This is a genomic window from Noviherbaspirillum sp. (genome assembly GCF_035254685.1).
In the GTDB taxonomy this organism is placed as follows: domain Bacteria; phylum Pseudomonadota; class Gammaproteobacteria; order Burkholderiales; family Burkholderiaceae_D; genus Noviherbaspirillum.
The window spans coordinates 56,271-113,694 of record NZ_DATFAI010000009.1 but is presented as its reverse complement, the minus strand read 5'-3'; the positions used below and the strand labels follow the sequence as shown (position 1 = coordinate 113,694).

The following is a 57,424-nucleotide window of genomic DNA, read 5'->3' as shown; positions in this document are numbered from 1 at the left end:
CGAGAAACTTGACCTGGCGCTGCGCAAGTTGAGCATCGACACCGGCAAGCGCACCGTTTCAGTGGGGGAAGTGGCATCGAACAGCGCGAGCTTCCAGCTGCGCCAGGACAAGCAGACCGAACAAGCGGCGCGCGCAGCCACCACGAGCGATCGCAACGGAAAGAGCGGCGACCAGCCTTACGCTGTGAATGTTGGTCGCGTCGATATCCGCAACTGGACGGCCCGCCTGGAGGATCGCAGCGAGCAGGCGCCCGCCGTGACCATGATCGCTCCGGTGAGCTTGTCGGTACAAGATTTTTCGACCGCATCGTCGACGCCCGCGCATGTCGAGCTGAAAGCCACGGTCGACAAGAAGGGCCTGCTGGCCGCGAACGGCAATGTCGTGCTCGCGCCGTTCCAGGCCGACCTCGCAGTCAGCGCGAAAGAAGTCGACCTGCTGCCGCTGCAGCCTTATATCGCCGACCGGCTCAACCTGCGGCTGACCCGCGCCGCCCTGACCAGCAACGGCAAGCTGAAACTCAAGCTGGCCGCAAACGGCGACCTGAACGGCGATTTCAAGGGCGACGTCACGCTGGGGAACCTGGCGACGGTCGACAAGGTCAGCGGCAATGATTTCCTGCGCTGGAAATCGCTCTTCGTCGGCGGCATCGACATGAACATCGCCCCGTTCACCCTGAAGGCGGACCAGGTCGCGCTGTCGGATTTCTTCGCGCGCATCATCATCGACCCGACCGGCCGCATCAACCTGCAGGACATCGTGCGCGACGTCGGCGCCAGGCACAAGAGCCTGACAGAAGTGAGCGCTCCGGCTGCACAAGCAGCCACTGCCGTGAAGAGCGAGGCACCGCCCGCACGGCAGACTCCGCCGATCACGATACGCAAGCTGACACTGCAAGGCGGCCGCGTGCGCTTCACCGACAACTTCATTAAGCCCCACTACAGCGCCACACTGGCCGAATTCGGCGGTGCAGTGACAGGGCTCTCGTCCGACCCGGAAACCACAGCCGGGCTCGACTTGCGCGGCGAAGTGAACAACGCACCGCTGTCCGTCGCCGGGCGCATCAACCCGCTCAAGGGCGACCTGTTCCTTGATCTGAAGGCCAACGTGCGCGGCATGGAGCTGGCGCCCTTGTCCGCCTATTCCGGCAAGTATGTCGGTTACGGCATTGAAAAAGGCAAGCTGTCGTTCGAGGTGGCTTACCGTGTCGACAAGCGCGTGCTCTCCGCCGAGAACCGCCTGATCCTCGACCAGCTCACCTTCGGCGACAAGGTCGAAAGCCCGACCGCAACCACGCTGCCCGTTCGCTTTGCCGTCGCCCTGCTGCGCGACAGCCGCGGCGTCATTGACGTCAACCTGCCGATCGGCGGCTCGCTGGATGATCCGCAGTTTTCGGTGGGCGGCCTGGTGGCGAAGGTGATCGTTAACGTCATCACCAAGGCTGTCACCAAGCCCTTTGCCCTGCTCGGCGCCCTCTTTGGCGGCGGCGAGGAATTGTCCTCGCTCGATCTCGCCCCCGGCAGCGCCGCCATTCCGCCGGCCGCGCAGGACAAGCTGAACAAGCTGTCCAAGGCGCTGGCAGACCGGCCGGCACTGCAGCTCGAAATCACTGCCCACGTCGATCCGGAAGCGGACCGCGCGGGCCTGAAGCGTGCCTATGTCGAGCGCAAGGTACGAGCTGTCAAGATCAGGGACTTGCAGGCAAAGGGGCAGTCCCCCGCGCCGGGCAGCGTGGTGATCAGCGCGAGCGAGTATCCCGAGCTGCTGACCCGGGCGTATCGCGACGAGAAATTCCCCAAGCCGCGCAACCTGGTGGGCCTGCCCAAGACGCTGCCGGTGGAGGAAATGGAAAAGCTGATGATCGCCAACGTCGAGATCAATGATGACGACCTGGTTTCGCTCGGCAACCGGCGCGCGATGGCTGTGAAGACCTGGCTCGAAGACCAAGGCCAGGTCAACGCCGATCGCATGTTCGTCCTGGCGCCGAAGGTCAGCGCGCCGGACAAGAAGGCGAGCAATGAAAGCGGCAGCAGGGTGGATTTTTCATTGCGCTAACGGAGAGAAGCTCGCTGCATTTCTGAGGCCGGGGCGCCACTGATGACCACTCACGTTCCCATTGTCCGGGAAGATGAAATCGAGTTCACGGCGATTCGCGCGCAAGGCGCGGGCGGCCAGAACGTCAACAAGGTGTCGAGCGCGGTACACCTGCGCTTTGATATCCGTGCGTCTTCCCTGCCCGAGCAGGTGAAGGAACGGCTGCTGGGATTGAAGGATCAGCGGGTGACGAAGGATGGCGAGATCGTCATCAAGGCCCAAGCTCACCGCAGCCAGGAAAAGAACAAGGCAGAAGCCATGCAACGCTTGCAGGAACTGGTTGCCAGCGTTTCTGTCTTGCCCCGCGTGCGGCGACCGACAAAACCGACGCGCAGCTCGCAGCGCAAGCGCCTCGACACAAAAACCCTGCGCGGCCAGGTCAAGGCGAACCGCGGGAAGATACCAACGTAAGCAGCGCTTTTTTCCGGCGCCGGCCCTAGATCTGCGCCGTCGTCCTGATCACAGTCACCCGGCTGATCAGGAATTCTCCATCTACCACGGTCCGGTGCGGCACGCCAATGACATTGAAGCCCGGGCCGCCCTCCTCCAGCCAGTTCAGCGCAAGAGGATCAAAGTCTTGCGGTTTCATGCGGAGCATTTGCGCGCTGATCACAAACTGCGCTCCAGCCTTTTGCTTTCTGACCAGATCATTAATTGAAGCCATCTTGAATACACACGCCGGTTGAAATGACCGGCAATCATAAAGCAGATTTCCTCGCGCAGACAGATCCACTGATTCGGGCTGAAGTTGCCCATCACCCAATGTCGGAGTATTGCCGAAATGGCACAAGCCATTGTCTGCATCGGCTGAGATATTTCGCTTCACCATCCATTTGGATGGGAACTGGATGGCGGATAGCAGGTCACATACGCGAAAGGAGATGTGAAATGGGACGAGAACTTGCCGCGCAGGACAGCCGGACGCGCATGAGCGACACGGAAAAAATCACCATTAACCTCGGTCCGATCGATTTGGGCCAGATCGACCTGCTGGTTCAGGAAGGTTTTTACTCCAATCGAACGGACTTGATCCGCACTGCCATTCGCAATCAGTTGCAGGCGCATGCCGACATGATCAGGCAGACGGTCGCGCGCAAGAGCCTCGTTCTCGGCTTGCAGCATTACACGCGCACTGACCTGGAAGCGGTGCGGGACGCGGGACAGAAACTGCAGATCCAGGTGTTGGGGCTGGCCAGCATTGGCGCCGACGTCACGCCCGAACTCGCACTGGCCGCCATCGACTCGATCACCGTGCTGGGTGCGCTGCACGCCAGCACCGCCGTCAAGGCCGCCTTGGCCGGGCGGATACATTAACTTGCCATGAAAGAATGCCATGAAACTCCATGAAGAATTTCTCGCGCAAATGCGCGAAGCCGCCCGGATTCTGCAAAAGGATGGTCCGGTCGCTGCAACGACTGCAATCCAGCGCGCGCTGCACGGATCCACCGCACAAGACAGCACGGCGGACTGGACACGCTTCCTGCCACAGGCACCTGAACTGCATGACATCAACTCGCCAACAGCAACTGGCGTCGAAACAAGCGCCGGAAAACACGACGGCCTGCGTTCGCGCATCAACAAGTGGACCGCCGCGATGACGCAGCAAGCCGTCGAGGACGTGGAAATCAAGGAAGCAGAAGACCTGGCCGGCAAGGGCCGATTCATCACTGGCAACAGCACCAACCACGCCGGCACGCGTACCTGGAAGCTCTATATCCCGAGCGCTTACACCGGCCAGTCGCTGCCCCTGGTTGTTATGCTGCATGGATGCACGCAGAATCCGGACGACTTTGCCGCGGGCACCGGCATGAATATGGTGGCGGAAGACAAACATTGCTTCGTCCTCTATCCAGGGCAGGCGAAGGAAGCCAATGCTTCGCACTGCTGGAACTGGTTCAATCCGGTCGACCAGCGGCGCGATAGCGGCGAGGCTTCCATCATCGCCGACATGACCCGCCAGGTCATTCGCGAGTATGCGATCGATACGCGTCGGGTCTATGTCGCCGGCTTGTCCGCCGGCGGCGCGATGGCTGCAGTGATGGGTGCGAGTTACCCGGATCTGTATGCTGCGATCGGTGTCCATTCCGGCCTGCCGCATGGCGTTGCACACAATCTGCCCTCGGCTTTTGCGGCAATGAAAAACCGCAAGGCCAAAGGACCGGCCATGAAAGCAGGGGCCAAGGAGGCAGTGCCATTCAAGCAGTCCGTGCCGGTCATCGTTTTCCATGGCGATCGCGATACGACCGTGAACCCATCGAATGCCGATCAGGTATTGAGTCAATGCGTCTCAAGCACTACCGTTGCCAGCAAGATCGAAGGCGGAGACGGAGGCAGGATCGAGGCCGGCGGCCGGCCCTATACGAGGACACTCCACACGGACGCGGAAGGCAACGTGGTCGCTGAGAAGTGGATCGTGCGTGGTGCGGGCCACGCATGGTCGGGCGGAAGCCGCAAGGGATCGTACACGGACCCCGAGGGCCCTGACGCAGCGCGTGAGATGCTTCGCTTCTTCTATACGCATGAACGAAAGGCCCGATGATCCATCAGCGACATGCAAGGTACGCGCGGCGCGGACGTGTGACGTACCACTAGCTCCAGCGATAAATAGGCGCGAACCCGCCTCCCGGCGTCCGGAAGTTGGTCGTCTGCCCTTGATAAAGGCGGGCCGCCACGCTTTGCACCGCTCCGTCATACACGTAGTTGCGCACGTCGAACTTGAGCGTGGCGCCATCGTCTTCAGTGCCGATCGTGCGCTCTCCCGGTGTCACCACGGCTTGCGCAACATAATCGCCTGCAAGGATCTCTTGCCAGACGCGCTTCGTCAGTTTGTCGCCGCGATAGGCGGCGCGTCCGCCGAACCCGGCCACCGGTTTGAAAAACAGGGACCGTCGTTGCGCCCAGAGCCGCTCGGCACTGGAAGCGCTCACGACCTCGGTGCGCGGGATCGTCTCCAGCAGGATTGCTTGTGTCGCACGAGGCACGCCGAGGGCATCCAGTTGGCTCGCATCGGACAACAAGGCCAGGTTGCGCTTGTCTGCATAGAGAGCATGCACCTGCGGATGCGGCGTCAGGACGACAGTATCGTCCAGCCAAGCTTGCCGCAGGGCCGCACTCGAAGGCTGCTCCAGCATGAAATCCGTGAGGCGGTTGTACACCAGGTCAATGGACGTCTCGCCATGCCATAGCACGCCGTCGCGCAAGACCAGATCGGCCGGGTCGGCGATGAGCGCCTGCACCCCCGCGCGCTCGAAGAGCTGCTCGAACAGGAGGAATTCCGGATAAAGATACTGGTCCTCCGGCGCGGTATCGACAATGGCAATGCTCCGCAGGGGCCGGCCACGCGCCGATGCTGCCCACTCGGCGCGAAACATGGCAAGAATGCGCTCCTCCGGCACTGCTTCGGCACCCAGTGACGAGAAAATCGCCTCCACTTCCGCACAACAAGCGCGATGCGCACGCGCCATCACAGCGTTCAGCATCGCGCCGCCAGCGTTGGTGTTGATTTCAATGAGCCCGACCCGGTCAGCGTCGACATGAAAGTCGTAGCCGAAGAAGACGCCTTTGGCGCCGCCCGCATCATGACGCGCGATCGCCGGCGCTCTCGCCAGCACAATCTCACGATACGCGGGCAATGCGACCACCGATTCAATGGCGGCAATGGCATTCGACATGCGCTGCTGCTGCAGACGCGACAGGAAGACCGGATAGGACGCAAACAGATGCGGACAGCGCTGCTCGATCATGCGCGCCAGACCGGGATGCCCCAACTCCGACTCCAGTGCCCGGCGCAGCGCTTCGCTGTCCAGGCTGATGCAAAAACACTTGGCATTCAGTAATCCGACGTCAAAATCCGCTGGTGCGCTCATGATTGATGCCCTTGAAAAGATAAGGCCATTTTACCCAATTTATTCTATAATTCCATTATTATCGAAATATGGAATTAACGAAGGAGATTCCCGTGGAAACCAGGGAAGTCATCAGAGCGCTCAGTGCCCTTGCACAAGAGTCTCGCCTCGGCATCTTTCGCCTGCTCGTACATGCCGGCCCGTCGGGCATGGCTGCAAGCAGGATTGCGGAACAGCTGGGCGTTCCGCCGTCGTCGCTGTCGTTCCACCTCAAGGAGCTGGCCTATGCCGGCCTCGTGGCATCAAGGCAGGAAGGACGTTTCGTCATCTACGCGGCAAATTTTGACGTGATGAATGGCCTGATTGGCTATTTGACGGAGAACTGCTGTGGCGGGAATCCATGCTCGCCAGTCCGTAGCTGCGATACGAAGACGGCAAAGGCCTGACCAAATACTCACCAACCATCTCGCCCATGTTGGCGTTTCAGGAGAAAAACCATGGCAACTATTCAAGTCTATGACCCGGCTCTCTGCTGCAGCAGCGGCGTGTGCGGAGTGGATGTCGACCAGCAGCTGGTCACTTTTGCCGCTGATGTCAAATGGCTCGAACAGCAAGGCGGAAAGCTGGAACGTTTCAACCTGGCGCAGCAACCGCTGGCGTTTGCTGAAAATGCGGTGGTGAAAGGGTTCCTGGAACGTTCAGGCCAGGAAGGCTTGCCCTTGATCCTGGTGGACGGCGAAGTTGCGCTGGCTGGCCGCTACCCGCGCCGCGCTGAACTAGCTCGCTGGGCCGGCATCAGCGCATTGCCCGTTACTACGCAGCCGGCCAGTTGCTGCAAACCGGGTTCAGGCTGCTGCTAGGCACAGGAGAAATTTCCATGCACTTTCTGAATCAGGCTCCTCCGTTCCTGTTTTTTACCGGCAAGGGTGGCGTCGGGAAAACCTCGCTGGCCTGCGCAACGGCAGTACGCTTTGCAGACCAGGGCAAGCGTGTTCTTTTGGTCAGCACCGACCCGGCATCCAACGTGGGGCAAGTGTTCTGCATGAACATCGGCGACAAGATCAAGCCCGTGGAAGAAGTGCCGCGCCTGCATGCATTGGAGATTGACCCGCAAGCCGCCGCGCAACGTTACCGGGATCGCATCGTCGGCCCGGTGCGCGGCGTGTTGCCCGAGGCCGTCGTCAGCGGGATCGAGGAACAGCTTTCCGGCGCATGCACGACCGAAATTGCCGCCTTCGACGAGTTCACGGGCCTGCTCACCGACCGCACGCTGCTCGAACGCTACGACCATGTCATTTTCGATACCGCCCCGACTGGCCATACCATCCGCCTGCTGCAACTGCCCGGTGCATGGAGCAGCTTCCTCGAAGAAGGAAAAGGGGATGCCTCCTGCCTGGGGCCGCTCGCCGGCCTGCAAAAGCAGCGTGAGCAATACAAGGCCGCAGTCGATGCTCTGGCCGATGCGCACCATACGCGCCTGATCCTCGTGGCGCGCGCGCAGGCGTCGACGCTGAGGGAAGTTGCGCGCACTCATGAAGAGCTTGCTGCTATTGGGCTGACGCAGCAATATCTCGTCATCAATGGCGTGCTGCCTGAACCCGAGGCAGGGACGGATCCTCTGTCGATGGCAATCCGCAAACGCGAACAAGCCGCGCTGTCGGCCATACCCCAGTCCATTCAGTCGCTGCCCACTGATCAGATCTCGCTCAAGCCATTCAATCTTGTCGGCCTTCCGGCCCTGCGCCAGATGTTCGGCAATGACTCCTTCCAGCAAGGCAGCACTCTGGAGCCGCGGCCTCTTCCCCCCGCGCCGGACCTGCGCTCCCTTGTAGATGCCATGGCCGCGGATGGACACGGCCTGATCATGGTCATGGGCAAAGGCGGCGTCGGCAAGACCACGCTGGCTGCGGCGATCGCGGTAGAGCTTGCACGCCGCGGCCATCCGGTTCACCTGACGACGTCCGACCCGGCTGCCCACCTCGCCGATACCTTGAGCGAATCACTGGAGCACCTGACCCTCAGCCGCATCGACCCGCATGCGGAGACGGAGCGTTATCGGCAACACGTGCTGGCCACAAAGGGCAAGGACCTGGATGAGCATGGGCGTGCATTGCTTGAAGAAGACTTGCGCTCCCCCTGTACCGAAGAGATCGCCGTGTTCCAGGCGTTCTCGCGCATCATCCGCGAGGCAGGCAAGAAATTTGTCGTGATGGACACGGCACCGACCGGCCACACCTTGCTGCTGCTCGACGCGACCGGCGCCTATCACCGGGAAATCACCCGTCAGCTGGGCAGCACGGGAATGCATTTCACCACGCCGATGATGCAGCTGCAGGACGAGAAGCAAACGAAGGTCCTGATTGCCACGCTGGCTGAAACCACGCCTGTGCTGGAAGCGGCCAACCTGCAGGATGACTTGAGGCGCGCGGGCATCGAACCGTGGGCATGGATCATCAACAACAGCCTGGCCTTCGCGCATCCGGCATCAGCGCTGCTGCGGCAGCGCGCAGCGACCGAATTGCCGCAGATCGAGGTGGTTGCTACCAGATACGCACGGCGCTGGGCGGTGGTGCCGCTGCAGGCGCAGGAGCCGGTCGGCGTTGAGCGGCTCGGCCTGCTTGTCGCGCACGCCGATCGTCCAACCGACATGCATTGATCAAGAAAGGTTTCCCCATGTTCTCCATTCGAACATCCCGACCGGACGACCTGCCAGCCCTGAAGACCTTGCTTGCAACATGCGGGCTGCCATCGGAGGACCTCACCGCGCAGCACCTCGAACACTTCATCGTCTTCGCGCAGTCCTCGCGGATCGTCGCATCCGTCGGCATCGAAAAACTCGGCACGGACGCGCTGTTGCGCTCTCTCGCGGTCGATCCGATGATGCGCGGCGAAGGTTTCGGGAACCGCCTGTTGCAGGAAATCGAGGCGCATGCGCTGCGTCACGGTGTGCGCCGCCTGTACCTGCTGACAACATCCGCCGACAGCTTCTTCGAACACCATGGATACCAGCGTGTGGAACGTTCGGCGGTGCCCGAATCGATCCGGAACACGACGCAGTATGCGAGCCTCTGTCCGGCCAGCGCAATCTGCATGTGCAAATCTCTCTCCTAAATAGCGAGTCAGAAATGACAGACAAGACTTGCAACGTCCTGTTTCTTTGCACCGGCAATTCCGCGCGCAGCATCATGGCGGAGGCGCTGGTGACGACCATGGGCAAGGGCCGTTTCCGCGGTTTTTCCGCCGGCAGCAAGCCCGGCGGCAAGGTCAATCCGTTTGCCATCGAACAGGTCAGGAAAACGGGGTATCCGGTTGATCATCTACGCAGCAAGAGCTGGGATGAGTTCGCCGCGCCCGATGCACCGCAGATGGACTTCATCATCACGGTCTGCGACAACGCCGCCGGGGAAGCCTGTCCGGTCTGGCCCGGTCATCCCGCTACCGCGCACTGGGGTTTTGAAGACCCGGCCGCGGTCGAGGGGACGGAGGAACAAAAGCGAGCGGCCTTCGAAAAAATCTTCGGGCAGATCGCGGTGCGAATGCGTGCATTCGTCAGTCTGCCGCTGCATCAACTCGACAAGCACGCCATCCGGCAGGAACTCAGGAAGATCGGCGACACGCCGATCGTCGCGGACTGAGGGGCCTTGCAACGACCAGAATACTGACCTCGCAATGACAAGCTCTCACACTACTGAAGTGGCTGGCGGCATCAAGCCGGCCATCGGCTTTTTCGAACGCTATCTGACCGTCTGGGTCGCGCTGTGCATCATTGCCGGCATTGTCCTGGGGCGCCTCTTTCCCGCCCTGTTTCAAGCGATCGCGCAGCTGGAAGTGGCCCGGGTGAACATTCCGGTGGGAGTGCTGATCTGGATAATGATCATCCCGATGCTGATCAAGATCGACTTCGGCGCGCTGTCCCAGGTCCGGAGCCACTGGCGCGGCATTGGTGTCACGCTTCTGGTGAACTGGCTGGTGAAGCCGTTTTCAATGGCGTTTCTTGGCTGGCTGTTCATCCGGCACCTGTTTTCCGCATGGTTGCCGGCCGACCAGATCGACAGCTATATCGCTGGACTGATCCTGCTGGCAGCCGCCCCGTGCACGGCGATGGTATTCGTGTGGAGCCAGCTCTGCAAGGGCGACCCGTATTTCACGCTGTCACAAGTAGCCCTGAACGATTCGATCATGATCGTCGCATTCGCCCCGCTGGTCGCCTTGCTGCTGGGGCTGTCTGCCATCAGCGTTCCCTGGGATACCCTGATCACCTCGGTCGGCCTGTATATCGTCATTCCGGTGATTCTGGCTCAATTGATCCGCAGGTCGCTGCTGGCAAAAGGTGCAGCCAATCTTGAGCGTGCGGTATCGACATTCGGCCCTTATTCGATCTCGGCGCTATTGCTGACCCTGGTGCTGCTCTTCGCCTTCCAGGGAGACGCGATTGTCGAGCAGCCAGTCGTGATTGCCTTGCTGGCAGTGCCGATCCTGATCCAGGTGTTTTTCAATGCGGGGCTGGCATATCTGCTGAACCGCAAGCTCGGCGTGGCGCATTGCGTGGCAGGCCCGTCCAGCCTGATCGGGGCATCGAATTTCTTCGAGCTGGCAGTGGCCACCGCGATCAGCCTGTTCGGATTCCAGTCCGGGGCGGCGCTGGCCACCGTCGTTGGCGTGCTCATTGAAGTGCCGGTGATGCTGCTGGTCGTCGGCATTGTCAACCGGTCGCAGCACTGGTACGAGCACCAAGCCGCGGCATAGGCGCCAGTGTCAGCAGAATTCCGTCCTGCCTCTGGCACATTTCTCCAATGTTCCGCTATAATTGCGGCCTTTCATGCCCAGATGGCGGAATTGGTAGACGCGCAACGTTGAGGTCGTTGTGTCTTAGGACGTGGAGGTTCGAGTCCTCTTCTGGGCACCAGTTCTTGATACGTCCGCTTCGGCGGACGTTTTCATTTGCAGCTGCGCAAGCGCGTCCAGAGGGACGGGCTTTAATCGCGCGACGAAGCTGCCGTGCGGCGGCGGGCAATCCACAAGAGCAGCGAGCCCGCCAGGATGGCGGCAAACAGCGTCAGCTGGCCTGGCGTCGCCCCGCTCTCCAATAGCCTCTGCAGGAGGCCGCCAGCACCATATCCGGCTGCGCAAATACCCGCCGACCATACCATTGCGCCAATAAAATCCAGCAGCAGAAAACGCATGGCCGACATCCTGCTCATCCCGAACGCCAGCAAGCCGGCAATCCGCATGCCGTAAAGAAAACGCAAGGACAGCACAAGCATCACGTGGTGCTTGCGCATGAGATGTTCCAGCCGCATCTTCCTGCGCCGCAACGAGGGGAAGCGTCGCAGCACCCGAGGGCCATATCGCCGGCCGGCGAAGAAATAGGGCAAGTCGCCGATAAAACTCGCCATGGCCGCGATCCCCATCACAACAGGAAGGACGAGATTGCCATGATAGGCAGCGAGACTGCCTGCCAGCAAAACGGCTTCGCCTTCCAGGAAACTTCCCAAGGCTACTGCAAGGTAGCCGTAGGTTTGTATCAGGTGAGCAATATCCATGCGTGCGATCTGTGGGATGGTTGGCGGAAACAGCATCCGGCCTGAACAACTTGAGAATAGAGCCTTGGAGGCTGACAAAAGTTGCAGTTTCTTTTTTTCCCGCAACCAACCTGCAATGCCGGACGGCTTGCAAGCCACGGGCGGCCGGTCGTTACGCCGGCTGCTATGTCCGCATCACTGGGCCGGGCGAAATCTTCCGGCCGTACGCTGGCGAGTGATGCGAACCTTCACACCTGCGGCGCGGAATGCGCACCCCACGCAGGCGCCCGTGGCAATTTTATTGTGCCGTATTTGTGCTGGCACGGCACCTATGCCCGCCGGACATGCGGGCCGGCTCACTGCGCAACGATAACCATCCATCCCATGCCGAAACGGTCCATTACCATGCCGAAGCAGGGAGAAAAGAAGGTCTTCCCGATCGGCATTTGTACCGTGCCACCGTCCGCGAGCGCATCGAATGCCTTTCTTGCACTTTGTTCGTCCGGAAAATCAAGGGACAGCGAAAAACCCTGAAACGCGATCTGGCCGGAACAGTGGCCATCCGAGGCCATAATCGTCGAGGATCCGATGCGCAGGCTGGCATGCATGACCTTGTTTTCCGACCCGGGCGGGATGACCCCGGGCGGTGGCGCTTCGGGCGCGTCCTTGTAGCGCATCAATGCGGTCACTTCCGCACCGAGCGCGCGGCGATAGAACTCGAACGCCTCTTCGGCGCGTCCGTTGAAGAACAGATAGGGCTGGACTTGCATGGAATTCTCCTCTTGCCTGGTTGAAATACAAGCTGAATCGGACGGGCTGCCCAGCGTGTTTCCGGCAATTACCTGCGGCGCTGGATCGCAAGCCCGTCACATCCACGACGAACGAGAGAGGGTGAAATCGACATTCTGCGCGGTTTTTTCAAGAGCCGTTTTACTGGGCGCATCAGCAGGGGAATTCCTCTGGCGCATGCAGTGGAATGGAAAAGACAAGGCGCGTTCCCCTTCCCGGCTCACTGTCGACAACAAAAGCCCCGTCGAGCGACACGATGCGCTCCTCGGCGCCGACCAGCCCGAAGGAATTTTTCTTGCGGCGCGCGCCCGGCGCGATGCCGATCCCGTTGTCTGCGACAATCATTTCCAGCATCTCGTGGCGAACACGGACGGTAATGCGCACCCTGCTCGCCCTGGCATGCTGAAGAATATTGGTCAGCGACTCCTGCAAGACGCGGAACAAGGCAACGCAGCGCTTCTCGTCCAGATAGCGATCAAAGTCCGGGTCGTCCACCTCCAGTTCGCACACCACGCCGCTCGTGCGCTGGAATTCCTTCACCTGCCACTCGATGGAGGGCATCAGCCCAAGGTCCATCACGGAGGGCCGCAGGTTGTTGATGATGGCCTTCACGCTTTTGATCGCGGAGTCGATGTGCTCAAGCATCATCTTCATCGTAACGTGCAACTCCGGATACGACGAGGCCGCGCGTTGAGCGAGCATCGACGTATCGATCCGCAGCACCAGCAGCGTCTGCCCGAGTTCGTCGTGGATATCGCGCGCAATCCGCTTGCGCTCGTCTTCCTTGATCTGCACCTGGTGGTCAACCAGTTCCCGTATCCTGGCCCGCGAATGACGCAGCGCCTGTTCGGCACGCTTTTTCTCGGTGATGTCCCTGCCGGTTCCGCGATAGCCCTTGAATGCGCCATGTTCATCAAACGTGGGTTCGCCGCTGATGCTATGCCAGGCGATTTTTCCATTCGGCGCCTTCCACATGTATTCAAGATCCCTGAAGGGAAGACGGGCTCGCATCACGGCATAGCGTGCGCGCCATATCGCTTCGTCGCCGCTGATTCCCATGTTTTCCGGGGTGCGCCCGAGAATGGCATCGACGATATCCCTTTTCATGGCGGTGCCCCAGCCTGAAACCCGTGAAATTCGATAACGCTCGTCTGTCTCCCAGTACCATTCGGAAGACAGCGCGACCAGACGGTGAAAACGTTCCTCGCTTTCGCGCAGGGCTTGCTCGGCCCGCTTGCGTTCGGTGATGTCACGCACGAAGGCCAGTGATGCGTTCTCGTTGTCGTACGTATAGGGCACGGTGGATACCTCGCCATGCAGTACTGAACCGTCGAGCCGGAGCATCGCGAATTCCATCTGGGGCGCGCTTTGCCTTTCGATGCTGACGGAGCGAATGCGTGCCTCGACGATTTGGCGGGAATCAGGATGCACGAAGTCAACGATCGGTTTGCCCAACAGCTCTTCGCTCGTGCTCGCGCCGAACAATCGCAACGCGGCCGGATTCACGTAGACAAAGCAACCGTGTGCATGCACCAGTATTGCCTCCGTTGAATTTTCGCCGAGGGCACGCAAGCGTTCCTCGCTTTCGGCAAGCGCGCTTTCGCTGCGACGGCGCCCCTCGATCAGCGCATTGACATTCTCGACCATGCCACCGATCTCATCCTTGCGTTTCACGGGCAGCAGCGCGAGCGGCGCTTCGCCCTGCGTCATCTGCCGCATCGCCCGCCCGGTCAGGTCGAGCGGCGCAAAAATGCGTCGCGTCAGCCAGTGCGCAAGCAATACGACGAGCAGCGTCAGCAGCGCGGCAAGCGCGACAAGATAGTTGCGCATGGTGGCAATCGGCTGGAACGCCAGCTCCGCGGGCAAGGATGCGATCACCAGCCAGTTCGCGGACGGCACTCGGCTGGCGGAATAAAGCTTCGGGTTGCCGTCCGGGCCGGGCGCAATGCCGGAGCCCTCGAAGCCTTCGGCAAACCGGTCATACAGCGGGTCGGCACCTCGCCTGGGCAATGGAGTGAGAAAGCGCGCCGTGTCGCTGGATGCAATGATGATGCCGTCGCGCGGGGAAATCACATGCAGCAGCCCCTTTCCTCCCGAGGATGAATCAACGAGATGGCCAAGAAAATCGGATGAGCTCAGGTCCGTCGCGCCGGCAATGACGGCGCGCACCTTCCCGATCTGGTCGAAGACAGGGACCGACACGGGCAGGATGAATCGCCTCGACGTTCCGTCCATGAAAGGCTTGTCGACATAAGGCCTTTCCGTCTCCACTGCCTTCCGGAAGTAGGCGCGATCTCCGAAATAAATGCCGCGACGAGCGGAAGGCGGAGGAATGTCGGCAATCGCCATCCCGTCCAGCCCAATGACGGTCACGCCGCCACTAAACGCATGACGCAGGATTTCTTCGCCGTTGAGGTAGGCCTCGACACGCTGCGGCGACAAGTCGCCGGGAAACCTTGCGGCTGCGAGAGCAAGCAGTTTCAGGCGATGCGACAGCTCGCTGTCCAGGTCGGCAGCGATATACCTTGCAGTAGCGAGCTGCTGGTCGAACAGGACCGCGCTGAGCTCCTGGCGCTGGATAGTGGTGGCAAACGAAACCAGTGCCCAGATGACAGTCACCGAAAGGCCGCAGGAAAGCGCCGTCAGGCGTCCCTTGAAGGAATCCGCGTGACGCCATAGGGGAAGTCCAGTGAATTTGTGGATGCAGCTTGAGACGAAACTTGACATAAGCGGTCGTTCACTTTGATGCTACTTGTACTGTACGGGTTGCCCGCCCGAGGCGTTCAGGGGGTCATCATTGTTCATCTCCGCCAATTCCTCGAGGAAACGCTATCCTGCCGTCGATCCGCTTGTGCACACCAAAGGGTGCAGTTCGCAGTCCGTCCAGATAACTTGCTGCGGTGTACGGCGCGCCCCGGCGTCCCCTGTCGGGTCGATCTGCCTAAAGGAAAAGTTGACATGACGCTCCTTTCCCGGCCATGGATCGACGGGAAAAATAGTCCGGGCGCCAACAAAGCGGAGCGAGCCAATCTAACATGCGTGATTAGCTAAGAATTGATGATTATCAATAGAGTGAGTTCCGTAAGGTAACTTTTTGTTACGGCAGCCTTTGATGATGCCGTTCTGCAACAAGTCGTTACCCCACACGTCGTCCGAGCACGAAGCAGGCGCGCGGTGAGTCCGGCACTTGACTTGAGCAAGCGGCCCGCGGCGAACGCAGCGATAACGTCTGCAAGTATGTTGAGCGCAACACGGATGCGTCCGAGCAAAACCAACTGCGACGCGAACGTTTCGCCTAGCGAGACAAACCGGGCAGGAACGCCAGAAAGAAGAGCGCTGTCTTGACGTTCAGCGCCTCGACGATAATCCCCTTAAATAGCGCACGGCGGCAGTTCAAATCCCTGCCGCACTTATCCCGTCGATGAAAAATTCAGGCCACGCAGACGTATCCCTACCTGAATTGCCTCCTATTCGAGGCGGTCTCCCGGCACCTGCGATTTGGCATCCCCTTCCACCCGGGCGTGGTAAACCGTCTTCACGTTGACGAATTCCTGGATACCGAACCAGGAAAGTTCGCGCCCGTAGCCGGACTGCTTCACGCCGCCGAAAGGCAATCGCGCATCGGACTTCACGAAGGCATTGACGAAGACATTGCCTGCTTCGATGCGGCGCGCGATGCGGTCTGCCCTCGCCTTGTCCTGCGTGAACAGTGCCGCGCCCAATCCGAACGGCGACTGGTTCGCCAGTGCGATCGCATGTTCCTCATCATTGGCTTCGATGATGGCCGCCACCGGACCGAAGACTTCTTCGTCGAAGGCGACCATGCCTGGCTGCACGTTGGTCAGCACCGTCGGTGGGTAGTAGGCGCCTACGCCCGACGGAACCTGCCCGCCGGTCAGCAGCTTCGCCCCCTGGCGCACGCTCTCTTCCACTTGGCGATGCACCTGGTCGCGCAGGTCGGTGCGGGCCAGCGGTCCGATATCCGAGCTGTCATCGCGCGGATCGCCATAACGGATCTTCTGGAAGCGTTCGACATATGCCCGCTCGAACTGCGCGCGCAGGGACTTGTGCACGATGAACCGCTTCGCCGCAATGCAGCTTTGCCCGGCATTGATCAGCCGGCTCTTGACGCAGATGTCGACAGCAGCATCGAGCCTGGCATCATCGAGAACCACGTAAGCATCGCTTCCGCCCAGTTCCAGCACGGTCTTCTTCAATTCGGCGCCGGCAGCCCGGGCCACGGACCGGCCGGCGGCAGCACTGCCGGTGAGCGTGACCGCCTGGATGGCAGGATGCCGGATGATCTGTTCGACGCGTGCGCTCTCGACCAGCAGGGCGGTAAACGTCTGTTCCGGAAAACCCGCCTCGCGGAAAACGTCCTGGATGGCGAGCGCGCAGCCGGACACGTTGGACGCATGCTTGAGCACACCGATATTGCCGGCCATCAGCGCAGGTGCGGCAAACCGGAACACCTGCCAGAACGGGAAATTCCAGGGCATGACCGCCAGCACGGGTCCCAGCGGATCGAAGGCGATATAACTTTCCTCCGCATCGGTCAGCACCATGTGGTTTGCGAGGAAGCGCTGCGCATTCTCGGCATAGAAATCGCAACAGCCGGCGCATTTCTCGATCTCAGCGACGCCGTCACGCAGCACCTTGCCCATTTCGTCGGCCATGAGTTCTGCAAGCTGCTGCTTGCGGCCACGCAACACGCCGCCGGCCGCCTTTAGCAATTGCGCGCGGTCGGCGAAGGAGCTTTTCTTCCAGTCATGAAACGCTGACTCCGCCGCGCCGAGCAAGCGCTCGACTTCGGCATCATCTTGCGGATCATAGGTGCGAATGACTTGCCCGGAATGCGGATTGACGCTTTGCATGATGTCGGCCCCAGGATCTGGATTCCGTTACGACTGCGCGCCTGCCGCCTGGTTCCGGCGGGTGTTATGCCGACGCTTGAGTCAGTTGGTCGATTGCTGTCTGGTCGAGCTTCAGCCGCGTGGCACCGATCAGCTCGTCGAGTTGCTGAATGCTGGTCGCGCTGGCGATCGGCGCAGTGATGGCCGGGCGTGCCATCAGCCACGCCAGCGCCACCTGCGCAGGCGTGGCTCCTGCGCGCTTCGCCACGTCATCCAGCGCAGTGAGAATGCGTATGCCGCGCTCGTTCAGGTAATTTTTCGCCCGCGTACCGCGCACGCTCTTGGCGAGATCCGCCTCGGAACGGTACTTGCCGGTGAGGAAGCCGCTGGCCAGGCTGTAGTAGGGAATCACGCCAATGCGGTGCTTCAGGCAGACCGGTTCCAGCGTGCTTTCGAAGTCGCTGCGCTCGACCAGGTTGTAATGCGGCTGCAGGCACTGGTACACCGGGAAACCATGGCGGCGACTGATGTCAAGCGCCTGTTCCAGCCGCTCGGCACTATAGTTTGATGCGCCGATGACCCGTACCTTGCCTTGCCGGACGAGCTCGGCATAGGCTTCCAGCGTTTCCTCAAGAGGCGTGTCTGCGTCGTCGGTATGCGACTGGTAGAGATCGATATAGTCCGTCTGCAGGCGACGCAGTGAATCCTCCACGGCCTGCCGGATGTATTCCTTGCGCAAGCCCTTCTTGTCCGGCCCCATTTCCATCCCGACCTTGGTGGCGATGACGACACGATCGCGCTTGCCGCTGCGCTTGAGCCATTTGCCGATGATCGTCTCCGATTCTCCGCCGCTGTGCCCGGGCGCCCAGCGCGAATACACGTCGGCAGTGTCGATCAGGTTCATGCCCGAGGCGACGAAATGATCCAGCAATGAAAACGACGTGGTTTCGTCGGCGGTCCAGCCGAACACATTGCCACCGAATGCCAGCGGCGCCACTTCGATATCCGAAGAACCGATCTTGCGCGTCATGGGAGTGATCCTTTCATGGAAAAATTGGTACTGGAATGGGTAGGGCGAGTGTAGCGCCAACCGGAAAAGCTTGCGTCGGAGCGAACTATGCCCGCCTCTTCCTGTGTTCCCTTGTCGGCGCGGGACACACTTCGACATGGTCCGGACAAAGTACGGACACATGCAGCAGCTACCATTGCCGATGCAGGCACGGAAACGCTCAATGCGCACCGCGAGTCCGGAATGTTTGATCTGGTTCATGGGAATGCCCGGTACCCGCCAGTAACCTGTTTCCTTCACGGCAATTCGTTCAATGCCGGCGGGAATCCGCGTTATGCACGTATCCGTGCGCGTACCGCAGGATCAACAACGTACAGGGTGGAACCCACGCCATGAGTTCAAAGCTGCTCTTGCCCTTGCTGCTGGGAACGGCGCTGGCCGGCTGTGCCTCGGTCGGCCCGGATTACCGTGCCCCAGATATCCCGGCGCAGGCGGCATGGCATGCAGGAATGCATGGCGGGCTTGCCAGCGATGCCGTCGCGCCGGCATTGATCACGCAGTGGTGGCGCCAGCTCGGCGACCCGACACTGTCCGCGATAGTGGAGCAAGCCATCGCCGCCAACCCCGATGTACGCAGTGCGCAGGCAGCATTGCGACAGGCACGCGCGCGGCGCGCCATTGCCGGTGCTGCACTCGCGCCGACTGTCGGCGTGTCTGCTTCGGGCAGCCGCAGGACGCCCGCCGCCGTGGGCGGAGGGGGCAAGGAATTCTACGATGCAAGCTTCGATGCGAGCTGGGAGCCGGACGTCTTCGGCGGCGCGCGGCGCGGCGTCGAAGCGGCGCAGGCTGACATGGAAGCCAGCGCGGCCAGCCTCGAGGCCACGCGCGTATCGCTGGCTGCCGAGGCCGCGCTGAACTATGTGCAAGCGCGCGCGCTGCAGGTCCGCATCGGTATCGCGCGCAGCAACCTGGAAAGCCAGAACGAAACCTGGCAGCTGACCGACTGGCGTGCCCAGGCCGGGCTGGCGGCATCGCTGGATGTCGAACAAGCCAGGGCAAATCTGGAGCAGACGCGGGCCCAGGTTCCAGCCCTGGAGCGCTCGCTTGCCGAGACGCAGAACCGCCTTGCCATTCTCATGGGCGAAGCACCGGGCAGCGTCCACGCGCGCCTGGCCGGTTCCGCTTCCATTCCGGGGATGCCGGAACAGATGGCCGTCGGCATTCCTGCCGACACCCTGCGCAGGCGTCCGGATGTGCACGCAGCCGAGCGCAGGCTGGCAGCAGAAACGGCGCGCATCGGACAGGCACAGGCGGCCCGCTATCCCGGCTTCAGCCTTTCAGGCTCGATCGGCCTGGAATCGCTGGCACTCGACACGCTCGCCAACGGCACGGTGACACGCTCCTTCGTGGCCTCCGTGGCATCCACCATTTTTGATGCGGGCAAGCGCGAACAACAGGTCGCCGCGCAGGACGCGGTGCGCGAACAGGCGCAGGCGGCGTATGAATCGACGGTGCTGGGCGCGCTGGAAGAAGTGGAGAACAGCCTTGCCGCCTTCGCGCGCAGCAAGGAGCGACAAGCGTCATTGCTCGCCGCCGTGAATGCCGCGCGCAATGCCGCCCTGCTCGCCCGCCAGCGCTATGCCAGCGGCCTGATCGATTTCCAGACCGTGCTTGATACCGAAAGAACCGTCCTGACGCTGGAAGACACGCTGGCCGTCGCGCAGGCCGACGGCAGCTCGTCCGTCATCAGGCTGTACAAGGCCCTGGGCGGCGGCTGGACTCCCGCTGCCGCCTCCCCTCAATGAATCGCAGGCGTGCTCATGAACGATCATCGCGTACCACGACACCAGGACATTGCAGCCATCCTCGAGACCGGCAAGGCAGCCGGACGGGCCGGCCGCCGGCGCTGGATCACCGCAAGCATCCTGATCATTGTCCTTGCCGCGCTCGCTTACGCAGCTTTCCGCTGGGGCAATGCCGAGCCGCCGCTGAACTACCTGACCGAGGAAGTTACGCGAGGCAACCTGGTCGTGACCGTGTCCGCTACCGGAACGCTGCAACCGACCAACCAGGTGGACGTCGGCAGCGAACTGTCGGGGACCATCGAGCGCGTGCTGGTGGATGACAATGACCATGTGAAGAAAGGGCAGGAACTGGCGCGCCTCGACACCTCCAAGCTGCAGGACCAAGTCACCAGGTCGAGTGCGGCGCTGGTTGCAGCGGAAGCGCAGGTGGTGCAGATGCAGGCAACCGTCGAGGAAGCGCAAGCCAGCCTTGCACGTCTGCGTCATGTCGCCGAACTGTCCGGCGGCAAGGTGCCGTCGAAAGCGGAAATGCAAACCGCGGAGGCTGCCCTCAAGCGCGCCACGGCGACCGAGGCCAGTGCGCGCGCGGCAGTCGGGCAGGCGCGCGCAACCTTGAAGTCGGACCAGACCAATCTCGGCAAAGCCACGATCCGCTCGCCGATCGACGGTGTGGTCCTCGCGCGCAAGGTCGAACCGGGGCAGACCGTCGCCGCGTCGCTGCAGGCGCCGGTGCTGTTTACGCTTGCGGAAAACCTCAAGCAGATGAAGCTGGAGGTGGATGTCGATGAGGCGGACGTCGGGCAAGTGAAGGATGGGCAGCAGGCGACATTCAAGGTCGATGCCTACCCGAATCGCGATTATCCGTCACGCATCACGCGCACCGCCTACGGTTCGCAGACCAAGGAAGGTGTTGTTTCCTATTTGACCGTGCTGGAAGTGAATAATGACGACCTCAGCCTGCGCCCGGGCATGACGGCGACCGCCTCGATTGTCACGGCATCACGGGAGAACGTCTTGCTGGTGCCCAATGCCGCGCTCAGGTTTTCACCGCCGTCCGCGAAGCCATCGGGTTCCAATGGCGGCCTGGTCGGCAGCATCATGCCGCGCCCGCCGCGCAGCAATGTGCCAAAGCGCGCCACGATCACGCCGGGCAAAGGCGGCAGCCAGCAGGTATGGGTGCTGCGCGATGGACAGCCCGTCGCGGTTCCTGTCACGCTGGGCGCCAGCGATGGCAGGGTCACCGAGGTGATGTCCGGCGAACTGCAACCGGGGATGGCGGTGATCACTGAAAGCGTGAGTGCTGCGAAATGAGCGCGAACATGGAATCGGACGAACCAGGCGCGCCGCTGATCCGGCTGGCTGGTGTGACCAAGACGTTCGGCGCAGGCACGGCGGCATTCCAGGCGCTGCGCGGCGTCGATTTCTCCATCGATGAAGGCGAGTTTGTCGCCATCATGGGTCCGAGCGGCTCCGGCAAGTCGACTGCGATGAACATTCTCGGCTGTCTCGATACGGTGAGCTCGGGTTCCTATCTCTTTTCCGGTATCCACGTCGAGGATCTCACGCGCAAGCAGCGGGCCCTGCTGCGCCGCCATTTCCTCGGGTTCGTATTCCAGGGGTTCAACCTGCTTGGCCGCACCTCGGCGCAAGAGAATGTCGAATTACCTTTGCTGTACCGCGGCATGCCGGCAGCGGAGCGCCACAACGCGGCGCTGGCTGCACTTGCGTCCGTGGGATTGAAGGGATGGGAGAAACATGTGCCGTCGCAATTGTCGGGCGGCCAGCAACAGCGCGTAGCGATTGCGCGCGCCATCGTGACCAATCCGATCGTGCTTCTGGCCGACGAACCGACGGGCAACCTCGATACCGCGACAAGCCGCGAGATCATGGACCTGCTCACATCGCTGAACCGTGACAAGGGGATCACGGTGCTGATGGTGACGCACGAGCCTGACATGGCGCGCTATGCCGGGCGCATCATCCGCTTTGTCGACGGCAAGGTCGAGTCGGACCAGCTTAACGAGGAGCACGCCTGATGCTGCTGAACACCCTGCTGCTCGCGCTGCGCGAAATACGACGCAACCTGATGCGCTCTTTCCTGACCATCCTCGGCATCGTGATCGGCGTGTCGGCAGTCATCACCATGGTCACGCTCGGCAACGGTGCCACACGTTCCGTCCAGGACCAGATCGCGGCCATGGGCAGCAATCTCATGATGGTTCTGCCAGGGCAGCGACTCGGGCCGTTCTCCGGCGGCGCGCCGCTCTTCAAGGTTGCCGATGCGGATGCCATCGCCCAGCAGGTGAGCGGCCTGAAAGGTGTTGCGCCGGTGTCAACCAAGGGCACTACCGTCGTTCGCATGTCGCGCAACTGGTCCACCTCGGTCACCGGCACCACCGCTTCCTATTTCGAGATCGGCCGCTGGCGGCTCGCGAGCGGCCGGGTCTTCACGCCGCCGGAAGAGCATGCTGGCAAGGCTGTGTGCGTGATTGGCGAAACGGTGCGCCGGGAACTGTTCGGCCGGCAGAACCCTGTCGGCCAGGACATCCGCATCAAGCAGTTCACGTGCGAGGTGATCGGCCTGCTTGCGTCAAAGGGGCAATCAACCATGGGATCCGACCAGGACGATACCGTCGTCATGCCGCTGCGCACCGTACAGCGCCGCCTGACCGGCACGCAGGATGTGCGCATGCTGCAGGTATCGGTAATGGATGGTGTATCGACTGACAGGGTCAAGCAGAACATCACGCTGCTGATGCGCGAGCGGCGCAAGATTTCCGCCAATGAAGATGACAACTTCAACGTGATGGACACCAGGCAGATTGCCGAGACACTGACCGGCACGACGAAGGTCATCACGGCGCTGCTGGGCGCAGTGGCGGCGGTCAGCCTGATGGTGGGCGGCATCGGCATCATGAACATCATGCTGGTCTCGGTGACGGAACGCACGCGCGAGATCGGCATCCGCCTTGCCATCGGCGCGCTCGAACGCGAAGTCCTGCTGCAGTTCCTGATCGAGGCCGTGGTGCTTGCCTGCCTGGGCGGCATCATCGGCGTCATCCTGGCCACCGTCGCCTCGATCGGCCTGGCCGGGGCGATGCACGTGCCTTACCTGTTTAACCTGCAGGTCAACGCCCTATCCTTTCTGTTTTCGGCCGTCATCGGCGTGATCTTCGGCTACTTCCCGGCAAGGCGCGCGGCTCGCCTGGATCCGATCGAGGCGCTGCGGCACGAATAGCGCCAGGCCGAGAACAGGCGCGCCCTTCTGCCATCCAAGCTCTTGTCTTGCCCGGATTGCAGGAGGCGTCATGAAGCTTGGTATCGTTGGTACGGGGCATGTCGGCAGTACGGCGGCTTATGCCCTGGTGCTGCACGGCATCGTCAGTGAGCTGGTCCTGGTCGACAACAACCATGCGCTTGCCGCTGCGCACGCGACAGATATTCTGCATGCCACGCCATTTGTGCGGCCCGTGCGCGTGTATGCGGGAGACTATGAGGCCTTGTCCGGATGCGAGATCGTCATCCTTGCCGCCGGCGCCGGGCAGGTCCCAGGTGAATCACGCATGCAACTGCTGGCGCGCAATGCGGAAGTGTTCAAGATGATCGTGCCGCAGGTCATGCGGCACGCACCGAATCCGATACTGCTGGTCGCCACCAATCCGCTCGATATCATGACGCAAGTCGCCACGCGCGTGTCCGGCCTGCCATCGACACGCGTGCTGGGCTCGGGCACCATTCTCGACACCGCGCGTTTCCGCTCGCTGCTCGGCGAATTCTGCGGCATCTCGCCGGACTCGGTGCATGCCTACGTGCTTGGCGAGCATGGCGATTCGGAAGTCCTTGTCTGGTCCGATGCCACTGTTGCCGGCATGCCGCTTGCCGATTTCACGGCAATACGCGGACGACCGCTGACGACCGAGGTGATGGCAAGGATTGGCGATGAAGTGAGGCGGGCGGCCTATCGCATCATCGAGGGCAAGGGTGCGACCTACTTCGGCATCGGCGCCGCGCTGGCGCGCATTGCGCGATGCATCCTGTTCGATGAGCGCGCGGTGGTCACGGCCTGCACGATGACGCCGCAGGTGGAAGGTGTTTCTGATGTAGCGCTATCGCTGCCGGTGGTTGTCGGCCGGGATGGCATCCAGATGCAACTGCAGCCGCCACTCAATGCGCAGGAGAAGGACGCCCTGTTCCGCAGCGCTTCCCTCATCAAACAGCATGTGGCGAGCATTGGCTATTGATGCGATGCGACGCCACGCCATCTGCGAGCGATAAGGCGTCTCCTCTGGAACAACGGCTCACGCCCGGCATCTAAAAGATCTTCTTGCCATACCAATAAGGTGATGCACGATGAAAGCGATATTTTCCATACTGGCCGTTGCGGCCATGATGCCGTCCATTGCTGCGGCACAGTGGTACGGATCTTCGTTCGGCAAAACGATCGTGGATACGGGAAACCAGGATGTTTCCGTTCGCACCCACCGCATGACGGCGCCACTCATCGTCGGCATAGCAAACAACTCGCCGAATGCCGTCCGATGCAGCGCAAGCTTCAGTCATCTTCCGGTGATCGATGAAACCGAAAGCGCGACGATCGCTCCCGGCAAGACGGTGACGCTCGTGAATCGCCACGGGTATCCCACCGCGCGAATTGATACCAAGGTAACTTGCACCAAAGCTGCCTAATCCTTGGTTTGCAGTTGATGACGAGACAATCTGCGGCGAGCGCAAGGCGCCCACCGGAGCGATAGTTTTGCTATCGCGAGGATGGGTAAGGCAGTAATCGCTGTCGCATGTTCGGCATAAACCGTAGATTGGGGTACGACGGACCACTATGCACAGTTGCAGTCGTTCCTGACTACACCTCTGCTCCTATTGAGCAAGGCATAGCGGAATCACGGGGCAGGCGACCGTTAGCGACGGCGCTGATAACCACCAGGCCGGCTCGGTCCGCGCTGTTCGAGGTGACGGAAAGTGATACGGCCTTTGCTCAGGTCGTACGGGGACAGCTCGACCGAAACCTTGTCGCCGGCGAGGATGCGGATGTGGTGCTGGCGCATCTTTCCGGACGTGTAGGCGACCAGTTGGTGGCCATTGTCGAGGTCCACGCGGAAACGCGAATCGGGGAGTACCTCGGTGACGAGGCCGTTCATTTCAAGCAAGTCTTCTTTAGCCATGGTGTGATCCCATACAGTTCGCGCCCGGCTGCGGCCATGCCGCACGCATTGCCTGGGGCGAGTGCGCCCAAGCCTGCCCGGCAGTGATCGCGCAAGCGCGAGGTGGTGAAAAGTCAAGTCGCCAGACCCTCGCGGGGGTATTGGCACAAGTGCAGAGCACGCTGCAAGGTGCAGCGCGGCACCTTGACGAACGATGATGCGAACGATGATGGTGGCCAGCGCACGTAAAGCTGCAGTCTTTGCGCGACCGAGGAACTGGAAAAGGCTGAATGCGGAAACCGGACTCGGGCCAGGCGGACAATCGCCATCGAACAGTGAACTATACCATATGCGAGGGGTCCTCGCCGCTGATATCGGCCATGATGACGGCACTATCGGGCGGTCATGACCGCTCGATAATACAACGCGATTTGCGAATCGCTTTTGGAATCGTTTTTGGAATCTCTACTGCGCACGCTGTACGCTGAAGGTTTCCGGATGCAGGGTCAATGGCGAACCCGCCACGCCAGCCGCCACGAGGCGACGCGCAACGCCATTGATCTTCGCCTCAAAGGCATTGAAGATTTTCATGATGTCTTCATCCGGATCTTCACGCTTGACGGCGCAAAGCTTGTGCAGCGCCTCTATCGTGATCAGGCAATCGCGCCTGATGAAGTCAACGGTGACAGTAAAACTGACGCCCTCTTGCGAAACAGTCGGACGGTTCAATAACTCGTTCATGGTTTCCCTTTGATGGATGCCGGGATGTGCCGATATGGCACGCAGTGCAGCGGAGTGCAATGGCATTGGATTTCTGCCAGGCGGGTCTGAAAATGAGGCGGGGCGCTGACGGATTTCGAACGTCATGGGTGTCCGGCTTTTGTCACTGGACGCCCAAGGCTTGCAGGCGAAGCATAGTCAACTATACACCTATGCGCGCCCCGCTTGCAGAAACTTCCTCTCGGTATCCTGCGTCTTGCCATGCGATAACTGCACGGGTCAACGGCATCGCATGCCATTCTTGGTCATGCCGCGGATCCTTCCAGCAAGTGAGTGCAACGAAACCGTCTTGTGGGCCTTGCATGCATCGATTACCATCGAGCCATGAAAGACAACCCCAATATTGCTGTATCGCTGCGCTCATCAGCAACAATCCGCGAGTCGAAGCGTTGACCATGCGAAAGCCAAGGCGTACACCGCATCACCACGGAAGCAATGGCACCCGGACTGGTTCGTTCTGCACGTGGGATGGCGAAACATTAATCCTCAATGTGCTTGGAAAGCCAAGCGCCAAAAGCGATGCCATCGGCCAGGTGAGCGGCAACCAGCTCAACATCAGCGTCACGGAAGCGCCAGTGGCGGGGCGGGCCACGGACCACATGGTGCGCTTCCTGTCCGCTCAATTCGGCGTATCGACAGACGATATTGAAGTCGTCTTCGGCAGGTTCAATGTCAACAAGCAGTTGCGCATACGTTCACCCAGACATCTGCCGCCTGTCATCAGTGAATATCTTTCACGGGAAGCGTCGAGTGCAGGCCGTTCAGACGAGGTCAACCCGTTGACGGACGAGGCGTGATCAACGCGATGTACATGGGCGCGTTTGCCAGACTTCTTGAAATCGACAATCCTTTTTTCCCGGCCGAAAACTGGCCATCGCATTAAACGGCAAGGGTGCTGCCGTTTGATCGCGCTGAGCAGCCAGGCACGGTCAAAACACTCTTCGTGCAGCGTTGTACAAGTATGTGACGCTTGAGCAGATGCGGGTGGAGCCCATTTCGCCTCATTATTTTTTTGCTCTGCACCGACACAGGCATTGTTGTTCGCCACAACCTGGCAGGTTACAATCGCGCCCATTGCAACTTCGGAGTTCTTCCTGTGGACAGTTCTAGTAGTCGATCTTGCATCGACCAATCCCAGGCAAGGTAACGCGGGTTTTCTCATCTCGCCACTACCTTGCCAATCTGGCGGGTAGTGGCATCTGGCGGCCGGTTCTCGGCTGCTTTCAGCTACTTCCCATGTGAACATGATATGCCGCGGCGAGCTGCGGCGATAATGGAAAGGCCAGGTGCATAGACGCACCCGCCGGGGAGTACCCATGCGACATGATTTCTCCATTCCGCGCCCTCTGGCGCGCCTTCATGATATAGCGGTCTTTGCCGGACTATTGGCGGCCGGATTGGCCGCTCCGCAGGTGCAGGCCGCACGACCGATGGTCACAGACGATGCCCGCATCGTCGATGCCAGAACTTGTCAAATTGAAAGCTGGGTCAAGGGCAACCAAGGCAGTACCGAGTTTTGGGCGCTCCCGGCCTGCAACCTCACGGGCAATCTGGAATTCACACTCGGTGGCGCGCGCACCCACATGGACGGGCACACCCGGACTACAGACATCGTCGTGCAGGGAAAGACGCTTTTCAAGCCACTGGATACGAACAGCTGGGGCGTCGGGCTGGTTGGCGGAACGACGCACCATCCGCAATCCAATACCGGCACGCGAGACTGGTACGCCTATGTGCCGGCCAGCTTTTCATTCCGCGATGACGGCGTAGTCGTGCATGCCAATCTCGGCTGGATGCGCGATGGCCAAACCCTGCGCGACGATATGACTTGGGGATTGGGTACCGAGGCCCGCCTCGAGGCGCACACCTGGCTGATTGGCGAGAGCTTCGGCCAAAACCATGGCAATCCCTTCTATCAACTCGGTTTGCGCCATTGGCTCATGCCGGATCGTGTCCAGCTTGACGCAACCATCGGGGACCGCACCGGCGGCGGCCGACAAGAGCGGTGGCTATCCATCGGCTTGCGCTTCCTTTCGCTTCCATTCCTGCCTTGAGGCCGGCGGCGCTGTCAACGCTTCGCATACCAGACCCTGATTATTCGCTGTCCATCAGAACACGCTTTCAAGAGCGTAAAGCAGGCCAGCGATCCTGGAGATAAAAACATGAACTTCACACTGCTGAAAGAACTCTTCGCGGACTTTCTTCGCACACACCGCGTCACCCGACACTTCCGCCGCCTGGTCGTGCTGGACACGCGGACCCTGACCAGTGTCAGCCGGGAGCTGCCCGCCGGGCTGAGCAAGAATCTTGTCACGGCCGCCACTACGGACATGGAATCCCTGCTGAGGCAGCTTGACAGCCACAATGACGGCCTGAGTGACGCGCAGGCCGAAGCGGTGCGCGCCCGCGTCGGCCTTAACGAGGTCGAACACGAGAAGCCCTTGCCATGGTGGACGCACCTCTGGCTTTCCTTCCGCAATCCCTTCAACCTGCTGTTGACGCTGCTGGCCAGCATCTCCTTTCTGACTGATGACATCAAGGCCACCATTGTCATCAGCACCATGGTCGTGCTCTCCACGCTGCTACGCTTCTGGCAGGAGGCCAAGGCCAACAAGGCCGCCGACGCTTTGAAGGCGATGGTCAGCAACACAGCCACCGTTTACCGCCGCGACATTTCCGAAGACGCTGCTCCGGAAGCCGAGCAGTTCTTTGGCGTGCATCTGCACGTCAAGAGCGCACAGCGCGTCGAACTGCCGATCAAGTTGCTGGTGCCCGGCGACGTCATTGTGCTCTCGGCCGGCGACATGATCCCGGCCGACTGTCGCGTGCTGTCGGCCAAGGACCTGTTCGTGTCGCAGGCGGCGATGACCGGAGAGTCGATGCCAGTGGAGAAGTTCGCAAACCAGCGTGATGCCAATGCGATCAACCCGCTGGATCTGGACAACATCGTTTTCATGGGCACCAACGTCGTCTCGGGTTCGGCCACGGCTGTCGTGCTCGGCACCGGCAACACCACCTACTTTGGCGCCTTGGCCAGCCGTGTCACTGCCACCGACCGCGCTCCGACTTCCTTTCAGTCGGGCGTGAACAAGGTGAGCTGGCTGCTGATCCGCTTCATGTTCGTGATGGTGCCGCTCGTACTCTTCATCAACGGCATCACCAAGCACGACTGGATGGAAGCATTGCTGTTTGCGCTGTCCATCGCCGTGGGCCTGACGCCCGAGATGTTGCCGATGATCGTTACCTCCACCCTGGCCAAGGGTGCGGTGTTCCTGTCACGCAAGAAGGTAATCATCAAGCGCCTCGACGCCATCCAGAACTTCGGGGCGATGAATGTGTTATGCACCGACAAGACTGGCACGCTGACCCAGGACAAGATTTTCCTCGCGCGCCATATCGATGTGTGGGGTGAAGACTCCGACGATGTGCTGGAGATGGCCTACCTGAACAGCTATTACCAGACAGGCCTCAAGAACCTGCTGGACGTGGCCGTGCTGGAACATGCCGAGGTGCACCGCGAGCTGGAGCCGGCAAAGAACTTTCGCAAGGTTGATGAAATCCCGTTTGATTTCAATCGTCGCCGCATGTCGGTCGTCGTCGCCGAGCACGACGAACACCATGTGGTCATTACCAAGGGTGCGGTCGAGGAAATCCTGTCGGTCTGCACTCAGGTGCGCCATCGCGAGGCAGTCGAGCCATTAACGCCAGAACTACTGACACGCATCCGCGAAGTGACGGCCGACCTGAACGAAGAGGGCCTGCGCGTGGTGGCGGTGGCCGCGAAGGAGCTGCCACCACTCCAGGAGGTCTATGGCCTGGCCGACGAACGTGAGCTGACACTGATTGGCTACGTGGCGTTCCTCGATCCGCCGAAAGAATCCACCGCTCCGGCGCTCAAGGCGCTGGCCGAGCATGGCATTGCGGTCAAGGTGCTGACCGGCGATAACGAACTGGTGACGGCAAAGATTTGCCGCGAGGTGGGCCTCGCCCAGAAAGGCGTCCTGCTGGGCAGCGACATAGAGCGCATGAGTGACGACATGCTGGCCGGGAAAGTGGAAAGTCACAATGTCTTCGCCAGGCTCACACCATCGCACAAGGAACGCATCGTGCGCCTGCTGAAGGCCAACGGCCACGTGGTTGGATTCATGGGGGACGGCATCAATGATGCCCCGGCCCTGCGTACGGCCGATATCGGTATCTCGGTCGATACCGCCGTGGACATCGCCAAGGAGGCGGCCGACATCATCCTGCTGGAGAAGAGCCTGATGGTGCTCGAAGAAGGCGTGCTGGAAGGTCGCCGCACCTTTGCCAACATGCTCAAGTACATCAAGATGACGGCCAGCTCGAACTTCGGCAATGTATTTTCGGTACTGGTAGCCTCAGCCTTCATTCCGTTCCTGCCCATGCTGCCAATGCATCTCCTGGTGCAGAACCTGCTGTACGACATCTCGCAGATTGTCATCCCGTTCGATCATGTGGACGAGGAACAGTTGCGCGAACCTCAGCGCTGGCAGCCGGGCGACATCGGGCGCTTCATGGTGTTCTTTGGCCCGATCAGCTCGGTGTTCGACATCACGACTTTTGCAATGATGTGGTTCATATTCCACGCCAATACGCCGGAACGGCAAACTCTGTTCCAGTCGGGCTGGTTCGTCGTTGGCCTGCTGACGCAGACCCTGATCGTGCACATGATCCGCACGCCGAAGCTCCCGTTCATCCAGAGCCGCGCTGCGATGCCGCTACAAGTAATGACGGTCGTGATCATGGCTGTCGGCATCTTTCTGCCGATGGGACCGTTTGCGCACTATTTCAAGCTGCAAGCGCTGCCACTGCTGTACTTTGCGTTCCTGCCGGCCATCCTGCTTGGATATATGGCACTGACACAAGTCATGAAGGATATCTACGTACGCCGCTACGGATGGCAATGACATGCCCGGCCGTTCGGCGCCGTCTCCAGTACCGCCGCATGATGTCGGTCACGAAGATAGACAAAGTTCTGTTGCGAAAGCCAGCCCGTATGCACCTGGATAACATTGACCTCGATCAAGGAAATGAACACGCCATATTCCTAACATGACATACAGGCTGTCCGCATTGAAAGAAGACAGGCTTTTGCGAATCGTGCAGGCGCAGAGCAAAACGGCTGGTGGAGGCGCGCAACGTCGTATCCCGTGATAGATGTCAGGCGCATGATCGTGCATCAGCGACACCATGACCATTCAACAGCTGTCCTCCTATATCGCATTGGCCATTGCCCTGCAAGTGGCTGCATTCGTCGCTGTCGTTCTCTTTCAAAAATGGCGCGATTATCGCCGGGTCGGATCATCGACAGCGATGGGTTCGGATGCAGCGCCGGCGCAAGACCTGCCACCTGCGTCGGAGGTCCCGGGCTCATGGAGCGGATATCGGGAATTCCGCGTACAACGGAAGGAGTTTGAAGACCGGAACCAATCGATCTGCTCGTTCTACTGCGTGCCGGTCGATGGGCAAGCGCTTCCTCCGTTCAAACCTGGACAATTCCTGACGTTCCGTCTCAATGTGCACACAGGGCGCGACGCCAAGAGCATCGTCCGCTGCTATTCGCTGTCGCATGCGCCCGATCCCGGGTACTACAGGGTGACCATCAAGCGAATGGGGCCACCGCACGGCAAACCGGAATTGCCACCCGGCGTGTCATCAAACTATTTTCATGACCAGGTTGAAGTGGGGACGGTGCTGACTGTTAAAGCGCCATCCGGGCACTTTTACCTGCGGGATGTCGACCAGTCACCGGTCGTTCTCATCGGCGGCGGGATTGGCATTACGCCGATGCTCAGCATGCTGGAAACTACGCTATCCCTTACGCCTGGTCGCGAAGTATGGCTGTTCTACGGCATCCGCAACGGTCGCGAACACATCATGAAAGCGAAGCTGTGCGATCTCGCACAACGACATCCGAACTTCCATCTGCATGTCTGTTACAGCCGCCCGGAACCTGAAGATATTCCTGGCAGAGATTTTCAGCATGCAAGTCATGTCAATATCGGGCTGCTGCGTCAGACGCTCAATCTGCGGCCCTACCACTTCTATATTTGCGGCCCGCGTCAGATGATGGAGTCGCTGGTGCCAGCACTGGCCGATTGGGGCGTCGATCCTGATTGTATCCATTACGAAGCTTTCGGGCCGTCGACTGTACCGAAACTGACGAAAGCATCGAAGGAACCGCCTGCGCCAAGACCAGCGGCGGCTGCCCTGCCCAAAGTGCGCTTCGCCGCGTCAGCAATAGAGCGGCAATGGGACACGCGTGCCGATTCTCTTCTCGAGTTCGCCGAAGACCTTGGCCTGTCCGTTCCATCGGGTTGTCGTGCCGGCAGTTGTGGCAGTTGCCAGACGAAGATTGTGTCGGGTGAGGTCGAGACCTCGAAGGAGCCCGACTTTGATGTCACCACGGGCTGCTGCCTGCTCTGCATCTCCAAACCGAAGTCGGATCTTGTCCTGAGTCTCTGACCATGCCCCATTCCATCTCGGTTTTTCGCAAAGAGGTCCTGCCGTTCATCGCGATGTTCGCAATGCTCATTCTTGCGGCCATCGCAGGAGACGCTCTTTTGCATCGGCTGCAGCTGGTCTGGGTTGGCCGGTATCTCGGCATTCCCGGCACACTCCTGATCCTCGCTTCGTTCGCGTACTCGATGCGCAAGCGCAAGATGATCGCGTCAGGCAATCCCAAGACGTTATTGAGCCTGCACGAGTTCATGACGTGGCTCGGTTCCGTGATGATCCTGGTTCATGCCGGCGTGCACTTCAACGCTATCCTTCCATGGTTAGCGATCGTCGGTATGCTGGTCAATGTCGCCAGCGGCCTGACGGGGAAGTTTCTGCTTGACCGGTCGCGCCGGCATATGGCGGCGATGAAGGAAAGCCTGCTCCGGCGTGGCATGCACGAAGACGAAGTGGAGAAGGAACTGTTCTGGAATGCTGCCGCCGTTGACGCGATGAAGAAATGGCGGGCGCTCCATATTCCGATCACGCTCGCGTTCGCCGTATTTGCGCTCGGCCATATCCTCAGCATCTTCCTGTTCTGGAACTGGAAATGAAAAGCCGCGCATTCCTGTACATCATTCTGGCGAATCTCGCGGTAATTTCCGCGCTCATTTGCGTTTTTCCCCATCTGATGGTGGCTCCGGGAAAACTGTTGAAAGGACATCAGGGCATGGAACAGGATTGCTTCTCCTGCCACAGCAAATTCCTCGGCCCAAAGGCAGAAAAATGCAAGGACTGTCACAAAGTCTCCGACATCGGGGTCGTCACGACAAAGGGACAACCGATTCAAGGTACGACGCGCAAAGTAGCCTTTCACCAGGAATTGATTGAAGACCAGTGCATTGATTGTCACGCGGACCATCAGGGCGTGATGAAATATCGGCAGGGCAAGCAGTTCTCGCATGCGCTCCTTAGGCCCGCCACGAAGAACCAGTGCGAGTCGTGCCATCAAAAGCCGCGCGATTCTCTGCATGAGAAACTGGCGGCGGGATGTGCACAATGCCACGACCAGGACAAGTGGAAGCCCGCCACATTCGAGCATGAAAAGTATTTTGTGCTCGATCGTGACCACAACGCGAGCTGCTCGACCTGCCACCCGAAGAGCAATTTCAGCGAGTACACTTGTTATGGGTGCCACGAGCACACCCCGGCGAAGATCAGAAACGAACACTTGCACGAGGGGATCCGCGACTTTGAGAATTGCGTGAAATGCCATCGCAGCGCCAGCGAGCACGAGGGCGGAGAAGGCGATGATCGCGATTAGGTAGCCTGGATTCCTGCTCCGGGAGCAAGGAAAAACTATCTCACAGAACGCAAGATATGATGTTTGAACAAGCTAACGACGATGTTGAAGCTTCACCAGAAACCCAGGCGCGCCGTGCGGCCGCAGCATCACGCAGCACGTGGGTCAGTGTTTGCGTGAACCTGCTTCTGACGTTGGCCCAGGTTACCGCCGGCGTACTGGCCAAGTCTCAGGGCCTCGTCGCTGATGGCATCCATTCTTTATCTGATCTGATCGCAGATTTCGTCGTCTTGTTCGCCAGCCATCACAGCAAAAGAGAAGCCGACGAAAATCACCATTATGGACATCAACGCTTCGAAACCGCTGCGTCAATGGTCCTCGGGATGTTGTTGCTTTTCGTTGGCCTGGGCATGCTCTGGACCGCGTTTCGCAAACTCGAGGCGCCAGAGATGGTTGAGACTGTGCATATCGCCGCGCTCTGGACCGCTGCAGCAGCACTGACGGCCAAAGAACTATTGTTTCGCTATATGTTGGCGACCGCGAAGCGGGTTAAATCAAGCATGCTGGTCGCAAACGCCTGGCATGCACGGTCCGATGCCGCGTCGTCACTAGTCGTTGGTGTAGGCATTCTTGGTAACCTCGCGGGGTATCCTATTTTTGATCCGATCGCCGCCTTGATTGTTGGATTCATGGTCACCAAAATGGGGTGGGAATTCACTTGGGGCGCGCTCCATGACCTGATGGATCGGGCTGTGGATGCCTCCGAAACGGAGTCCATCCGTGAGACGCTAACCAGAACCCCGGGCGTGCTTGGCATACACGACCTGCGTACCCGCAAGATGGGAGACATGATCGTCGTCGATGTTCATATCGAGGTTGACGCGACTATGACAGTTGAGAAAGGGCATGCGATCGCCGTTGAAGCGCGCCGTCGAGTGTTGCAGCGGCACCGGGTCCTAAATGTGATGACCCATGTTGATCCTTCGAACGATCATGACGAATTCCCTGACAGGCCGCTGGAAGAATAGCGAAGAACTCTATTGCGAAATTCTTGCGTAGCGCGGTTTCTGTCAATGGTGCGCACGTTCTATCATAATTTCGGACATTGCCGAGCGATAACCGAACGGACTGGCCTGGAGCGCACAAGGCAACTCCCCTACAATGATTAGTAAGCGCAACGACCGTGTGTGCTTTGGAAGCATCCGCTGAAGCCCAACTCCTTCTTCAAAGCATGACCCACGACCACTACATGACACAGGGCCTGACGACCGACGAGGCAGCAGAGCGTTTGCAGAAAGACGGATACAACGAGCTTCCTGCCAGGGGAAAACGGACGGCGGCGCATATTCTGCTGGAAGTTGCACGGGAGCCGATGTTCGCGCTGCTGATCGCGGCGGGCACGATCTATCTCCTTCTCGGAAGCACCAACGATGCACTCATGCTTCTCGGCTTTGTTTTCGTTTCAATGGGGATCACCATCTACCAGGAGCACAAGACGGAGCGCGTCCTGGAAACGCTGCGCGACCTGTCCAGCCCACGTGCGCTTGTCATTCGCCAGGGCGAGCAGATGCGCATTCCGGGACGTGAGGTTGTGAAAGGCGACCTGCTGGTGCTTGAAGAGGGTGACAGAATTGCTGCCGATGGCGTTCTCATGGAAGCCCATGATCTGCTCATCGACGAATCCTTGCTGACCGGGGAGTCTGTCGCGGTATCCAAGCAAGTCATGAATCCGGCCTCCCAGCCTTCTGGTGAGGAGCGAGGAACAGACTCGCCCTACCGCATCTTTTCCGGATCAATGATCGTACAGGGTGGAGGGCTGGCGCAGGTGACTGCAGTCGGAGGAGCGACCGAAATCGGAAAGATCGGTCGCGCACTACAGTCGCTGGAGACTGAGAGGAGCCCGCTCCAGGTCGAGATTGCCTTGCTGGTAAAACGCTTTGCCTATCTGGGCGTTGCGGTGTCACTCATGGTGTTCTTGTTATACGGTTGGACACGACATGACTGGCTGAACGGACTGCTTGCCGGAATCACGCTCGCGATGTCTGTCCTGCCGGAGGAGTTTACCGTGATCCTCACCGTGTTCATGGCGCTCGGCGCATGGCGAATATCGAAGAAACAGGTGCTGACTCGCCACACCCCGGTGATCGAGGCACTGGGCTCCGCCACTGTCCTGTGCGTGGACAAGACAGGGACTCTCACCCAAAATCGCATGTCGGTCAAAACACTTGCCGCACAGGGCGCGCGCTTCGAGGTCGATCACGTCAAACCGGAATCACTGGCTGATCCGGCACGCCTGCTCCTGAAATATGCCACTCTTGCCAGCGAGACAAATCCGTTCGACCCGATGGAAAAGGCCATCCATGCTGCCGCGGCAAGGTTTGGCCAGACTGCGACTTTGCATGGCCATGGCGGAGCAATCGTCCACGAGTATCCCTTGACATCGGAACTCATGGCCATGACCCATGTATGGCGCTTTGCCACCATACCGGAATATGTCGTGGCAACCAAAGGCGCACCGGAATCGGTGATCCGGCTTTGCCGGCTCGGCGAAGATGACGCCAAAGCCATTCTCCAGGAGACGCAACAGCTCGCAACCCAAGGGATGCGCGTCCTGGGCGTGGCAATGGCCAGGCATGATGGCGATGATTGGCCGACGAGTCCGATGGAATTTTCGTTTGAATGGTTAGGGCTTGTCGGACTTGCCGATCCGGTGCGCGCCGAAGTGCCGCAGGCAGTGGCTGAATGCCATGATGCCGGCATTCGCGTTGTCATGATCACGGGCGATTATGCAGCGACAGCACAAGCAATTGCCAAAGAGGCGGGCTTGCCGCATGCGAGAGTTGTGACCGGACCGGAGCTGGATGAGATGGACGATCGCCAGCTGGAAACCCTGGTTGCGGATGTCCATGTCTTCGCCAGAGTCCGCCCGGAACAGAAGCTTCGCCTGGTCAAGGCATTCAAGTCGAGAAGGGATATTGTTGCCATGACGGGCGACGGCGTCAACGACGCCCCCGCGCTCAAGGCGGCGCATATCGGCATCAGCATGGGACAGCGCGGAACCGACGTGGCACGGGAAGCCTCGTCACTGGTGCTCCTGGAGGACAACTTTGCCTCGATTGTTCATGCAATCCGGCTGGGCCGGCGAATTTACGAAAACCTGCGCAAGGCAATGACATACATCGTTGCCGTGCACCTGCCCATCGCCGGCATGACGCTGCTTCCGCTCTTGTTTGGTACGCCGCTTGCACTCGCTCCCGTGCATATCGTTTTCCTGGAAATGATCATCAATCCCGCGTGTGCGGTCGTGTTCGAGAACGAAGCAACAGATAGCCAGGTAATGAAGCGACCACCGCGAAGTCCTCACGAGCGACTTTTTGGAATGCGCGTCGTTTTCCTGGCCGTTCTACAGGGGCTCGGATTGCTGACAGCAGTAGCAGCGGTGTTTTTCTCCGGGATGCGTCATGGACTTGGCGATAGCGAAGTCCGTGCATTGGCGTTCACCTGCCTCGTCGTGGGCAACCTGATCCTTATTGTCGTCAACAGATCGGCGGCGCGCTCCATGTTTGCGACCTTGCGCATCCCAAATGCTGCGCAGTGGTGGATCATTGCCGGAACAGGCGTCACGCTTACGGCTGTATTGCTGATTCCAGCATTACAGAGAATATTTCATTTCGCTCCGGTGCATCTGAATGATTTTGCAGTTCCGGCACTTGCATCTGCCATGACGCTTGTATGGTTCGAGGCACTGAAACAGGTCTTCAATCACCGTGGCCAGTAGATCGTCCAGATAGTGACGTGCAGTGCGCTGCGCGCACCATTACAGCGTTGGCAAGACATTGATGCTGCATGATCGACAGTCGAGGCATTGGCGGGTCTCGCTTCGCTCAACCCACACTCCTATCCTTTATCCATCAGCATTATCTGGATGATTTACCAGTTCAATGCGGCCTTGCCGAAACCGGAAGGCACGATATATCAGTTGCGGCGCGCCAAAGAAAAATCCCCTGCAGCATGAGGTCTGCAGGGGATTCCGATTACTGCTTCAGGCAGATCAGGCTTGCGCAGCCTTCACTTTCTGGCGCCATGCATGCAGCAGCGGCTCGGTGTAGCCGCTGGGCTGCTCGATGCCCTTGAAGATCAGGTCGCGCGCAGCACGGAAGGCGAAGGACGCTTCATACTCGGGCGCCATCGGCTTGTAGGCCGGATCGCCGGCGTTCTGCTTGTCGACCACCTTGGCCATGCGCTGCAGGGTCTTGTGAACCTGGTCGGCGTTGACGATGCCATGCAGCAGCCAGTTGGCGATGTGCTGGCTGGAGATGCGCAGCGTGGCGCGGTCTTCCATCAGGCCGATGTTATGGATGTCCGGCACCTTGGAGCAGCCGACACCCTGGTCGACCCAGCGCACCACGTAGCCGAGGATGCCCTGGCAGTTGTTGTCCAGTTCCTGCTGGATCTCTTCAGCGGACCAGTTCGGCTTGGCGACGACCGGAATCTGCAGCAGGTCGTTGAGCAGGCGCTCGATCTCAGCCGGCGCGTCGATCTTCGCCAGTTCCTTCTGCACCGCGAACACATCGACTTGATGGTAGTGCAGCGCATGCAGGGTTGCCGCGGTGGGCGAGGGCACCCATGCGGTGTTGGCGCCGGTCTTCGGATGCCCGATCTTCTGCTCCATCATCGCCGCCATCAGGTCGGGCATGGCCCACATGCCCTTGCCGATCTGTGCGCGGCCGGACAGGCCACAGGACAGGCCCGTCAGCACGTTGCTGCGCTCATAGGCCTGCAGCCAGGCGCTGGTCTTCATGTCGCCCTTGCGCATCATCGGGCCGGCCACCATGGCGGTGTGCATCTCGTCGCCGGTGCGATCGAGGAAACCGGTGTTGATGAAGGCGATGCGCGCTTCGGCTTCCTTGATGCATGCCTTGAGATTGACGCTGGTACGACGCTCTTCGTCCATGATGCCGAGCTTGACCGTGTTGGCGTTCAGGCCGAGCAAGGCTTCGACGCGGCCGAACAGTTCATTGGCAAAGGCGACTTCCGCCGGACCGTGCATCTTCGGCTTGACGATATACACCGAGCCGGTGCGCGAGTTGCAGATAGCCTGGCCTTCCTTGCGCTTCAGGTCGTGCAGCGCGATCGCGACAGTGACGACCGCATCCATGATGCCTTCCGGGATTTCCTTGCCATTGTCCAGCAGGATCGCGGGATTGGTCATCAGGTGACCAACATTGCGAACGAACAGCAGCGCGCGGCCGTGCATGGTCACCACGCCGTCCTTCGCGTCCGCTGCGCCGACACCAGCGGTGTATTGACGATCGGGGTTCAGCGCGCGCTCGAAGGTCTTGTCGCCCTTGGTGACCGTTTCCACCAGCGTGCCCTGCAGGATGCCCAGCCAGTTGTCATAGGCGAGGACCTTGTCTTCGGCGTCCACTGCGGCGACCGAGTCTTCCAGGTCAAGAATGGTCGACAGCGCTGCTTCGATGATGACATCGCAGACGCCTGCGGCATCCTGGCCGCCGATCTTCGTGGAACGATCGATCCGGATCTCGACGTGCAGGCCGTTGTTCTTCAGCAGAATGGACGTCGGGTTTTCCGCATCGCCCTGATAGCCGATGAACTTGTTTTCATCCCTCAGGCCAGAGGTGCTGCCGTCCTTCAGGGTGACGACCAGCTTGCCGTCCACGACGCGGTAAGCGGTCGAGTCGATGTGCGAACCCTTGGCCAGGGGCGCGGTACGGTCGAGCACATAGCGCGCGTATTCGATGACCTTGGCGCCGCGCACGGGGTTGTAGCCCTCGCCCTTCTTGCCGACCTTGGTTGCACCGTTGGTCTCGGGCAGCACATCCGTGCCGTAAAGGGCGTCATACAGCGAGCCCCAGCGCGCGTTGGCGGCGTTCAGCGCATAGCGTGCGTTAAGGATCGGCACCACCAATTGCGGGCCGGCCTGCAGGGCCAGTTCGGCATCGACATTGGCCGTGGTCGACTGCACATCCTTCGGTGCCGGCAACAGGTACCCGATCGATTCCAGGAATGCGCGATAGGCCGGCATGTTCTTGATCGGGCCGGGATGGGCGCGATGCCATTGATCCATTTCGGTCTGGATGCGGTCACGTTCTGCCAGCAGCGCTGCATTCTTCGGCGCCAGGTCGTGAGCGATCGCATCGAAGCCCTTCCAGAACGTGGCGCTGGAGATGCCGGTGCCCGGCAAAACCTTGTCTTCGATGAAGCGGTAAAGAAGCGTATCGACCTGGAGTCGGTGGCAAGCGGTGCGTGCAGTCATGACGTAGTCCTTGAATGTTGATGTGACAAAAACAGAAAGCAAAATAATCGTTGAAGCAAAACCAAATCCTGTGCGCAGCGATTATGCCTGTTCGCGTGCGACGAAGGCGAGCAGATCATTCAGCGAACTTCCTTCGCCGTGCGGCGTGACGCCGAGTTCTTCCAGCGGGGCGCCGGCGCGGTTGACCCAGAACGTCTTGTAGCCAAACCAGCTTGCGCCGCAAATATCCCAGCAGTTGCCGGATACGAAAAGGATGTTCCTCGCGCCGGCGCCAAATATATCAGTACCGATCTGGTATGCCTCCGGCGCGGTCTTGTATTTCTGGACGCTGTCGACGGACAGCACATGGGAAAACAGCGTCTGCATGCCGGCCGCCTTCACGACTGCATCCAGCATCTGGGAATTGCCGTTGGACAGGATGGCAAGCGGGATGCCTTGCTCGCGCAACTGGCGCAGGACTTCTACGCTCTCCGGAAACGGCGGCAGCTTCGCGTACTGCGCCATCAGCGCCTGTTGTGCATCGAGCGTCAGATTGAGGCCGAGCTTTCTGCAGCTGAAAACGAGCGCGTCCTGCGTCACCTCCCAGAACGGCTTGTAGGTAGAGCACATCGTTCGAAGGTGGGTGTATTCGATCTGCTTGACGCGCCACAGCGCCGTCAAGGCGTCGCCCTTGCCGGGGAAAAGCTTGTCCGCCAGACGGCTGATCGAATACACATCGAACAAGGTGCCGTAAGCGTCGAAAATGATTGCCTGGATTGCCACTCACGCACTCGTCGCGGGGAAAAATGATTGCACCGAGTATATGTGATCAAAAAGTAGGTTAGTCGCAAGCTTTTGTCACTTTATTTGTGAGTTTTAGTAAAAGATCGATGATTTGCGGAGGCTGCCCGAGATGCAGGGATCTGCATGGCAATGATGACGTCGCGCGATTCAGGCATGAAGAGCGATCGGGCTGCAGGGAAGCACCGTGTATCCGCAGGACTTATTCAGTCTTCAATGCGTTGCAGCCAAATGCATGTTGGCAAAGCTGGCTTGCGGGGAGCAAAAATGACATTATTAACGTTGTGACATCATGTAGACTTATTTGAATGACATCAGAGACACCCGAGCCCCTGCTGGTGGCAAGCCTCGCGACCACGGGTGCGGCGGCGAGAATGCGGCGCTGGTGCATGCATCGGATGTCGGCGACCTGATCAATCCGGAAGCGTCCGGATTCGAAGCCATTCTCTCCGGCGCCCGTGTGCGCCTGCCCGACGACGACGCGCTGCTGAACGAATTCACCGCGTCCTCGATTTACTGCATGTCCATTACAGCGAGGAGAGTCCACCATGAACGATGCCCCCGGCACCCCCAGGTATACGCTCTGGCAAATGGTCATGTACATGCTGCGATTGGGCGCGCTCGGGTTCGGCGGGCCGGTAGCGCTCGTCGGATACATGCTCCGGGACCTGGTGGAAGACCGCCAATGGATTACCCAGGACGACTACAAGGAGGGACTGGCGCTGGCCCAGCTGGCGCCCGGGCCATTGGCCGCCCAGCTCGGCATTTATCTGGGTTACGTGCACTATCGCATTCGCGGCGCGACACTGGCCGGAATTGCCTTTGTTCTGCCGTCATTTCTCATGGTGGTGGCACTGGGATGGGCGTATACGCGCTTCGGCGGCCTGTCCTGGATGCAGGCGGTGTTCTATGGTGTGGGCGCCGCGGTCATTGGCATTATCGCGATCAGCGCAAAGAAACTCACTGAAAAGAGCATCAGGAAGGACAAGCTGCTTTGGGCCATCTACCTTCTGCTTGTCGTCGTCACCGTCACGACCGAATCCGAAGTCGCATGGCTGTTCATTGCATCAGGCATCCTCGTGTGGTTCCTGCGGGCGCCGCCACAATGGCTCAAAAAAGGTAACCTGAACGCTGCTGCGCTCGCACAGGCCACCATGCCCTCCATGACAGCAGGATGGCTCGGCACCATCGACGTATCCCTGCTCGCGCAGATCGCGCTGTTCTTTGGAAAGGCGGGAACATTTGTTTTCGGCTCCGGCCTGGCTATCGTACCGTTCCTCTATGGTGGCGTGGTGCAACAGCATCACTGGCTCAACGACAAGCAGTTCGTGGACGCGGTTGCCGTCGCCATGATTACGCCGGGCCCGGTGGTCATCACCGTCGGTTTCATCGGTTATCTGATTGCCGGACTTGCGGGCGCCACCGTGGCTGCACTGGCCACGTTTATCCCGTGCTACCTGTTCACCATCATCCCGGCGCCCTACTTCAAGAAATACGGAAAATTGCCGGCAGTGACCGCGTTCGTGGACGGCATCACGGCCGCGGCGATCGGCGCCATCACGGGGTCCGTCATCGTACTGGCGCGCCGCTCGATTGTCGACCTGCCGACCGCACTCATCGCGCTGGCCGTCGTTGCCATGCTGTGGCGCTTCCGGAAACTGCAGGAGCCGATCGTCATCGCGGCGGCGGCGCTCGCAGGGCTGGCGCTTTATCCGCTCATGCATTCATGAAGAAGCCCTTCGACGATGGTGAATTTCGACCGTGGAATGCACGATCTCTTCGTGAACCGCCAGCCGGTCGCGAATCTGATTTGCCGTAAGGTCCGGATCTGAAGTGACGATGCTCAAGGCGCACGAGTATGCTTGCCTGCCGACGCGCCAGACGTGCAAATCCACCAGGGTCGTTTCTCCGGACTTCACGTCGTCCTCGATCACCTCGCGAATTTCCTCGACGACAGGCGCATCCATCTCCCGGTCCAGCAACACCTTGCCAGTATCGGCCATCAGACTCTTCGCCCATACCGCAACCAATACTGCGCCGACGATACCCATCACCGGATCAAGCCAAGCCCAGCCGTATAACCAGCCGCCGAGCAGTGCGGCAATGGCAAGGACCGACGTGGCGGCATCCGCAATGACGTGGACATAGGCAGACCTGAGATTGAGGTCGTGATGGTGATGGCCGTCTTCGGCGTGACCGTGATGATGCCCATGGTCGTGGCCATGGTCGCCGTGATGGTGAGCGTCGCCAAGAATGAATGCGCAGACAATATTCACGATCAGGCCAATCGCCGCGATGACTATGGCTTCGCGATAGTGGATGGGCTGCGGCGACAGGATTCGCTCAACGGAGCTGAATGCCATCAAGGCGGCAATACCGAGCAGGAACACTGCGCTCGTATAGCCGGCAAGTATCTCGATCTTCCAGGTGCCGAACGCGAACCGTGTGTCTTTCGCGTACTTGCGGGCAGCGGAGTAGGCAAAGGCGCTCAGCCCGATGGCAAGGGCATGGGAACTCATGTGCCAGCCGTCGGCCAGCAGCGCCATTGAATTGAACCACCATCCGGCAGCAATTTCGACGACCATCATGGCTGCGGTAATCCACATGACGAGGCGCGTACCCCGTTCGGCAGCCCGACTGCCTTCGTCGAAGATATGGTCGTGAATCCAGGCGGAGAGCCCGTCGTCGTGTCTTGTGTCGCTCATAGGAGTCCTTCATGTTGCGTCGGTTTGTTTGCCGGCCGGTGCGCTTTCGCGCTGCATGCGTACGTTATGGATTTGATGACGTGATGGCCGTCTATTTTTGACTTGCCCACGCCTCGTTAGGCATGCGCATGCAACCAGCGAGTATCAGCAGCGTCGCGAGTGTATCGGTCAGTCACGATCTGGTCAAAAGCCGAACTTCGCACCGGCACCAAATAGCGTGGCGATGCCCAGCAAGGCAAAGATTGCCGCAGCAATCGAATGCACCAGCTTCATCGGAATCCTGGACGCCAGCTTGTCTCCCACGAAGACTGCCGGCACGTCTGCCAGCAACATGCCCAGTGTAGTGCCGGCGACCACGAGCAACGGACTGCCGTAATGCGCCGCCATCGCCACCGTTGCGATCTGTGTTTTGTCGCCCATTTCAGCCAGGAAGAACGTGACCAGGGTGGCGCCAAACACTCCGAATTTCTTCGCAACCTGCGTTTCCTCTTCCTCGATCTTGTCGGGAATGAGAGTCCAGATCGCCATGCCGATGAAGGAAACCCCAAGGATCCAGCGCAGAATTTCAGGGCTGACCGTGGCGGTAATCCACGCGCCCAATGCGCCGGCAAGTCCGTGGTTCACGATAGTCGCCGCGAGAATGCCCGCAATGATGGGAAGAGGTTTCTTGAAGCGCGCGGCAAGGATGAATGCGAGAAGCTGGGTCTTGTCGCCAATTTCTGCGAGAGCAACGACCCCGGTCGAGACGAGGAGAGATTCCATATCAGTTCCATGGCCGGGCGAAAGACAAATGACCACAACGCCACCCCGGCCAAATCGGGGCGTTGTGGTCAAAGGTCTTGCCAGGTACGGGAACTGCTGACGCCATGGCCTGCGGGCCAAGTATGTTGACGTCAGCCTCTTCGCGACGAAGAGCGGCTACTCCCCAATGACGGCGCAATCTTACCATCTAAAGAAGGACAAGAACAATATCATCACGGCAAGCAATCATGGAGGATTGTGAGCACGCGAAAATGCGACAGCTTGATGCCATGGAATTGCTGTACCAGAGACAGGCAGCTCCTTCCTTGATTGATTTTGCGCACTGCCGGCACCGAAGACTATGGCACGATAAGCGTCGTTCGCCGTCATATTCGACATCGCATTCTGATTTCATGTTTGCATTGCTGTCGTCGAGAACTCGCCATTGCTTGTATGGCGAGAGAACACGGGCTTATCACTGCGCCGCGGGAATGACCTTGAGGAGACTTATGCCAATGCAAGCGAGAGGACGCATCACGCATGGAAAGAACGCTGCCCTGGCGGCAGCTGTCGTTTCATTAGGCCTCGGAGCAGCACTCCCGGCGGTTGCCGACAGCACAGTGACAGCCGGGCAAGTCGTCCAGGCACTTGAGGACAGCTTTGGCGCCCACCATGGCGAACGGCGCAACCATATCAAGGGCACCTGCGCGCGGGGCGAATTCGTTGGGAACCCGGAAATTGCACGTTACAGTCGCTCAGCATTATTTACCGGCAAACCGGTTCCTGTCGTGGCACGTTTCTCCGTCGCCGGAGGAAATCCCAATGCGCCTGACACCGCCAAATCACCGAGGGGCATGGCATTGGAGTTCCGTCTTCCGCAAGGGCACCTGCAACACATGACGATGATCAATACCCCGGTTTTCGGTGCTGCATCGCCGAAGACTTTCTTCGATCTCACCGTCGCTACGCGACCCGACCCCAAAACCGGTAAGCCGGACCCGGAAAAGGTCAAGGCGTTTCAGGCCAGCCATCCGGATAACAGGGAACAGGCGCAGTTCCTGGAAACGCACAACCCGCCAGTGAGCTACGCGAACAGCTCTTACTTTGGGATCCACACCTTCAAATTTATCAGCCAGGACAACAAGACGACCCTGGTGCGCTGGCAATTTGTTCCTCAGGACGGCGAAAAAAGACTCTCCAGCGAGGAGATGAAAACGGCGGGACCAAACTTCCTGCAGCCAGCATTGATCCGCCGAACACAGCAAGGTCCGGTCCGTTGGGACATGGTTGTCGCCATCGGTGAGCCTAGCGATCCGCAAGACAACCCTACGCTCGCCTGGCCCGCGACACGTCAAAAGATCAAGGCCGGCGTACTGACGATCAACGCCGCCATGCCGCAAAAAGGCGCGGAGTGCGAGCCCATCAACTATGATCCCCTGGTGATGTCTGATGGCATCGCGCCGACCAACGACCCGGTATTGCTCTTTCGATCCCCTTCCTACGCCGTGTCTGCAGGCAAACATCTTTCCGGTCAATGAGCGCGTTCGTTGCGCTGCAGTGCGCCCGCGATGCCCGAGAAAAATGTGTAATTTATTCCTTGGCAGGCCCTAAGTACCCGCATCATCCTTGGGCGCCTTGAACAGATCCTCAAGCGCCTGCGATTTCCCCTGGGGCTGGACTCGTCCCCGACGCCCTGGGAATTCCTCCTCGATGTTGTCGCGATAGAAGCTCCAGGCGACACCGGACGTCGAGAAGCGGCGCCACAGTTCGGCACCGACGCCTGAATAGTCGATTGCGCTGCCATCATCGAATTCGACCCGAAGAATGCGCTCGCGGGAATCGTAACCGATGGCGCGCAATTTTCCGGCATTAATCTTTTTCATCTCCATGATTGACTCCGTATGTGGCGATGGTTGCCCGCCTCCGGTCGCAAAACGTCGAGGAAAACGCTCTTCACGCGACCTGTTGATCGAGCATACCGCAAGCCTGTTACAAATGCTTGCGAACGAAACGCTCCGGCCACACATCGGAGGCCGCGCAGCCATTACGCTGCAAAGCTGCGGATTTTTCCGCATGGAATTGGAGTGAACTATGCAATTATTGAAACACGCTTATCAATTCGGAGCCGCGGCGCTCGCCGCCGCTTTTATCCTCGCCGCGCCTGCGCAGGCTGCCTGCCGCTCCTGCGGCACCATTATCTCGCAGCACACCTATGAACAGCCGGCAGCCCACGGCACCGGAGCAGGCGCAGTCGGCGGTGCGCTCGTCGGCGGCCTGCTCGGCAACCAGGTCGGCAAGGGCAACGGCCGCACACTTGCGACGGTCGCCGGTGCGGTTGGCGGCGGCTTTGCGGGCAACGCCGTCGAAAAACGTATGCGCTCCCACGTTGTCACGCGCGTGACCGTCCGCATGCCCAACGGCCGCGTGCGCACGGTGACGGAAGCTGGCGGAACGCGCTGGGCTAACGGCGCGCATGTGCGCATCGTTCACAATCGCCTCGTGGCAGCCTGAACCATCGCACGGCGATCAAGGCTAGTCATCATGATGGCTGCCTAGTCAGGAGGGGCAATGCAGACCGTCGCTAGGCCGAGGATTGCATGGCGCCGGAAAGCAAGACCTCCCTCCCCTGCGCCAGCGGCACACGCGTGAGCAGTGCCGCGGCGACGTCATCCGCCGCAATCGGCTTGAAATTGGCGGGAATGAACGGCCTCAGCCATGCGCCGGCACGCATCATGAACTTCTCGCCACTGCGCATCGGCTGGCCAAGCGCTTCCCGGTCGCCAGTGAGGAGCGAGGGTCGCGCAATCACGAGAGCGTCGAAACCCATCGCAGAAAGCGCATCTTCCATTTCGCCTTTCACCCGATTATAGAAAATGGACGAACGCGCATTGGCGCCCATTGCGCTTACGACGCCCAGACGTGTGGCTCCGGCTGCCTGCGCTGCGCGCGCAACGGCCAGGCTGGCATCGAAGTCTACGGCGCGAAATGCGGCCTGGCTGCCGGCTATCTTGATGGTCGTGCCAAGCGCGAGGTAGACCTCATCGACCGGGGGCAGCGGAGGCAAGGCGGCAAAGTCGACCACATGCGAAATCAGTTTGAGATGCTGCAAGGTCAGCGGACGCCGGCCCAATGCATGCACCGCCGCGACCGATGCATCGGCGAGCAGCCCTTGCAGGATCGCGCGTCCGACAAGGCCTGTGGCGCCTGCCAGCACTACCGTTCGAGCACTTGGTTCGGATGCTTGAGTTGAGCTTGCCGCTGCAGGAACGGGCTTGTCCATGGGATGGTGTTGACCTTCATTGAGAGACTATGCTGCAGGTGCTTGCGCTGTCTTGATCAACATCTGGTGGAGAGAATTGCCGGGAGCTTGCGCTCCCGGTACTGCATTTACTTGACCTTCACTTTCGCCACTTGCAGCTTGAGTGCCGGAGCTGCCTTGAAGCGTACGGTCTTCGAGGCCTTGATCTTGAGCTTTTCGCCAGTCATCGGATTGCGGCCGGTGCGCGCTGCGCGCTCTGCCACGGTGAACGTGCCCAGGTCCGGGAACGAGAAACGTCCTTCCTTCTTCAGGCCTGCACCGACGAAACCGAACAGCTGTTCGACGACTTCCTTGGCCTTGACCTTGGTCAGATCGTGGTCGACTGCAATTTGGTTGATGATCTCTGCCTTGTTCATTACCTACTCCATGAAAAACACCTTTATTGGTGCAGGCGAAAATATACTTCAGCAACATGCTCCACGTCTATCGCTGCGCGCACTGTGTTGAAGCAATTCGACTCAAAGACGCGGTAAAAGCTTGCCTTCCTGCGGGATGCGCAGAAGAGACGGCGTTGATGGGGGACGTCCGCTTCAGGAACTGACGACGGCGAGCATGCGCGCCGGCCCCGCTCCCACGCCATGGAAGGTATGCGGCCGCGACGAGTTCAGGTAGGCGCTATCGCCCTTTTCAAGCCGGTAGCTGCGGCCGTCGTAAAACAGCTCGACCACGCCTTCGACCACGTACACGAACTCCTGCCCGTCATGCGTGATCGCCGCGCCCTGCGGCACATTGGGGTCGAAGGTGAGGAGAAACGGCTCCATCACGTGCCCGGCCGTGCCTGGCCGGGTCAGCGAGCTGTAGGCATAGCTCTGCTCGGTATCGCCCTGCTCTCCCGAGAACGACTCTCCCGACCGGCAGATGGTCAGCATCTCGGTCACTGTCGCGCCGCCATGCAGCAGGCCTTCCATCTTTGAGCCGAAGACGCGCGAGAGCTGGATCACCGCGCCGATCGACGGTACCGCGTCTCCGCATTCGAACGCACGCAGGCGCTCCGCTTCAATGCCGGTCAGCTTGCTCACTTGCTCCACCGTCAGCTCCTGCGCTTCGCGCATTTTCTGGATGCGCTCTCCGACATATTTACGCACGGTTCCCCCCCTGGTTGAATCACACGCCGCGCCTGGCCGGGACAATGCGGCCGGACAGCGCGCGCAGGTTCTGCCAGTAACGATCGATGTCAGGCCGCAGGTCGGCCGCGGTCAGTCCCGATTTCTGGAAGCGGCGTTGCAGCGACAAATACATGTCCAGCGCTTCGTCGGAAAAATCCGGTTCGATATTGATCACGTAGCGCCTGCCGTCGAACACTTCGAACACCGGGAAGAACCCGGAACGCACTGCGAGGCGCACCAGCTCGATGCCCAGCGCCGGTTCGGACTTCCAGCCGGTAGGACAGGGCGACAGCACATGCAGGAAGCGGAAGCCCTTCAGATCCAGGGCGTAGCGCAGCTTGCGCAAGGTATCGTCCGCATGCGCCAGAGACATTGAGGCGGCGTAGGGAATCCGGTGCGCAGCCATGATGGCGACGATGTCCTTTTTCTGCTCCGGCTTGCCGTTGGGCGTATTGGTCGTCACCGCGCCATGCGGCGTGGCGGACGAACGCTGGCCGCCGGTATTGCCATAGATCTCGTTGTCGTAGCAGATGTAGAGCACGTCTTCGTTGCGCTCGGCTGCTGCCGACAGGCTGGCGAATCCGATGTCGTAAGTGCCGCCGTCACCACCGAGGCATATCACTCGCGTGTCTTCGCCGTTGAGCATGGCCACGCTGGCCGCGCCGCTGGCAGCGGCTGGGGCAGACGCGAAGGTAGTCAGCAGTGTCGGTACGCCAAAGGTGCTCTGCGGGAAGAGGCCCGCCGCGACGGCAGCGCAGGATGCAGGAATGACCAGCTGCACCTGCCGGTCCGCAATCGCGCGGCGCATCATCTGCAGCAGGTTCGACATGCCGCAGCCGCCGCAGTTGGTGTTGCCCGGGCGCAGAATGGGCTGGGCACGATCGAGCGGGGTCTGCGCCATGCCGCACAGGAGCGGTTCGTTGACCATGTTCATACGGCCTCCACCAGCGCCGGCCGGCCTGCATGCTGGCGCACGTCCATGTCGGCCAGGATGTTATCGATGTGTTCGGGGCGCAGGTCGCCGCCGCCCACGCCTGCCATGTAGCTCTGCACGATCGCGCCTGGATCGGCCAGGCCGCGCACCTCGCCCCACAGCACGCCGCCAAAACCGAGGCTGATGTCGCGGTCGATGACGGCAATCTTGTTCTTGCCGGCGAACCATTTCCTGATCGCTTCTACCGGCAGTGGCCGGAACAGGCGCACGCGGATGGCGCCAATACGCCGCCCCTTGGCGCGCAACGCATCGACCACACGCTCCGCGGTGGATCCAATGGTGCCCATGGAAACGATCAGCACTTCCGCATCTTCCGCCCGATACGGCACGACCGGGTCTGGCAGGCGCCGTCCGAACACTTCCGCGAACGACTTCTCGATTTCGCCGTACACGCCAGGCACGGCGAGCAAGGCGTTATGGTGCTGCAGGCGATGCATCTCGGTCAGGTGCGGCACTTCCATCTGGCCGAGCGAATGCGGCGTCTCGCCGAGACGGTGCGGAATGGCGGCGGGTGGCAGGAAACTGTCCACCTGCTCCTGCGTCGGCACCTTGATCTGCGCCACGGTGTGCGACAGGATGAAGCCTTCCATGCAGACCATGGCCGGCATCATGATGCGCTTGTCCTCGGCGAGGCGGAATGCGCACAGCACCGTGTCGAACAGCTCCTGGTTGTCGGCGCAATAGAACTGGATCCATCCGTGATCGCGCAGCATCAGTGAATCGCCATGGTCGGCCCAGATGTTCCACGGCGGGCCGATGGTGCGGTTGGCTACAGCCATGACGATGGGAAGCCGCAGGCCGGCGGCGGCGATGCAGTTTTCCGCCATGTAGGCCAGGCCGTTGGACGAGGTCGCGGTGAAGGTGCGCGCGCCGGCGCCGGCCGCGCCGATGCACACGCCCATCGCGCTGTGCTCGCTCTCGACGCGGATGACCTTGCCTTTTTCGATCGTCTGCCCGCACAGGTATTCCATGCACTCGGTGGAGGGCGTGATCGGATAGACGCCGCTGCAGAAGCCGCGGCCGGTGCGATTGGCGCGTCCCGCGAGCGTGGCCGCCAGCGCGGCGGCATGATTGGCGCTGATGAGTTCTAGCGACATATGCTGGCCTCCCGCTGGTTCTTGTTGATCATCTCCATCGCGCTGCGCGGGCATTCCGCCACGCACATACCGCAGCCCTTGCAGAATTCTTCATCGACGCGATAGCCGTCCTCGGCGCGAAAGATCACGCCTTCGGGGCAGTAGACGAGGCAGGTGTCGCAGTTCGTGCAATGGCCGCAGGAGAAGCAGCGGTCGGCCTCTTCCGGGCCGGCCAGGCCGAGGTTGTATTCCACGAAGCTGCTCCGGCGTGCCGGTGCCGGCAGATGCTTGTCCTTGTGTGGCGCAGCCACTTCGAAGTGCGAAAACCGTACTTGCGCGGGAGCGACCGGATTCGTAGCAGGCCCGCTCGCCATCGTCTCGCCCGTCAATGCCTGCAGCGCAGCGCGGCGACCGTTGCCGATGGCGTGCGTCACGGTGCCGTCGCCCGTCGCGCAATCGCCGGCAAACCAGACGCTCAGCGGCTGATCGCCTTGCCACGCGCGTCCGTTGCGCATTTCCCAGGTCGCGGGCAACAGTTCCTTGTCCGCTTGCTGACCCAGTGCCAGCAAAACCTTGTCGCAGGAGACATTCAGGATGCGATCAGTCACCACAGGGCGTCGTCGCCCGCTCTCGTCCGGCGGACCCGGTTCCACTTCGGCCAGGACCACGCCGTCGACGGCGTCATTGCCGGTGAAGCCGACCGGCTGGCGGTGCAGCACGAGACGCACGCCTTCATCTTCGGCGTCTTCGATTTCCTCCCTGATGGCGGGCATCTCTTCACGCCCGCGCCGGTACACGAGTTTGACCGAGACGGCTCCGCAGCGCAGCGCACTGCGCGCACAGTCGATCGCGGTATTGCCGCCGCCGACCACCACGACATGGCCGTGCACGGCGACACCGCCTTGCTTGACGCGATCGAGGAATTCGAGCCCCTGCTCCACGCCGGCCAGATGCGCACTGCCAGCGCCCAGAGAGGTCGGCGGTCCGAAGCCGGTGCATATCACCACGCCATCGTAAACCTCGGCCAGCGCAGCCAGTTCGTCACCACGCAGCGCCCGATTGCATTCCGCTTTCACGCCCAGCGAAAGGATGCGTTCGATGTCGCGATTCAACACTTCCATCGGAAGGCGAAATGCCGGAATGCCGTTGCGCAGCACGCCACCCAGCGCAGGCCCGGCCTCGTAAATCGTGACCGCATGGCCGAGCAGCGCTAGCTGGTACGCAGCCGACAGGCCGGCCGGCCCACCGCCGACAATCGCGAAGCGCTGGCGCAGCGCCGGCGTCTTCTGCGCGGGCTTCCATGCCGACTGGTCGCCTATCCAGCGCTCCAGGCTGCGGATATTGACGGCGCCGTCGAACGCGCCGCGGTTGCATTCCTTCATGCAGGGCGCGGGGCAGACGCGGCCGCACACCGATGGCAGTGCCTGGGTGCGCATGAGAATGGCGGCAGCGGCTTGCAGTCCGTCGCTTTTCAGCGCCTGAATGAATCCCACGATGTCATTGCCTGCGGGGCAGGCGACGTTGCAGGGCGCGGCATGTTCACGATAGGCCGGCGCCTGGTTGCTCCATGTCCCGGTCTTGAGCGTTGCCGGGATATCGTGAGTATGTTCGCGCATCGGCACCACGTCCGCAGGTACAGCCGCGGCAACTGGCGCTTCCACGATGTCGGCTGCGTGATCCGCCTCCCTGATGCTGACACGCTCCCACGCGTCGCGCGCCGCATCCAGGTCGTCGCTCAGCCCCATCGACGCATAGGTCTTTTCCAGTACTGCCAGCGGAATGCCCAGCATCCGTGCATAAGCGCCGAGCATCGTGGTGTTGATGATCACGACGGAACTGCTGCCGATGCCATGCTCGCGCGCGATGTCGGTCGCATCGACCACGCCGAACTGATAGTGCGCAAAGCGCCCGGTATAGCTCTGCAGGCTGGCGTGTGAATTGAGCAGAAGGACGGCGCCGGCGGATGCGCCGGAGAGGATCTGGTCGCCCATCAGCCCTTCGTCGAGCACCAGCAAATGGTCCGGGCGATAGACCTTGTTGCGATTGGTGATGGGAACGTGATCGACCCGAGTGTAGGCCTGCACCGGCGCGCCGGAGCGCTCGCTGCCGTAGTCCCCGAAGGTCTGTACGTGCAAGCCCATCTGCGTGTACATCGCCGCGATCAGTTTTGCACAGGTGACGCCACCTTGCCCGCCCCGGCCGTGAACCCGGACTTCCAGTGGCAACGATAGCCCGCCCGGCACGTCGACGGTATCCGTCCGTGCAGGGGAGGCGGAATTGGTCCGTTGCTCCATTGATGCCTCCACACCTTTTCTTAAAAGGCTTGACCTCGGAATCGGTTGCATCTCTCAAGGACGCATTCCGGTCCGCTTGTGGCGGGCCGGAATATCGCACCGGCGTTCGGCCTGCGCGATTGTGGTCAATTGCAACATTACGCTTGGGCGAGGTTTCAGCCAACGCCAACTTTTCCGGAAAGCGATCCAGATCAATTTTCCCGTCTTCTTGCCGGCGTGCCGACGCCATATGCATGCCGCCCTGAAAATTTTTTTTCGATTGCGCTGTCTGTTCCTGCAGGTGCTATACCCTGCCGGGCCCCGAGGAACGGTCATGAACGCATTCAACAGGCAGACCGCCATTCGCATTGCCGCCGTCAGCGTCCTGCTGGCAGCAATCGCCAGTCCCACTGCGTGGCTGGTTGCCCACGGCAATGCAGAACAGGCGACCGTATCGCTTGCCATGGAAGAGTCGCGGCGCCTGCTGCACTTGCACCATTTCCAGGCCGCCGCGCTGGATTCGTCCGATGCAGGAAAATACGCAAGCAAGGCGGCAGACGCCCTTGCCGGCGGCTTGTTCGACATTGCCGAGATCTACAACGGGCAGGGAGAGAAGCTGGCCCTTGCCATGACGGAAGATGGCCAGACCGTCGAAGCACAACTGCCGCCGCACCTGAAACCCAGCTATACAACGCCTTCGTCTGAAAGTTTCAGGCTGAAGGACGGGCGCTGGATCCTGCGGGTATTTGTCCCGCTGAAGGCAGGATCGAGCGACGCGCCCGGACCGATTGCCGGGTATTTTGAAGGCGTACGCGTCGTCTCGGCCTGGCAGCGTGTGCAAATACTGTCGACAGCCCTCAACGCCGCGCTCATGGTCGGCCTGGCGTCCTTGCTGTGCGGCGCTGCCATCTATCCCGTCGTCGTCCATCTGTCGCGCGAGAACGAACTCAAGGCCCGGGAGATCCTTGACTCGCACGTATCACTGATGGAAGCGCTCGGACGTGCCATCGCCAAGCGCGATTCGGATACCGGAACGCACAACTTCCGGGTCGCCTGGATCGCGGCGCGTATTGCGGAGCGTCTCGGCGTGCGCGGAAAATCGATGCAATCCTTGATCGTCGGTAGCTTTTTGCACGACATCGGGAAAGTCAGCATACCGGATGCCATCCTGAGAAAACCCGGCGGACTCGACGCCGAGGAGTCCGAGATCATGCACACGCATGTCACGCAGGGGGAAGATATTGTGCAGGGTATCGGCTGGATGGACGAAGCCAAGGCCATCGTCGCGGGCCATCATGAAAAGTGGGATGGTTCAGGTTACCCCCGCAAGCTCTCGGGCAATGCCATTCCGCTTTCTGCCCGCATATTCGCCCTCGCCGATGTCTTCGACGCCCTCTGCTCGCGGCGGCCGTACAAGGCGCCGATGGACTTTGAAAAGGTGATGGCGATCCTGGAAAAGGATACGGGGACGCATTTCGACCCCGGCGTGATGGATGCCTTCCGGCCTATTGCACGGGAAGTGTTCGACCGGCTTGCACAATGCACACCAGAACAGACACAGCAACTGCTTGAGGAGCGCATCCGACTGCATTTTGGCATCTGAGCATATCGCAGTCAGCACCACGTCAATGCTGATTTCAGCGTGGCGTGACGATCAGTTTGAAAGTAAGGAGATCCACGCTGAGCCTTGCGGCGTTATAAAAAAAGCTCGACGGGACGAACGTGACCAGGCGCCACCGCATCAGGCGTGAAGCGGGAGCACGGCTCCGATGGCAACAAAGATGCCGCCGCAGACGCGATTGAAGCGCCGCCCGACGCGTCCTAACCAGGGGCGAACCCGATTCGCCGCGCTCGCCATGGCGTATTCGGCGAGGAATTCCGTCGCCGTGTAAGTTGCAGCTACTGTCGCAAACTGTGGCAGCAAGTCGCGGTGCGGGTCGATGAACTGCGGCAGAAATGCGCTGAAGAAAAGCAGGGCCTTGGGGTTGGTCGCCGCTGACAGAAAACCCTGGCGAAAGAGCCGCCAGCCGTTGATTTCGGCCGGTTCGGTACGGACCGCGACGACAATCGGGGGTGAGTGCCAGACCTGGATGCCGAGCCAGATAAGGTAGGCGCCGCCGACCCATTTCAGCACGGTGAGCCAAACAATGGACGACTTGATCAGCGCGCCGATGCCAAACATGCAGAGCGCGATGATCGCAACAAACCCCAGGACTCCGCCAGCAATCGTGAACAAGGTCTTGCGGTTTCCATGCAGCGCGCCGTGGGTGAGCACGAGCAGGCTGTTCGGACCCGGCGACAGCGACAATCCGATTGAGGTCACGAGGAATACAAGCCATGTGTCGAACTGCATCGTTGCTTCTCCAATAACGTCAAAAAATGAACGCCGCTTTCGCGGCTGATTCCAGATATTGCGGCCGGCCGGTCTTGCTGACAAATCATTTGTCGTCACATAATGCGTGAATATTACTCACACATCCGACACTCCCATGTTCGACCGCCTTCCTCCAATGCAAACACTGCGTGCCTTTGAAGCTGCCGGACGGCTATTGAGCATGACGCTGGCTGCGGAAGAATTGCACGTTACCCACGGCGCGGTGAGCAGGCATATCAAGACGCTCGAAAACCATCTTGGCGTCGCACTCTTCCGGCGCATGACCCGCCGCATCGTCCTGACCGAAGCGGGGGCTGTGTTTCTGGTCGCCGTGACCCGTCTGCTGGGAGAGCTGACACGTGAAGCGGAACGCCTTCGCTCGCAGGACAGCGTGGCGCGCCTGACGATCAGCACCAGCGTTTCGTTTGCAAGCAAATGGCTGGCGCCGCGCCTGCACCGGCTGAAGGCACGCCACCCGGAACTCGACATCCATCTCGACGTGACCGATGCCAATGTCGATCTGGACGACGGGCAGGCCGATGCAGCCATACGCTACGGCGGGGGCCACTATCCACGCGTTCTCGCCGAGCGGATACTGGAAGAAACCGTGACGCCGGTTTGCAGTCCCGACTATCGCGCGCAAATGGGTGGGCTGCCCTTCCCTGCAAGCCTTGTCGCTTGCACGCTGCTGCACGAGGACCGCATGCTGGCCAACTGGGAACAATGGTTTGCGCTGGCCGGCGTAGACAAGGTGCGCAGCGGTCGCGGCCCGGCCTATCGAGGCCCGGCCTATCGAGGCCCGGCCTATAGCCATGGGAGCATGGCGATCGAGGCAGCCATTCGCGGTGAAGGCGTGGCGCTGGGGCGCAGCGCGCTGGTGGCGGATGACATAGCCGCCGGACGCCTGGTCGCGCCATTTCCGCAGCTCCGGCTCAAGGCAGAGCGCGGCTACGATCTCGTCTATCGCATCGGAAACCGGGACGATCCCAAGGTGCGCGCCCTGCGCGACTGGTTGGCTGACGAGATCCGGTTGTTTGTCTCGGGCGCAGATTGAACGACGGCCAGCCAAGCGGCGCTCAATCTCGCATCCCTGCCTTCCTTGCCACAATGAAGACCGCCTTGTTTTTCCCCGGTCGCCATTGGCGATCAATGGCAAACCCCGCTCGGGTCAGGCTGTCTTCCAGCTCTCTTGCGGATAACACCTTGATCAAAGGGAGCAAACCGAAAAATCCGGCCACCGGCGCCACGATTCGGAAAAGCATCGCCATGTCACGAAGGCAAACCGTGCTGCTGACGAAAACACCTCCAGGCTTGAGCATGGTATGAATCCGGGCAATGGTCTCATCCCGGTCATCGAGAAGATGCAGGAGATTAAGTGCCAACACGGCGTCCAGGGATTGCGCCGGCGCGCCAAGCTCTTCGATGCTAGCGTGTTTGAAGGTGACATTGCCGATATTGCCTGCCTTCGCCTTGCCTTGGGCAATGTCGATCATCTTCGAAGAGATATCGATCGCATGGATGTGTTTCACATACGGCGCGTGTGCAATGGCAGTCGATCCTGTGCCGCAGCCGATTTCCAGCACCTCCATATCCGGCCGAAAATACTCGCGCGTGAGTTGCAGTTTCTTTTGGTACGCAGCTTCATCCCGCACGGGCATCTTTGCGTAGCGTTCCGCCACCCTGTCCCAGAATCTGGCTGACTGTTTCATTGCGGCCCTGTTGTGTTTTGATCTGCAAAGCAAGGCGAACCTGCCCGCTCAAATAACGGCGTGATGCAGGTACAGATCATACAATTTCTTCTTCCACATCCAAAGCCTTGCACGGCGTCAATTAAATGAGTTGCTGTGCTGACGTTGTGGTGCGCCCCAGTGCAGGCAGGCATGCCGCACCGAGTTCCGTGAAGACCCTGTGCACCTGCACGCCGTCTGCCCCGGCCGCATGCGCCGCGCGCGCGTCATCAGCATTTCGTATGCCGCCCACGGCAACAAGACCAGCTTTGCCGTGCAATCGATCGGCGAGCAGTCGCAGCCGATCGAGCCGGTGGGCGCTGTCGGGAAGCACCGCGATGATCGCGTCGAAACCTTCGGAGACAGCCGTCTCTGCAAGCGCAAGCGGAAACGCGTCGTCAACACCGAGCGGAATCTTGAGCGTGACGGCGACATCTCG

At 60.4% G+C, this 57,424-nt stretch carries 52 protein-coding genes, 1 tRNA gene, 1 pseudogene and 1 riboswitch (2 of these 55 only partly in view); of the genes and pseudogenes, 30 read left to right on the top strand and 24 right to left on the bottom strand.

The genetic code is table 11. The annotated features are described in order from the left end of the window. Window positions 1-2,053, top strand: the 3' portion of a protein-coding gene (locus VJ698_RS02160) for a DUF748 domain-containing protein (RefSeq protein WP_324101013.1). It extends 1,175 nt beyond the left edge of the window; 2,053 of the gene's 3,228 nt are visible here — the last part of the coding sequence; its start codon lies off the left edge, out of view; it ends in the stop codon at window positions 2,051-2,053. A 42-nt stretch (window positions 2,054-2,095) separates the two neighbouring features. Beyond that, complete coding sequence (gene arfB, locus VJ698_RS02155; RefSeq protein WP_324101012.1) at window positions 2,096-2,503, top strand: alternative ribosome rescue aminoacyl-tRNA hydrolase ArfB; 408 nt, start codon at window positions 2,096-2,098, stop codon at window positions 2,501-2,503. A 25-nt stretch (window positions 2,504-2,528) separates the two neighbouring features. Here arfB and VJ698_RS02150 read toward each other — a convergent pair whose 3' ends face one another. Beyond that, entirely contained in the window at window positions 2,529-2,756 is a 228-nt protein-coding gene (locus VJ698_RS02150; RefSeq protein ID WP_324101017.1) for a hypothetical protein, read from the bottom strand. A gap of 224 nt (window positions 2,757-2,980) precedes the next feature. On the opposite strand from VJ698_RS02150, the gene VJ698_RS02145 reads away from it, so the two are divergent. Then, window positions 2,981-3,406, top strand: a complete 426-nt coding sequence (locus tag VJ698_RS02145) for a CopG family transcriptional regulator (RefSeq protein WP_324101011.1) — start codon at window positions 2,981-2,983, stop codon at window positions 3,404-3,406. 19 nt (window positions 3,407-3,425) lie between these two features. Then, window positions 3,426-4,631, top strand: a complete 1,206-nt coding sequence (locus tag VJ698_RS02140) for a PHB depolymerase family esterase (RefSeq protein ID WP_324101010.1) — start codon at window positions 3,426-3,428, stop codon at window positions 4,629-4,631. Between the two features lie 49 nt (window positions 4,632-4,680). Here VJ698_RS02140 and VJ698_RS02135 read toward each other — a convergent pair whose 3' ends face one another. Next, complete coding sequence (locus VJ698_RS02135) at window positions 4,681-5,958, bottom strand: hypothetical protein (protein ID WP_324101009.1); 1,278 nt, start codon at window positions 5,956-5,958, stop codon at window positions 4,681-4,683. A 92-nt stretch (window positions 5,959-6,050) separates the two neighbouring features. Between VJ698_RS02135 and VJ698_RS02130 the strand changes: the two genes are divergently transcribed. From VJ698_RS02130 to VJ698_RS02100, 7 genes are all read left to right on the top strand, one after another. Then, window positions 6,051-6,383: a metalloregulator ArsR/SmtB family transcription factor gene (locus tag VJ698_RS02130; RefSeq protein WP_324101008.1), complete on the top strand. Its 333-nt coding sequence runs from the start codon at window positions 6,051-6,053 to the stop codon at window positions 6,381-6,383. Between the two features lie 51 nt (window positions 6,384-6,434). Then, a complete protein-coding gene (arsD, locus tag VJ698_RS02125; RefSeq protein WP_324101007.1) occupies window positions 6,435-6,797 on the top strand; it encodes an arsenite efflux transporter metallochaperone ArsD in 363 nt (120 codons plus the stop codon). Between the two features lie 17 nt (window positions 6,798-6,814). Further along, window positions 6,815-8,593, top strand: coding sequence for an arsenical pump-driving ATPase (arsA, locus tag VJ698_RS02120; protein ID WP_324101006.1), 1,779 nt, complete (start codon window positions 6,815-6,817; stop codon window positions 8,591-8,593). A gap of 17 nt (window positions 8,594-8,610) precedes the next feature. After that, a complete protein-coding gene (gene arsN2, locus VJ698_RS02115; protein WP_324101005.1) occupies window positions 8,611-9,048 on the top strand; it encodes an arsenic resistance N-acetyltransferase ArsN2 in 438 nt (145 codons plus the stop codon). Between the two features lie 14 nt (window positions 9,049-9,062). Continuing rightward, window positions 9,063-9,572 (top strand): arsenate reductase ArsC, encoded by a 510-nt coding sequence (locus tag VJ698_RS02110; RefSeq protein ID WP_324101004.1) that lies wholly within the window; start codon window positions 9,063-9,065, stop codon window positions 9,570-9,572. A 34-nt stretch (window positions 9,573-9,606) separates the two neighbouring features. After that, entirely contained in the window at window positions 9,607-10,683 is a 1,077-nt protein-coding gene (arsB, locus tag VJ698_RS02105; RefSeq protein ID WP_324101003.1) for an ACR3 family arsenite efflux transporter, read from the top strand. 75 nt (window positions 10,684-10,758) lie between these two features. Further along, a tRNA-Leu gene (locus VJ698_RS02100) sits at window positions 10,759-10,843 on the top strand. 70 nt (window positions 10,844-10,913) lie between these two features. Here the strand turns inward: VJ698_RS02100 and VJ698_RS02095 are convergent. The 6 genes and pseudogenes from VJ698_RS02095 to VJ698_RS02070 all read right to left on the bottom strand — a co-directional run bounded on the left by VJ698_RS02095 (window position 10,914) and on the right by VJ698_RS02070 (window position 18,131). Then, the gene (locus VJ698_RS02095) at window positions 10,914-11,618 is read right to left on the bottom strand and encodes a DedA family protein (RefSeq protein ID WP_324101001.1); all 705 of its coding nucleotides are present in this window, start codon (window positions 11,616-11,618) and stop codon (window positions 10,914-10,916) included. 197 nt (window positions 11,619-11,815) lie between these two features. Beyond that, window positions 11,816-12,229: a VOC family protein gene (locus VJ698_RS02090; protein WP_324101000.1), complete on the bottom strand. Its 414-nt coding sequence runs from the start codon at window positions 12,227-12,229 to the stop codon at window positions 11,816-11,818. Between the two features lie 172 nt (window positions 12,230-12,401). Next, the gene (locus VJ698_RS02085; protein WP_324100999.1) at window positions 12,402-14,975 is read right to left on the bottom strand and encodes a PAS domain S-box protein; all 2,574 of its coding nucleotides are present in this window, start codon (window positions 14,973-14,975) and stop codon (window positions 12,402-12,404) included. A gap of 320 nt (window positions 14,976-15,295) precedes the next feature. Continuing rightward, window positions 15,296-15,636: pseudogene (locus VJ698_RS24565) on the bottom strand (hypothetical protein); the annotation flags it as partial. A 79-nt stretch (window positions 15,637-15,715) separates the two neighbouring features. Beyond that, window positions 15,716-17,122, bottom strand: coding sequence for an NAD-dependent succinate-semialdehyde dehydrogenase (locus VJ698_RS02075; RefSeq protein ID WP_324100998.1), 1,407 nt, complete (start codon window positions 17,120-17,122; stop codon window positions 15,716-15,718). A 64-nt stretch (window positions 17,123-17,186) separates the two neighbouring features. After that, entirely contained in the window at window positions 17,187-18,131 is a 945-nt protein-coding gene (locus VJ698_RS02070) for an aldo/keto reductase (RefSeq protein ID WP_324100997.1), read from the bottom strand. A 371-nt stretch (window positions 18,132-18,502) separates the two neighbouring features. Here VJ698_RS02070 and VJ698_RS02065 point away from each other — a divergent pair, with 371 nt between their 5' ends. The 6 genes from VJ698_RS02065 to VJ698_RS02040 all read left to right on the top strand — a co-directional run bounded on the left by VJ698_RS02065 (window position 18,503) and on the right by VJ698_RS02040 (window position 24,601). Next, window positions 18,503-19,915, top strand: a complete 1,413-nt coding sequence (locus VJ698_RS02065; protein WP_324100996.1) for an efflux transporter outer membrane subunit — start codon at window positions 18,503-18,505, stop codon at window positions 19,913-19,915. Between the two features lie 15 nt (window positions 19,916-19,930). Continuing rightward, window positions 19,931-21,226, top strand: coding sequence for an efflux RND transporter periplasmic adaptor subunit (locus VJ698_RS02060; RefSeq protein ID WP_324100995.1), 1,296 nt, complete (start codon window positions 19,931-19,933; stop codon window positions 21,224-21,226). Window positions 21,227-21,234: 8 nt separating this feature from the next. Continuing rightward, the gene (locus tag VJ698_RS02055; protein WP_324100994.1) at window positions 21,235-21,951 is read left to right on the top strand and encodes an ABC transporter ATP-binding protein; all 717 of its coding nucleotides are present in this window, start codon (window positions 21,235-21,237) and stop codon (window positions 21,949-21,951) included. Further along, a complete protein-coding gene (locus VJ698_RS02050; protein ID WP_324100993.1) occupies window positions 21,951-23,153 on the top strand; it encodes an ABC transporter permease in 1,203 nt (400 codons plus the stop codon). The genes VJ698_RS02055 and VJ698_RS02050 overlap by 1 nt, the downstream gene beginning before the upstream one ends. Before the next feature lie 70 nt (window positions 23,154-23,223). Further along, window positions 23,224-24,156, top strand: a complete 933-nt coding sequence (locus tag VJ698_RS02045) for an L-lactate dehydrogenase (protein WP_324100992.1) — start codon at window positions 23,224-23,226, stop codon at window positions 24,154-24,156. A gap of 109 nt (window positions 24,157-24,265) precedes the next feature. Then, window positions 24,266-24,601 carry a hypothetical protein gene (locus VJ698_RS02040; protein ID WP_324100991.1) on the top strand — a complete coding sequence of 112 codons (336 nt, stop codon included), beginning with the start codon at window positions 24,266-24,268 and terminating at the stop codon, window positions 24,599-24,601. A 227-nt stretch (window positions 24,602-24,828) separates the two neighbouring features. Here VJ698_RS02040 and infA read toward each other — a convergent pair whose 3' ends face one another. Both infA and VJ698_RS02030 read right to left on the bottom strand, forming a co-directional pair. Beyond that, window positions 24,829-25,092 (bottom strand): translation initiation factor IF-1, encoded by a 264-nt coding sequence (gene infA, locus VJ698_RS02035; RefSeq protein ID WP_324100990.1) that lies wholly within the window; start codon window positions 25,090-25,092, stop codon window positions 24,829-24,831. A gap of 444 nt (window positions 25,093-25,536) precedes the next feature. After that, window positions 25,537-25,938 carry a DUF1488 family protein gene (locus VJ698_RS02030; RefSeq protein WP_324100989.1) on the bottom strand — a complete coding sequence of 134 codons (402 nt, stop codon included), beginning with the start codon at window positions 25,936-25,938 and terminating at the stop codon, window positions 25,537-25,539. Between the two features lie 404 nt (window positions 25,939-26,342). Here VJ698_RS02030 and VJ698_RS02025 point away from each other — a divergent pair, with 404 nt between their 5' ends. The 8 genes from VJ698_RS02025 to VJ698_RS01990 all read left to right on the top strand — a co-directional run bounded on the left by VJ698_RS02025 (window position 26,343) and on the right by VJ698_RS01990 (window position 37,391). Then, complete coding sequence (locus tag VJ698_RS02025) at window positions 26,343-26,648, top strand: DUF167 family protein (RefSeq protein WP_324100988.1); 306 nt, start codon at window positions 26,343-26,345, stop codon at window positions 26,646-26,648. A gap of 633 nt (window positions 26,649-27,281) precedes the next feature. Beyond that, window positions 27,282-27,905, top strand: coding sequence for a hypothetical protein (locus VJ698_RS02020; protein WP_324100987.1), 624 nt, complete (start codon window positions 27,282-27,284; stop codon window positions 27,903-27,905). 108 nt (window positions 27,906-28,013) lie between these two features. Beyond that, window positions 28,014-30,779, top strand: coding sequence for a magnesium-translocating P-type ATPase (mgtA, locus tag VJ698_RS02015; RefSeq protein ID WP_324100986.1), 2,766 nt, complete (start codon window positions 28,014-28,016; stop codon window positions 30,777-30,779). A gap of 283 nt (window positions 30,780-31,062) precedes the next feature. Continuing rightward, the gene (locus VJ698_RS02010; RefSeq protein ID WP_324100985.1) at window positions 31,063-32,337 is read left to right on the top strand and encodes a 2Fe-2S iron-sulfur cluster-binding protein; all 1,275 of its coding nucleotides are present in this window, start codon (window positions 31,063-31,065) and stop codon (window positions 32,335-32,337) included. A 2-nt stretch (window positions 32,338-32,339) separates the two neighbouring features. Continuing rightward, complete coding sequence (locus VJ698_RS02005) at window positions 32,340-32,924, top strand: hypothetical protein (protein ID WP_324100984.1); 585 nt, start codon at window positions 32,340-32,342, stop codon at window positions 32,922-32,924. Continuing rightward, a complete protein-coding gene (locus tag VJ698_RS02000) occupies window positions 32,921-33,634 on the top strand; it encodes a cytochrome c3 family protein (RefSeq protein ID WP_324100983.1) in 714 nt (237 codons plus the stop codon). Before VJ698_RS02005 ends, VJ698_RS02000 begins: the two co-directional genes overlap by 4 nt. A 56-nt stretch (window positions 33,635-33,690) precedes the next feature. Continuing rightward, window positions 33,691-34,641, top strand: a complete 951-nt coding sequence (locus VJ698_RS01995) for a cation diffusion facilitator family transporter (protein ID WP_324100982.1) — start codon at window positions 33,691-33,693, stop codon at window positions 34,639-34,641. 221 nt (window positions 34,642-34,862) lie between these two features. Next, on the top strand, window positions 34,863-37,391 hold the full coding sequence (locus tag VJ698_RS01990) for a cation-translocating P-type ATPase (RefSeq protein WP_324100981.1): 2,529 nt from the start codon (window positions 34,863-34,865) through the stop codon (window positions 37,389-37,391). 273 nt (window positions 37,392-37,664) lie between these two features. Here VJ698_RS01990 and VJ698_RS01985 read toward each other — a convergent pair whose 3' ends face one another. Both VJ698_RS01985 and VJ698_RS01980 read right to left on the bottom strand, forming a co-directional pair. After that, the gene (locus VJ698_RS01985) at window positions 37,665-39,890 is read right to left on the bottom strand and encodes a malate synthase G (protein WP_324100980.1); all 2,226 of its coding nucleotides are present in this window, start codon (window positions 39,888-39,890) and stop codon (window positions 37,665-37,667) included. 81 nt (window positions 39,891-39,971) lie between these two features. After that, window positions 39,972-40,652 carry a haloacid dehalogenase type II gene (locus tag VJ698_RS01980; protein ID WP_324100979.1) on the bottom strand — a complete coding sequence of 227 codons (681 nt, stop codon included), beginning with the start codon at window positions 40,650-40,652 and terminating at the stop codon, window positions 39,972-39,974. 566 nt (window positions 40,653-41,218) lie between these two features. Here VJ698_RS01980 and VJ698_RS01975 point away from each other — a divergent pair. After that, a complete protein-coding gene (locus tag VJ698_RS01975; protein ID WP_324100978.1) occupies window positions 41,219-42,400 on the top strand; it encodes a chromate transporter in 1,182 nt (393 codons plus the stop codon). Here VJ698_RS01975 and dmeF read toward each other — a convergent pair. Then, window positions 42,395-43,375, bottom strand: coding sequence for a CDF family Co(II)/Ni(II) efflux transporter DmeF (gene dmeF, locus VJ698_RS01970; protein WP_324100977.1), 981 nt, complete (start codon window positions 43,373-43,375; stop codon window positions 42,395-42,397). The two genes, VJ698_RS01975 and dmeF, sit on opposite strands and share 6 nt — an antisense overlap. A gap of 183 nt (window positions 43,376-43,558) precedes the next feature. Further along, a complete protein-coding gene (locus tag VJ698_RS01965; protein WP_324100976.1) occupies window positions 43,559-44,137 on the bottom strand; it encodes a TMEM165/GDT1 family protein in 579 nt (192 codons plus the stop codon). A gap of 3 nt (window positions 44,138-44,140) precedes the next feature. Further along, window positions 44,141-44,314, bottom strand: a riboswitch (yybP-ykoY riboswitch). A gap of 311 nt (window positions 44,315-44,625) precedes the next feature. On the opposite strand from VJ698_RS01965, the gene VJ698_RS01960 reads away from it, so the two are divergent. Beyond that, the gene (locus tag VJ698_RS01960; protein ID WP_324100975.1) at window positions 44,626-45,654 is read left to right on the top strand and encodes a catalase family peroxidase; all 1,029 of its coding nucleotides are present in this window, start codon (window positions 44,626-44,628) and stop codon (window positions 45,652-45,654) included. A 69-nt stretch (window positions 45,655-45,723) separates the two neighbouring features. On the opposite strand, the gene VJ698_RS01955 is transcribed toward VJ698_RS01960, so the two are convergent. Beyond that, the gene (locus tag VJ698_RS01955) at window positions 45,724-46,005 is read right to left on the bottom strand and encodes a KTSC domain-containing protein (RefSeq protein ID WP_324100974.1); all 282 of its coding nucleotides are present in this window, start codon (window positions 46,003-46,005) and stop codon (window positions 45,724-45,726) included. Window positions 46,006-46,207: 202 nt separating this feature from the next. Here VJ698_RS01955 and VJ698_RS01950 point away from each other — a divergent pair, with 202 nt between their 5' ends. After that, complete coding sequence (locus tag VJ698_RS01950) at window positions 46,208-46,627, top strand: glycine zipper 2TM domain-containing protein (protein WP_324100973.1); 420 nt, start codon at window positions 46,208-46,210, stop codon at window positions 46,625-46,627. Between the two features lie 70 nt (window positions 46,628-46,697). On the opposite strand, the gene VJ698_RS01945 is transcribed toward VJ698_RS01950, so the two are convergent. The 6 genes from VJ698_RS01945 to VJ698_RS01920 form a co-directional block, all read right to left on the bottom strand. Then, entirely contained in the window at window positions 46,698-47,396 is a 699-nt protein-coding gene (locus VJ698_RS01945) for an NAD(P)H-binding protein (RefSeq protein ID WP_324100972.1), read from the bottom strand. 107 nt (window positions 47,397-47,503) lie between these two features. Then, complete coding sequence (locus VJ698_RS01940; RefSeq protein WP_324100971.1) at window positions 47,504-47,791, bottom strand: HU family DNA-binding protein; 288 nt, start codon at window positions 47,789-47,791, stop codon at window positions 47,504-47,506. Between the two features lie 174 nt (window positions 47,792-47,965). Continuing rightward, window positions 47,966-48,520: a cupin domain-containing protein gene (locus tag VJ698_RS01935; RefSeq protein WP_324100970.1), complete on the bottom strand. Its 555-nt coding sequence runs from the start codon at window positions 48,518-48,520 to the stop codon at window positions 47,966-47,968. A 19-nt stretch (window positions 48,521-48,539) separates the two neighbouring features. Then, on the bottom strand, window positions 48,540-49,475 hold the full coding sequence (locus VJ698_RS01930; protein ID WP_324100969.1) for a thiamine pyrophosphate-dependent enzyme: 936 nt from the start codon (window positions 49,473-49,475) through the stop codon (window positions 48,540-48,542). Further along, complete coding sequence (gene porA / locus VJ698_RS01925; RefSeq protein WP_324100967.1) at window positions 49,472-50,632, bottom strand: pyruvate ferredoxin oxidoreductase; 1,161 nt, start codon at window positions 50,630-50,632, stop codon at window positions 49,472-49,474. Before porA ends, VJ698_RS01930 begins: the two co-directional genes overlap by 4 nt. Then, entirely contained in the window at window positions 50,623-52,905 is a 2,283-nt protein-coding gene (locus VJ698_RS01920; RefSeq protein WP_324100966.1) for a 2-oxoacid:acceptor oxidoreductase family protein, read from the bottom strand. The genes porA and VJ698_RS01920 overlap by 10 nt, the downstream gene beginning before the upstream one ends. Window positions 52,906-53,218: 313 nt before the next feature. On the opposite strand from VJ698_RS01920, the gene VJ698_RS01915 reads away from it, so the two are divergent. After that, window positions 53,219-54,487, top strand: a complete 1,269-nt coding sequence (locus tag VJ698_RS01915) for an HD-GYP domain-containing protein (RefSeq protein ID WP_324100965.1) — start codon at window positions 53,219-53,221, stop codon at window positions 54,485-54,487. A gap of 138 nt (window positions 54,488-54,625) precedes the next feature. Here the strand turns inward: VJ698_RS01915 and VJ698_RS01910 are convergent, their stop codons facing one another. Next, window positions 54,626-55,237, bottom strand: a complete 612-nt coding sequence (locus tag VJ698_RS01910; RefSeq protein WP_324100964.1) for a LysE family translocator — start codon at window positions 55,235-55,237, stop codon at window positions 54,626-54,628. Between the two features lie 136 nt (window positions 55,238-55,373). Between VJ698_RS01910 and gcvA the strand changes: the two genes are divergently transcribed. After that, window positions 55,374-56,312: a transcriptional regulator GcvA gene (gene gcvA / locus VJ698_RS01905; protein ID WP_324100963.1), complete on the top strand. Its 939-nt coding sequence runs from the start codon at window positions 55,374-55,376 to the stop codon at window positions 56,310-56,312. A 22-nt stretch (window positions 56,313-56,334) separates the two neighbouring features. Here gcvA and VJ698_RS01900 read toward each other — a convergent pair whose 3' ends face one another. Together VJ698_RS01900 and VJ698_RS01895 are read right to left on the bottom strand one after the other, a co-directional pair. Then, window positions 56,335-56,967 carry a class I SAM-dependent methyltransferase gene (locus VJ698_RS01900; protein WP_324100962.1) on the bottom strand — a complete coding sequence of 211 codons (633 nt, stop codon included), beginning with the start codon at window positions 56,965-56,967 and terminating at the stop codon, window positions 56,335-56,337. Between the two features lie 121 nt (window positions 56,968-57,088). Further along, on the bottom strand, window positions 57,089-57,424 hold the 3' portion of the coding sequence (locus tag VJ698_RS01895) for a hypothetical protein (protein WP_324100961.1). The gene runs 435 nt beyond the window's last position; only the last 336 of its 771 coding nucleotides appear in the window; the start codon falls outside the window, past its right edge; the stop codon is at window positions 57,089-57,091.

Bases quoted from the DNA above. Each gene is read 5' to 3' on its own strand.
- VJ698_RS02005 (WP_324100984.1), top strand. From the start codon at position 32,340: ATGCCCCATTCCATCTCGGTTTTTCGCAAAGAGGTCCTGCCGTTCATC.
- VJ698_RS02020 (WP_324100987.1), top strand. From the start codon at position 27,282: ATGGTCACAGACGATGCCCGCATCGTCGATGCCAGAACTTGTCAAATT.
- VJ698_RS02065 (WP_324100996.1), top strand. From the start codon at position 18,503: ATGAGTTCAAAGCTGCTCTTGCCCTTGCTGCTGGGAACGGCGCTGGCC.
- VJ698_RS02075 (WP_324100998.1), bottom strand. From the start codon at position 17,122: ATGCAAAGCGTCAATCCGCATTCCGGGCAAGTCATTCGCACCTATGAT.
- VJ698_RS02040 (WP_324100991.1), top strand. From the start codon at position 24,266: ATGAAAGCGATATTTTCCATACTGGCCGTTGCGGCCATGATGCCGTCC.
- VJ698_RS01985 (WP_324100980.1), bottom strand. From the start codon at position 39,890: ATGACTGCACGCACCGCTTGCCACCGACTCCAGGTCGATACGCTTCTT.
- arsA (WP_324101006.1), top strand. From the start codon at position 6,815: ATGCACTTTCTGAATCAGGCTCCTCCGTTCCTGTTTTTTACCGGCAAG.
- VJ698_RS02135 (WP_324101009.1), bottom strand. From the start codon at position 5,958: ATGAGCGCACCAGCGGATTTTGACGTCGGATTACTGAATGCCAAGTGT.
- arsN2 (WP_324101005.1), top strand. From the start codon at position 8,611: ATGTTCTCCATTCGAACATCCCGACCGGACGACCTGCCAGCCCTGAAG.
- VJ698_RS02070 (WP_324100997.1), bottom strand. From the start codon at position 18,131: ATGACGCGCAAGATCGGTTCTTCGGATATCGAAGTGGCGCCGCTGGCA.
- VJ698_RS02050 (WP_324100993.1), top strand. From the start codon at position 21,951: ATGCTGCTGAACACCCTGCTGCTCGCGCTGCGCGAAATACGACGCAAC.
- VJ698_RS02045 (WP_324100992.1), top strand. From the start codon at position 23,224: ATGAAGCTTGGTATCGTTGGTACGGGGCATGTCGGCAGTACGGCGGCT.
- VJ698_RS02150 (WP_324101017.1), bottom strand. From the start codon at position 2,756: ATGGCTTCAATTAATGATCTGGTCAGAAAGCAAAAGGCTGGAGCGCAG.
- VJ698_RS01960 (WP_324100975.1), top strand. From the start codon at position 44,626: ATGCCAATGCAAGCGAGAGGACGCATCACGCATGGAAAGAACGCTGCC.
- VJ698_RS02060 (WP_324100995.1), top strand. From the start codon at position 19,931: ATGAACGATCATCGCGTACCACGACACCAGGACATTGCAGCCATCCTC.
- dmeF (WP_324100977.1), bottom strand. From the start codon at position 43,375: ATGAGCGACACAAGACACGACGACGGGCTCTCCGCCTGGATTCACGAC.
- VJ698_RS01945 (WP_324100972.1), bottom strand. From the start codon at position 47,396: ATGGACAAGCCCGTTCCTGCAGCGGCAAGCTCAACTCAAGCATCCGAA.
- VJ698_RS01940 (WP_324100971.1), bottom strand. From the start codon at position 47,791: ATGAACAAGGCAGAGATCATCAACCAAATTGCAGTCGACCACGATCTG.
- VJ698_RS02110 (WP_324101004.1), top strand. From the start codon at position 9,063: ATGACAGACAAGACTTGCAACGTCCTGTTTCTTTGCACCGGCAATTCC.
- VJ698_RS02085 (WP_324100999.1), bottom strand. From the start codon at position 14,975: ATGTCAAGTTTCGTCTCAAGCTGCATCCACAAATTCACTGGACTTCCC.
- VJ698_RS02000 (WP_324100983.1), top strand. From the start codon at position 32,921: ATGAAAAGCCGCGCATTCCTGTACATCATTCTGGCGAATCTCGCGGTA.
- VJ698_RS02030 (WP_324100989.1), bottom strand. From the start codon at position 25,938: ATGACGTTCGAAATCCGTCAGCGCCCCGCCTCATTTTCAGACCCGCCT.
- VJ698_RS01910 (WP_324100964.1), bottom strand. From the start codon at position 55,237: ATGCAGTTCGACACATGGCTTGTATTCCTCGTGACCTCAATCGGATTG.
- mgtA (WP_324100986.1), top strand. From the start codon at position 28,014: ATGAACTTCACACTGCTGAAAGAACTCTTCGCGGACTTTCTTCGCACA.
- VJ698_RS01920 (WP_324100966.1), bottom strand. From the start codon at position 52,905: ATGGAGCAACGGACCAATTCCGCCTCCCCTGCACGGACGGATACCGTC.
- VJ698_RS01950 (WP_324100973.1), top strand. From the start codon at position 46,208: ATGCAATTATTGAAACACGCTTATCAATTCGGAGCCGCGGCGCTCGCC.
- arfB (WP_324101012.1), top strand. From the start codon at position 2,096: ATGACCACTCACGTTCCCATTGTCCGGGAAGATGAAATCGAGTTCACG.
- infA (WP_324100990.1), bottom strand. From the start codon at position 25,092: ATGGCTAAAGAAGACTTGCTTGAAATGAACGGCCTCGTCACCGAGGTA.
- VJ698_RS01955 (WP_324100974.1), bottom strand. From the start codon at position 46,005: ATGGAGATGAAAAAGATTAATGCCGGAAAATTGCGCGCCATCGGTTAC.
- VJ698_RS01965 (WP_324100976.1), bottom strand. From the start codon at position 44,137: ATGGAATCTCTCCTCGTCTCGACCGGGGTCGTTGCTCTCGCAGAAATT.
- VJ698_RS01915 (WP_324100965.1), top strand. From the start codon at position 53,219: ATGAACGCATTCAACAGGCAGACCGCCATTCGCATTGCCGCCGTCAGC.
- porA (WP_324100967.1), bottom strand. From the start codon at position 50,632: ATGTCGCTAGAACTCATCAGCGCCAATCATGCCGCCGCGCTGGCGGCC.
- VJ698_RS02090 (WP_324101000.1), bottom strand. From the start codon at position 12,229: ATGCAAGTCCAGCCCTATCTGTTCTTCAACGGACGCGCCGAAGAGGCG.
- VJ698_RS02010 (WP_324100985.1), top strand. From the start codon at position 31,063: ATGACCATTCAACAGCTGTCCTCCTATATCGCATTGGCCATTGCCCTG.
- VJ698_RS02145 (WP_324101011.1), top strand. From the start codon at position 2,981: ATGGGACGAGAACTTGCCGCGCAGGACAGCCGGACGCGCATGAGCGAC.
- VJ698_RS02055 (WP_324100994.1), top strand. From the start codon at position 21,235: ATGGAATCGGACGAACCAGGCGCGCCGCTGATCCGGCTGGCTGGTGTG.
- VJ698_RS01995 (WP_324100982.1), top strand. From the start codon at position 33,691: ATGATGTTTGAACAAGCTAACGACGATGTTGAAGCTTCACCAGAAACC.
- arsD (WP_324101007.1), top strand. From the start codon at position 6,435: ATGGCAACTATTCAAGTCTATGACCCGGCTCTCTGCTGCAGCAGCGGC.
- VJ698_RS01900 (WP_324100962.1), bottom strand. From the start codon at position 56,967: ATGAAACAGTCAGCCAGATTCTGGGACAGGGTGGCGGAACGCTACGCA.
- arsB (WP_324101003.1), top strand. From the start codon at position 9,607: ATGACAAGCTCTCACACTACTGAAGTGGCTGGCGGCATCAAGCCGGCC.
- VJ698_RS02140 (WP_324101010.1), top strand. From the start codon at position 3,426: ATGAAACTCCATGAAGAATTTCTCGCGCAAATGCGCGAAGCCGCCCGG.
- VJ698_RS01930 (WP_324100969.1), bottom strand. From the start codon at position 49,475: ATGAACATGGTCAACGAACCGCTCCTGTGCGGCATGGCGCAGACCCCG.
- VJ698_RS01975 (WP_324100978.1), top strand. From the start codon at position 41,219: ATGAACGATGCCCCCGGCACCCCCAGGTATACGCTCTGGCAAATGGTC.
- gcvA (WP_324100963.1), top strand. From the start codon at position 55,374: ATGTTCGACCGCCTTCCTCCAATGCAAACACTGCGTGCCTTTGAAGCT.
- VJ698_RS01990 (WP_324100981.1), top strand. From the start codon at position 34,863: ATGACACAGGGCCTGACGACCGACGAGGCAGCAGAGCGTTTGCAGAAA.